Source organism: Roseateles sp. GW821-FHT09G09, from assembly GCF_059415965.1.
In genome coordinates, this window is sequence record NZ_JBWKOG010000006.1 from 333,724 (window position 1) to 389,735 (window position 56,012).

The window sequence follows — 56,012 nt, forward strand, 5'->3', positions numbered from 1 at the left end:
GCGCTTTTTCATGATCGCGAACATCAGCTCCTGCTTGCGCAGACGGGCGACGTTGTCGATCTCCAGCTCTTCGCCCATCTGGATCAGGGCGGAGACGTGAAGCGCCTTCAGTTCAGAAAGATGCATGGGGGGGTTGACCCGGTCTGTCGTCCAGAGCCTGCCAAGGCCAGAGACACAAACAACGGCGAGCCCAAGGGACGCGCATCCGCGTTGCTGCGGACTTGAGGAAAGCGTGGAGACTTGGGCGCCGAGTCCACGCGCTCACCCGGAAGATCGACGGCGCCTGGAAGACGTCGTTGAGCCCGGGAGGGCGTGGTGGCAAGTTGTTCGCCGGAGCCGCATGGGCCCCGACGAATGGAATCATTATAGGTTGGCGTCCAGGAAGGACGTCAACTGGGCCTTGGACAACGCGCCGACCTTGGTCGCGGCGAGCTGGCCGTCCTTGAACAGCATCAGGGTCGGGATGCCGCGGATGCCGAACTTGGCCGGCACTTCGCGGTTGTCGTCGACGTTCAGCTTGGCGATCTGCAGGCGGTCGCCGTAATCCTTGGCGACTTCGTCCAGGATGGGGGCGATCATCTTGCAAGGGCCGCACCACTCGGCCCAGTAGTCGACCAGCACGGGTTTGTCGGACTGGATGACGTCGCTGTCGAACGAGGCGTCGGAGATGTGTTTGATCTGTTCGCTGCTCATGGAGATGGTCCTTGCGTGATGTCCCTGCCGGGCGGATGCCACGGACGGGCGGCCAGCCGGGCGACAATGTGTACCGCCTCGGGGGCCACAGGGTTGCAGGGTGCGACGATTCTCACACAAGCCCGGAAACCTCGGCCCGAGTAGGCGCTCCCTGGACATGACGGCGCGCAGGGTGCATCTCAAGGGGCAGGGGCCTTGGATTTCGCTATCGTCGCCATTGTCACCACCGTTACCGCCAGCTCTACTGCCTTGTCGATCACGCCGCCGCCCTCGATGACGTCTCCGCCGCCGGTCGACTTTCCGTTGCTGCCGGCCCACATCAGTGCCGCCATCTGGGACGGTGTCGCACGTCGCGCGTCCGAATGGCTGGAGGTTCACGGACTCCCGGCGCGCGACGCAGTGCTGCTGCTGCCCTTCGCGCAACACCTGGCACCGGCGCGGCGGGCATGGATGAAGCTCTCGCGCTGGCAGCCGCGCATCGAGACGACGCACAGCCTGGCGTCGGCGCTGGGACCCAGCGCGCTGCCCCAGGCGGATCAACTGACCGGCGACGCGGCGATCGACGCGCTGGCCGCGCGCGCGCTGATGCGCGGCCAGAGCTGGGCGGAGGCCCTGCGCAAGGAAGACCCGCGCGCCCATGACGCCGCGGTGCAGCGGCTCGTCGAGGCTGCGCATGCGCTGGCGCGCGCCGCGGCGCTGCGCGATCCGGCGCATCGTGACGACTTCTGGGAGCACGGCCGGCAGGCGCTGGCGCTGCAGAGCGGCGTGGGCCACCTGGAGCGCGCGCTGCTGGCGGTGGCGCTCGAATGGGCCGCGGCCGATCCCCGCGCGCCGGCCACCGATGCGCTCTTCGCCTTGCGCCCGAGCGCCTGGCTGCACCTGCAATGTGGCGGACCGGATCCACTTGCCGAAGCCTTGCTGGCCAGCGCGGAGGCCGCCGGCGTGCCGTGCCTGCGCCTGAACGCCGACCTGCCGCTGGATGCCGCGTTCGACGGCGGCGCGCCGGTCGGGCGCATCGAACAGGCCGTGTGCGACGATTTCGAGGACCTCGCGCAATGCAGCGCTGCCTCCGTGCTGGACCACCTGCAGGCGGGCCGCGCGCCGGTCGCGCTGATCGCCCAGGACCGTGTGCTGCTGCGGCGCGTGCGGGCGCTGCTGGAACGGCAGGGCCTGGGCATCCAGGACGAGACGGGCTGGACGCTGGCCACGACCGCGCCGGCCGCGCAGCTGATGGCAATGCTGCGCGCCGCGCGACGCGATGCGACGGTCGACGACTGGCTCGCCTGGCTGAAGACGCCGCTGGCCGTGTCGTTGCGGGAACGCGGCGGCAGCGGCGCGCTGGGCGCGCTCGAGGCGCACTGCCGCAAGCGCGGCTGGTCCTCGCCGCAGGCGGTGCGCGCCGATCGCCTCCCGTCCGGCAGCGAGCGGCTCTGGGAGGGCGCGCGCGAGGCGCTGACGCCGTTGCAGCCGCGTGGCGCCCAGGCGCTGGACGCGTGGATCGCCGCGCTCGGCCAGACGCTGCAGCAGCTTGGCGCGGACGAGCAGCTCAAGCGCCAACCCGCGGGGGGGCCGCAGGTGCTGGAGGCGCTGTGGCTTAGCAAGACGCCGTGGCCGGGATCCGGGCACGAGGCGGTCCTGCGGGGCGCGCAACTGACGGCTGCCGAATTCGTCGACTGGGTCTCGCAGACCCTCGAGGCCGGCGAATACAAGCCGCCGCTGGAAGGCGGCCTGCAGATCATGATCACGCCGCTGGCGAGGACGATGCTGCGTCCGTTCGGCGCGATCGTGCTGCCGGGCGCGGATGCCGCGACGCTGGGGCCGGTCCCGCCGGGGCCGGTGCTGATCGGCGACACGTTCGCGCGCGAGCTCGGCCTGCCGACCGTCGAGGCCAAGCGCCAGGCCCTGGCCTGGCAGTTCGCGCAGCTGCTGCGCGCGCCGGCGGTGACGCTGCTGCGCCGCGGGCACCTCGGCAGCGAGCCGCTGGCGGCGAGTCCGCTGCTGGATCGGCTCGATCTCGCGCTGCAGGCGGCCGGTCACGTGCTGCCGCACTGGCACGATCCGCGCCTCGACGCGACCGTGCCGACGGCGCACGCCGATCGTGCCGCCGCGCAGGCCGAAGGGCGGCTCCCTTCGGCGCTCAGCGCGAGCGCCGTGGAGTCGCTGCGCCAGTGTCCGTACCAGTTCTTCGGCCGGGTGCTGCTGGGCTTGCGCGAGGCCGGCGAGCTCGATGTCCAGGCCGACAAGCGCGACTACGGCACCTGGCTGCATGCGGTGCTGCACCAGTTCCACACCGAACGCGCGGCGGACACAGATCCGCATCTGGACGACGAGGCGCGCCTGCAGCGCGCCGCGCAAGACCAGATGCGCGAGCTCGGCCTGGCGCCGGCGGAGTTTCTGCCGTACTCCGCAAGCTTTGCGCGCTTCGTGCCGGCCTACCTCGGCTGGCTCGCGCAGCGCGAAGGCGAGGGCCAGCGCTTCGAACGCGGCGAGGTCGATCGCCGCGTGCATCCCTGGGCAGAGATCGAGCCAGCGCTCGCGGAACTCGCGCTGCTCGGTCGCATCGACCGGATCGACGACGCCCCCGATGGACAGCTGCTCATCGACTACAAGACCGGCAGCCTCAAGGGCTTGAAGGACAAGGTCGCGAATCCGCTCGAAGACACCCAGCTCGCCGTCTACGCCGTGCTGATGGGCTTGCGCCAGTCGCACGACCCCGGCCCTCACCCCCGCCCTCTCCCGCAAGCGGGAGAGGGAGTGAGCGTGCACCGAACTGAGCGTGAGACGCCAGCGCCCTTCTTGCCCCCTCTCCCGCTTGCGGGAGAGGGCAGGGGTGAGGGCCAGCGACCTGGGCAGTCCGCTCCCCCGCTGCGTGCGCAATACCTGGCGCTGGACGACGCCAAGGGCATCGCCGAGATCGAGCACGAGCACGTGGAAGAGACCGCGACCGTGATGCTGGACGGCCTGCGCCGGGACCTGCTGGCCATCCACGCCGGCGATCCGCTGCCGGCCTTGGGCGAGGGTGTCGCCTGCGCCTACTGCGAGATGCGCGGCCTGTGCCGCCGCGACGATTGGGAAGGGGCTGCGCCGTGACCGCGCCGACGAACGTGCCGATGAAAGTGCCGATGAAAGTGCCGATGAACGCGCTCACGACAAGCGTCGCCGCCTACACGCTCGACGGCGCGCCGGTCGCGCGCGAGCGCTTCTACGAACTCGCTTGCGATCCGGCGCGCAGCGTCGTCGTCGAGGCCTGTGCCGGCGCGGGCAAGACCTGGATGCTGGTCTCGCGCATCTTGCGCGCGCTGCTGGACGGCGCGCGGCCGCAGGACATCGTCGCGATCACCTTCACCCGCAAGGCCGCCGGCGAGATGCGTGCGCGCCTGAACGAGTGGCTGCACGAATTCGCGCACTGCGACGACGCGGGCCGCGTGCTCGCGCTGCGGCAGCGCGGGCTGCCGCAGGCGCAGGCCGTGGAACTCGCGCCGCGCCTGGCGACCCTGCAGCAGCGGCTGCTGCAGGACGCGCGGCCGGTGGAGATCCGCACCTTCCACGCCTGGTTCTCGCAGCTGCTGCGCGCCGCGCCGCTGGAGCTGCTGCGCGCGCAGGGCCTGTCGCCGGAGCTCCAGCTGCTGGAGGACGAAAGCGACCTGATGCCCGAGCTCTGGCAGCGTTTCCACGCCGCGGTGCTCGAGGACGAGACGCTCCTGGCGATCTATCGCGACCTGAGCCTCATCCATGGCCGCAACAAGCTGCTGGACTGGCTGACCTCGGCCTTCGACAAGCGCGTGGAGCTGCGCCTTGCCCATGCGCACGGCCGGCTGATGGACAGCATGCCGACGGCGGCCGAGGTGGTGCCCGAACTCGCCACGTTCGCCCATCCGCTCGACGCCTTCGCGACGATGCGCGGCGACCTGCAGTCGCTCGCGATCGAACTCGGCCAGTCGACGAAGGTCACGCCCAAGAAGTGCGCGACCGCGATCGAACAGGCGCTGCAGCTGCCCGACGACGCGGCGCTTGCGAGCGTGCGCCAGGCCCTCTTCACGGCGGAAGGGTCGCCGCGCAAGAACCTGGGCGATTCATCCGCGTTGTCGGCGGTGCTGGACCGGCTGCAGCGGCTGCTGCTCGCGATCGACCAGGACCGCGCGCGCCTGTGGCACCAGCAGATGTGCGCGCTGGCGCTGACCCTGCTCGACGCGTTCGACCGGCTCAAGCGCGAGCGCGGCATCGTCGACATGAACGACCTGGAGCGCGGCGCGCTGGCCCTGCTCGGCGACGCGGACCTGTCCGGCTGGGTGCAGGAGCGGCTGGACAGCCAGGTCCGGCACCTGCTGATCGACGAGTTCCAGGACACCAGCCCGTTGCAATGGCACGCGTTGCATGCCTGGCTGTCGGGGTATGTCGGCGCGGGCGGCGGCGCCAGCGGTCAGCGGCCGCCGTCGGTGTTCATCGTCGGGGATCCGAAGCAGAGCATCTACCGCTTCCGGCGCGCCGAGCCCCGCGTCTTCGCGGCGGCGCGCGATTTCGTGCGTGAAGGCCTGGACGGCGTGCTGCTGGCCTGCGACCACACGCGGCGCAACTCGGCGCCGGTGCTGGCGGCGGTGAACGCCGTCTTCGAATCGGCGAGCCTGGCGCAGCAGTACAGCGGCTTCCGTCCGCACACGACGGAGTCCAGCGGCGGCGACCCGCTGGACGGCGTGTTCTACATCGATGGCGACCAGGATGCCGACGAGGACGCGACCGACACGGGGCGGGACGCGGGCAGCTGGCGCCCGAGCCTGACCGAGCCGCGACGCGAGCCGGAGCTGCATCGCCGCGAGGCCGAGGCCGAGCGGATCGCCGCCTGCATCGGCGACCTGCTGGCGAAGGGCGGAACGCAACCCGGCGAGATCTTCGTGCTGGCGCGCAAGCGCGAGGGGCTGCGCGTGCTCGCGCAGATCCTGAAGGGTCGGGGCATCGCGCACGCGGCGCCGGAGGACATGGCCCTGCTGGACGCCCCGGACGTGCGCGACTTGCTGGCGCTGCTGGATGCCTTGGCGTCGAGCGGCCATCAGCTGTCGCTGGCGCATGCGCTGCGCAGTCCGCTGTTCGGCGCGAGCGAGGCGGACCTGTTGTGGCTCGCCGCCGAATCGAACTCCGTGCGGTGGCTCGGCGAAGAGCGAGCCCCCGCGGACAGAGAACCAACGCAGACAGCGAGTGCGGCAGGACCGGAATGGGGCTTGGGGGTCCAGGAGGGATCCCCCATGCCCCGTGCAGGGCCCGCTGAGACTGTGCAGGCGGGCGATCTCCCGCCGGAGGCCGAGCCGCCCGAAGCGCCCCGGCCCGAGACCTCGACGACCCCGACGACCCCGACGACCCGCTCCTGGTGGGAAACGCTCCTGCAAGCCGACCCTGATGGCTTGAGCGAGCCGCTGCGCCGCGCGCAAGGTCTGCTGTCGCGCTGGGCCTCGATGGCGGTGCTGCGCAGCCCGCACGACCTGCTCGATGCGATCGTGCACGAGGGCGATCTGATGGCGCGCCTGGCCGCCGCCGTGCCGGCCAGCGAGCGCCGCGCCCGGCTGCATGCGGTGGAGGCGCTGCTGGCGCTTGCGCTCGAGCTGGACGGCGGTCGTTACGCCGGCCTCTACGGCTTCGTCCGCGCGTTGAAGAGCCGTGCGCTGAAGCTGGCGGCGCCCGCCGAGCCCGATGCCGTGCAGCTGCTGACGGTGCATGGTGCCAAGGGGTTGGAGGCGAAGGTCGTGATCCTGATGGACGCCGAGGCGGGTCCGGCGCGCGCCGAGAGCATGGCGCTGGCGATCTCCTGGCCGGTGCTGGAGGCGGTGCCGCGGACGGTGGCCTTCCTGGTGTCGGAGGCGAAGCCGCCGCCGTCGCTGCAGGCGCTGCTCGACGACGAGAAGGACCAACGCCAGCGCGAGGAACTCAACGCGCTGTACGTCGCGATGACGCGCGCGCGCCACCGGCTGCTGCTGAGCCGCACCCCGGCGAAGCGCCAGGCTTCCTCGGGCACGTGGTGGACGCGGGTGCAGCCGCAGGCCGAGGCGATGGCGGTGCCGGAAGTCGCCGACGACAGGCCTGTGCCGGACGACGACGTCGCGCGGCTCAAGGTGCTGCCGCGCGTCGATCCCTTGCCGGTCGAGGTGGCCGAGGCGGGCGCGGACGTGGGCCAGAGCCCCGACGAGGTCGACGACAGCGCGGCACTCGGCGAGGCGCTGCATCGCGTGCTCGAATGGCACAGCGGGCCGCGCGGCGGCGCGCAGGCGCTGGAGCGGCTGATGGCCGCCGCGGCGCAGATGTACGGCCTCGACGCGCGCCGCACGGAGCGCCTCGAGCGCAGCGTGCACGCGATCCTCGGCGGCGCGGAGTGCGCGTCCTTCTTCGACGCCGCCGTGCTCGACTGGCACGGCAACGAGGTGCCGCTCAGCTGGAACGGCCACGACATGCGGCTGGACCGGCTGGTCAGCCGCCGCGACGGCGCGGGCGTGCCCACGTGGTGGGTGCTCGACTACAAGCTCCACCCGGCGCCGCAGCGCAACCCGGAGTACATCCAGCAGCTGTGGTGCTACCGCGAGGCCGTGATGGCGCTGCAGCCGGGCGAGCCGGTGCGCTGCGCCTTCATCACAGGGCAGGGCCGGTTGATCGATTGCACCGAGGCTGTGGCCGGCGCGGCCGACCTCTTCGCCTAGTTCCGACGCCTTCTTGCTGACTGCCGAGTTCGCTGGCCCTCACCCCCACCCTCTCCCGCAAGCGGGAGAGGGAGTAAGAGGAGTGGCTGCGTTTCGCGTCTGATGCGCGTATTGCTCCCTCTCCCGCTTGCGGGAGGGCAACCGTGTCAAACCCCTACGGCAGCAGAAGCGCTGGGACTCTCTTGCTCCCTCTCCCGCTTGCGGGAGAGGGCAGGGGTGAGGGCCAGCGGCGGTGGCAGTGCTGAGCCTCTCCGACGTCGGCGACCGTCAGGCCGGCGAGCCGTAATCCCCTTCGGACGGCCGGCTGTGCCAGGCCACCGAAGTCGTGGTCGGCCACGGTCCGCCGTCCCCCAGCCGTTGATGCACCGCCTGCGCGCTGAGCGCCGCGGCTTCCAGCACGCGGGTCAGCGCCTGGAACTCGGGCAGCGACGGCTCCGGCATCGTCGTGCGCAGGTAGACGTTGCCGCGCAGGCTCAGCAGCACGAACGGACGGCCTTCCACCAGCACGTCCTGCGTCGCCTGCGCCAGGCGCTCGTTCAGATCCTTGTCGAGCCAGGCCATCACCAGCTCGCGGTTGATGCCGACCGCGCCGAAGCGCTGCCGCACGAGCTTGGACTCCATCTGCGAGTGCTTGGGGAACATCACCAGCCAGCGCATCTCCTCGGGCGTGTCCGTGTCCACCCGCGTCCGCAGCGTGTCGGTGTAGGCCTCGAAGACGCTGCTCTCCAGACGCTCCATCAGCTTGCGCTCGATGAGCATCATCTGCATGTCGGGATTGACCTTGAGCTCGCAGCGCATGCGCAGCTCGTAGCCGTCGATGTAGCTGCGCTGCGACGGGCCCCACTCGATGCGGGTGAGGCCGGGCAGCGTGCGGGGCAGGTCGATGACGAAGCCGCGCCCGTCACGGGCCTGGCGCAGCTGGCCGCCGCGTTCCGAGGCCCAGTCGCTCAAGGGACGCCACCGCGCCGCGTTGGCACGGGCGGCGAACCACTGTTTGATTTGTTTGATTACCATGAGGCGGGACGATGCGCGCGGGGCCCGGGGTCCGTGCATTGACGAGTCGGCTGACGGGTCAGCCGACGTGTCGACGGCTGGGCCTGCGCGCCCGAACGGAGAACGCTTGATGATCGAAGTGTATTCATGGCCCACGCCCAATGGCCACAAGGTGCACATCATGCTGGAAGAGTGCCGGCTGCCTTACCGGGTGATTCCCGTGGACATCGGCGCCGGCGACCAGTTCGATGCGAAATTCCTGGCCATCAGCCCCAACAACAAGATCCCCGCGATCGTCGATCCCGACGGGCCGGACGGGCAGCCGATCTCGCTGTTCGAGTCCGGCGCGATCCTGCTGTACCTGGCCGGCAAGACCGGGCAGTTCCTGCCGTCCGACACGCGCGGGCGCTACGAGGCCCTGCAGTGGCTGATGTTCCAGATGGGTGGCGTCGGGCCGATGCTGGGCCAGACGCACCACTTCCGGATGTACGCCCCCGAGAAGATCGAGTACGCCATCGACCGCTACACCAACGAGGCCAGGCGCCTCTACGGCGTGATCGACCGGCGGCTGGCGCGCAGCAAGTACATCGCCGGGCCCGCTTACGGCATCGCCGACATGGCGATCTTCCCGTGGCTGCGCGGCGCGAAGAACCAGGGCGTGGAGATGGCGGACCATCCGCACCTGAAAGGCTGGTTCGATGAGATCGCGAAGCGGCCCGCGGTGGAGCGCGCCGTCGAGGTGCTGGCCGAGAAGCGCCGGCCGCTGGTCGATGACAAGGCGCGCGAGGTGCTGTTCGGCAAGACCCAGTACGAGCGGCGCTGAAGCGCCCGGCGTGGCAGGTCGCGCGGACGGCGCGGGGGTCAGATCTTGCCCAGCCGCGCGCGGTCGCCCAGCTCGGTGAGCCAGCGGCGGCCGTCCTCGCGGATGGCCGTCGCCAGACCCTTGTCCTGCAGCCGCTGCTGCATCTCCTCGCTGACCGGCATGCCGCCGGGCGATTGCGGCAGGAAGTAGAGCGCGGCGCGCTCGTCCTCGGTGATCACCAGGTCGGCGGGCGGGACGGGGAAGTTGAAGGTCGGCGGCGTGGACATGCGCCGCAGTATCCCTCAGGGCTTGTCTCCGTCAGACCGTGGTCGAGGTGGTCGTGTTGGCCGTGGGGATCGCGGCCGTGACGGCGCGGGCGCGCCGGCGGCCCGCCACGCCCGCCGCCAGCGCGGCGATGCCCAGCAGCGCGAGCGAGCCCGGCTCCGGCAGTTCGCCCGCGGCGAAGGCCAGCGAATTGGCCATCAGCAGCGCGCCGTCGCTGGAGGGATTCCAGCCCCCGGGCGACACATCGCTGGACGTCGGGAACATGTTCAGTCCGACGACCACGCCGTTGTGGTCCATGCGGTAACCCGCTAGCGCCTGCCCGTTGCTCCATTCGGCGACGATCTCGGCGCCTGTCTTCGCCGTGAGCCGGTAGCAGAACGCGGACGTGCCGCCGTTGAAGCTGGTGACGTCGCGCATCAGCGGGCTGTCGGGTCGGATCACGTGACCCAGTCCGCCGCAGGCGTTCTGGTTGTTGTTGGTGTTGAAGACGTCGTAGTTGGCGGAGACGAAGCGGCCCTGCATGCCCTTGAAGGCGGAGGTCGCATGCGACAGGCCGGCTTCGACGACACCGCCGCCGGCGTCCACGTAGTCCGCCAGCACGTTGCCCAGCTGGACGGCGCTGGCGAAAGGCACGAGGGCGCTTTCGTCGTAGACCAGGACGGCGTCGTAGGCCGTCAGCATCGCGAGCGTGGGCGTGCCCGTGGCGACGTTGAAGACGTCGACCACGCCGCTGACCACGCCGGTGGCAGCGATCTTGGACTGCACGTCGGCCAGGCCGCCCGCCTGCGCGGGCGCGCCGAGGATCAGCACCGAGGCCTGCGCGGCCGCGGCGGTGGCGCACAGCGCGGCGGCGGCCAGGGTGGCGCGGAGACGGGGGAGGAGACGGGGGAGGAGGGTCGAGCGCTTCATCGGGGGTTCTCTCTCTGACGGTCGTTCTTCTCGCCGGTGGCGGGAGACCAAAACCGGAGGCGGAAAGCGGAGGCGGAAAGCGCGGGAGGTAAGCAACATCCAAGCCACGAGGCTCGAAGGCGTGGTGCCTCAAGGACTTGCATCGCCTGTCCCTGGAGAATGGGTCAGCGACTGTAATGAAACCCGACACTTCCGGCGTGGAAGTTGCTTCGCGGATCGCCCGTCCGGAGTTCCGCCGTGACGCCCGCTCTGACGCCGGCTCTGACGGCCGCCGGCCTCCCTTGTAATGCGGGGGTAAAACATCGTCGGCCTGCGTGGCGCCGGATGACGGTTGGAGGGAAACTTGCCCAGGCGTGAAGGCGCCACCTGCTTGCCAGCCGGTGGCGGATCTGATCACAACGACAAAGGAATTCTCATGTCAGCCAAGCCAGACCACACCGATGCCGTCGGGGGTGTCGAGAGCCACAACGGACGCTGGTTCGTCCGCGAAGTCGTCGGCGAGGCGCCGCCGTTCCGCGCGCGTTACCTGGTGATCGCCGCGCATGCGGCCGCCGACGGCGGCAAGCCGGAACTGAACGGCTACTGGCACGAGCTCGAACGCAGTTTCGACACGTGGAGCTATGCGGCGGACGCGGCGCTCGAAGCGGCGCAGCGCACGATCGACTTCCGCCCCTGAGTCCGCCCTTCAGTGCGCCCCTCAGTCCGCCTCTCAGTCCGCCTCTGAAGAGCGCCCCGCCGGGTCACATCCCGGCGGTGATCTTCTTCTGCAGCGCCTTGTACTGGTCCAGGCGCGGGCCGCCGAGCGCGACCGCGCGCTCGATCGCGAGCGAGGCCTTGTAGCGCTGGCCCTGCTCCAGCAGCACCTGCGCCAGGTTGTTCCAGCCCTCGGGCAGGTCGGGCCGCACGTCGGTGAGCCGGGCATAGTGCCGGACCGCGGTGCGGCGGTCCTTGGCCGCGTAGGCGGTGTTGCCAGCGCCCAGCAGCAGCACGGGCTCGCCGGGCCAGCGCGTCAGCGCGGCGGTGTAGCCCTTGCGCGCCGCGGAAGCATCCAGCCGCTCGAGCGCGGCCAGCGCCGCGCCGGTGCCCGCGCCGTCCAGCGAGGCCGGCAGCAGATCCGGCGGCAGCGTCGTCATCGCCCAGTAGTCGCCGCGCGCCCAGGTGCGCTCGAAGACCGGCAGCTCGACCTCCTGCCGCGCGGTCTTGCCGCTGTGCAGCAGGATCGTGCGGCGCTGCCTGTCATAACCGACCACCACGGCGTAATGCCACACCGGCGCGATGTCCAGCGACAGGTTCTGGAACACGATCACCGGATGCCCGGCGGCGACCTCGGTCAGCAGCGCGTCCAGGCGCGGCGGCAGCACGTAGGCCGGCAGGCCCTGGCGGCGCGTCGCGACCAGCATCTCCGTCTGCAGCGAGCCCTTGCGGCCAGGCAGGAAGACCTGCGGCTTCAATTGCTCGACCGTCGTCGCTTTGCCCGCCGTGCGCAGCAGCATCGCGAGCGCGGCCGGGCCGCATTCGTAGTCGTCCTGCGCGATGAAGGGCGTCCAGCCCGACAGGTCCACCTGCGTGGGGAGGTCGGCGGGCCACTGCCGTTCCAGCGCCTGCAACTGCGGCGGCGTGCTCGCGCACCCGCCCAGCAGCAGCGCCAGCGCCAGCGCGGGCGCGGCGAGCGCGGTCAGCGACCGGGAGGATCGGTCGCACCGGTCGGACCTATCGGACCTATCGGACCGGTGCGACCTAACGGACCGGGCCGGCCGGCCAAGCCCATCGAGCCGGACGAAGGGCATGTCGACCTCAGCGGATCGAGCGCGTGAACGGGAAGACCTTGGTGAAGCCCAGGATGTCGGTCACCAGCAGGATCACGAACACGGCGAAGATGATGCCGAGCACGTCGCCGCCGGCCGGAGCCTGCGCGATGCGGCCGTCGAGGGCGCGGATCTCGTCGTCGGACATGGCGTCCACGCGCGCTTGCGCGGCGGCGCCGTCGACGCCTTCCTTGACCATGGCTTGACGCACGTCCTCGCGGGCGAAGAACGCGTTGACGCGCACGCGGCTGTCGGCGGCCGCGCCGGGCGTCGCGGCGGTGGCGGCGGGCGACACCAGGGCGTCGGTCGGCACAACCTGCGCGCTCGCGTGCATCGGCAGCGCCATCAGCGTGCACGACGCGATCAGCGTGGACGCGATCGCGCGCTTTGCCAGCGAGGGGCGCGATGCCGGGGTCGTCGCGACGACGGCGGCGGAGGTTTCGAGAGCGGCTTGGAACGCTTGTTCTTGTCGGTTCATGGGGGATCTGGAGGGAAGGAGTGGCGAAATCCTAGGTCCCCGCCCGACGCTGTTACAAGTTCGATTACCGGGCGTCACAACGGATGCAACTCTAGGGTGATCCGACGCCCGGACAGGCTGGAATAACGTGATAAGGCGGCCTGCCGCGGAGATGCCGGGCGCGAGTGCGAGTGCGAGTGCGAGTGCGAGGGCATGGGCATGGGCGAGGGCGAGGGCGAGGGCAAGGGCGAAGGCAGCGGCGAAGGCGCCGAGCGCCTCAGCGGTCGCAGCGTTGGCCGCTGGCGCTGCGCAGGATCCAGCGCTCGGCCTTGCGGGACAGCAGCGCGGTGGAGCTGAGCGTGCCCAGGTCGCAGGTCGTCGCGTCGACCTCGGCGAACTGCGCGAGTTCGACCGTGTCCGCGTCGCGCCAGCGCATGAAGCGGAAGCTGATCGCGGTCTGGTCCGCCCCGGGCTGGAAGCGGTAGCGTTCGACGAGGCGGCCATCCTCGCGGCTCCAGAGGACGACGCCGTTGAACTCGGCACCCGGCGACGCGTGCGTCACGACCAGGTAGCGCCCGTCCGGCGACGGATTGACGTTGCCGTGCATCTCATAGCGCGTGCCGTCGGCGCGGGAGATCCACAGCAGTTCACTGCCGGCGGCCAGGGTCGCGCGCACGACGTAGAACTGGCCGTCCGGCGACAGGCCGTCGAGGCGGAAATCGACGGCGGGCAGGGTGGGATCGTTGGGGTCGGCGCGCTGGCTGTCGAGGATCACCGGTCGTCCCTTGGCGACGGGCAACCACAGCCGCAAGTCCTCGCGACGTGCCGCCACGCCGATGCGGCGCAGCACCTCGGCTTCGGCCTGGACGCGGAACTGCTCGTCGGAGCCTTCCTCGGCGACGGAAGCGCCGGCGAGGGAGGACGAGGGCGAGAACAGCATGCCGCGCGGGGCGAAGCCGGCAGAGGCGGCAGGGCGGGGCGGCGCGGGCCAGGCGTTCGAGGAGGCCTCGGCGGCGAGTCCCGTGAACATCAGCGCGAGCGCGACGAGCGCGCCGAGTGCGTGGTCGGCGCAATGGATGCGATTGGTGCGACTGGTGCGGCTAGTGGCACTTGTGTGGCCGCGGGGCATGGTGGGAGCAGCTTCCGGAAAGGCTGCCGGGAGGGCTTCCGGAACGGCGGACAAGGCGGACGACATCGGACGGGACTGCGGGCGCGAGCGGATCAGAGGGCTGGGCGCCGCAGTCTAAAAGCGCTCCGTTCGCTGTCCCACACAACTTACGCCTGGTGACAAGACCTGCCCCGGCGGGGTCAGGCCTTGCGCGTATGAAGTCTTCAACGCCTGCAGCGCGGCGCCGAGACGTCCTTGAGCGCCCAGTTGTCGCCCTCGCGCGCGAGCACGACCAGCGTCTCTTCCATGGCCTGGGGGCAGGTGAGGGGATCGCCCTGGGTGGTGCGCTCGAGTTCGATGGTCCGGTTGTCCTTCCAGCGCATGAAGCGGTACTGCGCGTAGCGATCACCGGGTTCGTGGCGGAACTTCTCGACCAGCCGGCTGGACGCGCGCTCCCAGATCAGGATGCCGTTGAAGTCCGTCGCCTCGGAGGCGCTGACGACCGCCAGCAGGCTGCCGTCCGGCGAGGGCTTGGGCGTGGCGCGCAGCCGGTAGCGCTCACCGTCCTGGCGCGAGACCCAGATGACGTCGCTGCTGTCGTAATAGGTCGCGCGCACGACGAAGAACTCGCGGTCCGGCGACAGGCCGTCGAAGCGGTAGTCCTCATAGGCCGCCTCGCCGTGGCCGCTGGCATTGGGCCAGACGCTGTCGAAGAGCTCCGGTCGTCCGGAAACGGTCGGCAGCACCAGCCGCGAACCGGTGCGCTTGATGAGGTCGTGCCGGCTTGCCGCATTGGCCTTGCGGAGGGCGTCGGCCTCGGCCTTGGCGCGGAAGGCCTCGTCCGAGCCTTCGCTGCCGAATGCCTGGCCCGGATCCGCGTCGGGCCGCGCGCGCTGCAGGTCCTTCGTGAAGTCGCCCTTGGGCGCGATGCCGGTGGACTTCGCGGGCGGCGGCGGCTTGTAGGCCTGCTGCTGCGCGGCGACGGGGCCGGCGGCGGTCGCCGCCAGGGCGGCCAGCGCGAAGGGGACGACGGATCGGACGAAGGGGCGCATGAAGGTCTGTTCAGTTCAACCGTGGATCGCCGCGGCGACGATCTGGCCGATGGAGATGCACATCGCCGCGACCACGACGGCCAGGGCCATGTTCTTGTGCTCGACGATCTCTTCCCACAACTTGTACGGGGTCAGCTTGTCGATGACGACGAAGCTGATCCAGAACACCAGCACGCCGATGAGGGCGTACAGGATGGAGCCCAGCACGATCGCGGGCTTGAGCCATTCGAAACCTTCCATGTCGTTCTCCTGGGAACTTGATATCGGTGAAGAACGGCGGTCGGAGATCCGGGCCGCCGGAGTGTCTCCGCGATCGCCGTCGTCGTCGGGGGACTCTGAGTGACTCTGGGTGAGACTGGTGACTACTTGTGGCCGCCGCCGCCGCTGCTGTAGCCGCCGTAGGAGCCGCCGCTGGAGCCGACGTAGCCCACGCCGGAGCCGCGGCTGCTGCGCTTGCACTGCTGGTACTCGGCGCTGCTCTCGCCGTAGGTGTCCTTGTAGCGGTCGCAGTCGTCCTTGCTGCAGGCGCGCAGCAGCGCGAACAGCACCGCGATGACGAAGATCCCGATGATGATGTTGCGCAGCAGCTTGCCCTGATCCATGCCCGACGTCACGTCGCGGCGCAGCGCCGGCATCTTGTCCTCGGGCAGCGCGGAGAAGCGGCGCACCTCGGCGGCGTCGACGGCCCGGCCATGGCTCCAGGTCACCTCGTTGCCGGCCTGCTCGCTGCTCAGCAGCTCCAGCCGCGTGCCGTTGCGCCATTCATAGTCGCGGACGAGGGCGTGTTCCTCGCGCTTGACGCGCCAGTAGAACTCGCCCAGCAGGTAGGTGACCTTCGCGGTGTAGGTCCACTTGTGCTTGAAGTCCTTGTCCTTGTAGCGGACCGACTTGGCGCCCGCGTTCGACGGCGCGCCGGTGATCGGCCGCACGACGCTCCAGCCGTCCTCCGTGTCGACGAGGAAGGCGAAGCCCTCCATGCGGCTGAACAGCAGGTACTCGCGCCAGAAGGTCTGTTCGTCCTCGCCGGACTCGGGGAGGTCGCAGCGCTCCAGGTAACCGACGACCTGCCAGGGCTTGGGGGTGCCGCCCTCGACCGCCAGCAGTCCGGTCGTGCCCAGCGGGATCTGGGGTTCGCCGCCGGTGTTCTGGCGATAGGCGGCCAGATCGGCGCCGGCGCCCTGGGAAACGTCGACGACGGACTGGCACTGGCCGCAGACGATGGACTGCGTCGTGCCCAGCTTCGGTTCGAGCGAGGCGCCGCAGTTGGGGCAGGGCAGCGCCTTCGATTGCAGCGTGGCGCCGCTGGCCTCGCGCAGCCCGGTCAGCGCCAGGTCGGCGAGCTGGACCGCGCGGCCGATCGACCAGGTGGGCCGTGCCGGATCGCTGTACTCGAGCGTCGCGACCTCGTCGGCCGTGTTGCGCAGGTCGACGACGGGATAACTTTTCGCCAGCTCCGGCGGATGCGGCAGTTCGCCCTCGGCGGCGGCGAGCGTCGCGTCGACGATGGACGCGACCTGCCAGGCCGAGCCCGCGAGCATCTGCAACCCGCCGGGGCGCAGCGTGGCGGGATCGGGCGCGCGCTCCTGCAGCGGCGCCTCGAAGCTGATGACGAAGCTGCCGTTGTCCTCGGCCAGCCAGCCGCTGCGGGGCGGCTGGTCGGCGCTGGCGTCGAAGAGGAGGTGCCACTCGTTCCAGCTGCCGTCGGCATAGGCCATCTGCAGCCGGCCGGCGACGACGAAGCCCGCGCCCGCGTAGCGCCCGGCGGCGCCGAGCTGCAGCGGCGAGTAGTCCTCGAACAGTTCCGCGCTGGTGCCGATCTTGCGCAGCGCGTCGCCTTCACGCAGCAGCGTGGCGCGGCAATAGCTGCAGACGGCGCTGGCGGACGCGGCCGAGGCGAACTCGACCGGCGCTCCGCAGTTCGGGCAGAGCGCCTGCCAGCGGCGCTGGGGGGAAGCGGTGGCCAATCAGGATCCGGAGCGAGTCATGCCGGGGGAGACGCCGAGACGCCGCACGGCGTCAGCTGAGCTTCTTCAGCAGGTCGGCCTTCTTGGCCGCGAATTCCTCGTCGGTGAGGATGCCCTTGGCCTTGAGGTCGCCGAGCTTCTCCAGCAGCAGGAGCACCTCGTCGGCGCTGGCGCTGACGGGTTGCGGCTGGACGGGCGCGGCACCTTGTGCAGCGGCTTGTGCGGCGGCCTGGTTGGCGCCGGACAAGCCCTGCTGCAGCTGCTGCGCCATGGTCTGGCCAAGCGCCAGTCCCGCGCCCAGTCCCATCGCATCGCCCGCGATGCCGCCGCCGCCGCCCGCGCCGACACCCTCGGCGAGCTTGGGGATGGCTTGGGCGGTCTGGTACTGCAGGAACTGGCCCATGTTCTGGCCGATCATGCCCATGCCGATCTTCTGGTCGAGGATCTTTTGCAGTTCCTCGGGCAGGGAGACGTTCTGCAGCGTGACCCCTTCGAGCTTGAGTCCGAGCGCGTCGAAGGACGCGGCGTTGGCCTCCTGCAGCGCCTTGGCGAACTCGACCTGATTGGCCGCGAGGTCCAGGAAGGGGATGCCGGACTGGGCGACCGCGTCCGAGATGTGCTGCAGCATCAGGCCGCGGAGCTGGCCGTCGAGTTCGGTGACGGTGTAGCGCTCGCGGGTGCCGGAGATCTCGGTGTGGAACTTCTTCGGATCGACGATGCGGTACGAGTAGTTGCCGAACGCGCGCAGGCGCACCGCGCCGAAGTCCTTGTCGCGGATGGTGACGGGCTGGGTGGTGCCCCAGCGCTGGTCGATCTGCTGGCGGGTGGAGAAGAAGTAGACGTCGCTCTTGAAGGGGGACTCGAAGAGCTTGTCCCAGTTCTTGAGGTAGGTCAGGACCGGCAGCGTCTGCGTGGTCAGCTTGTACATGCCGGGGCCGAACACGTCGGCGACCTTGCCTTCGTTGACGAAGACGGCCATCTGCGATTCGCGCACGGTGAGGGAGCCGCCGTACTGGATTTCAAAGTCCTGCATCGGGTAGCGGTACGAGAGGACGCCGTTGTCGTCCTCCGTCCACTGGATGATGTCTATGAACTGTTTCTTGATGAAGTCCATCAGGCCCATGGCGCTGCTCCACGAAAGGCACGGTCCAAACCGACCGTCGCGGAGGAGTATCCCTCAGCGGCGGGGCGACCTTCGTCACCCCGAGGGGGGAGGTTTGTGCGGATGGGGCGACAGCGCCCGAGGTGCCTCGACGCAAGCGCGGCGACTAGGCTCCGTGGAAGACCTCCTCCAGGTGGCTGGGAACGATGCCCGCACGCCGCATCAATACCCGCGCGTCTCCATCGGCGGTTTGCCCTGCCGCACCTGCTCGCGGGCACGCGCCTCTTCCTTCATGAGCCTGCCGTTGGCGACGTGACGCACCAGCCAGGGCAGGGGACGGACCTTCGCGCCGGTGGCTGTCGCCGTGACCCAGGCCTTCGCGCATTTTTCGAAGAGCTCGGCGTTCAACGCGAGCCGCGACGGCGTCATCCCCAGCAGAACGACCTGACCCGCATGCAGTGCCACGTTGCCGCCGTCGGCCAGCGCGACCGGCAGCTGCGACAGGTGATCGGTGGGACGCGCCATGTGGCCGAGCTGGCGGATCTGTTCGTCGAAGACCGCCGGCATCCATCCGCCGAAGGCCGCGATCTGGCGGCAGAACGGGCCGCCACCGACGAGCACGGCGCAGACATCGGGCCGGGCCACATAGACCGTTCGATGCAGCGCCGGCGCGCCTGCGCCGAAGCCTTCGGCAGGAGCGAGCGGCGAACTGCGCATCGATGCGTCCGTGGCCGTTCCCCAGCCCATCCGCCCGCTCGCGGGATCGCGCAGCGAGAGGCTGTCCGCGTCGCCCGGCATGAGCCCGCGCGCCAGCAGCCGTTGCCGAAGGCCGCGCCAGGTGTCGGCGAGCGTGGCGTCGCTCACTTCAGCGCCCATATCAGCGACCATATCAGCGCTCATACCAGCGCCATCACATCGTCGAAGCGGTTCAGCGCGTCGTCGATGACCTCGTCGGTGTCGGCCAGGCTCGTGTAGAGCCGGCTGCCCGCCACGGAGATCAGCCCGTGCGCGGTGAACGCTGCGCCCATCTCCTCCATCATGTGCTTGCGGCGCTTGGCCTCGTCCTTGACCTGGAGGAGCTTCCACAGGCTGCTCGTGTCGAGCAGCAGCACGCCCGAGGTCTGCAGGTGCACGATGGAGCCGAGGTTGTAGGCCACGTACGGCAGTCCGCGTCGCTGGATGATCTCGTCCAGCCCGATGCGCAGACGCTCGCCGGCGCGTCCCGCCACTGCCGGCGCGTTGGTGCGCTCCACCTCCAGCAGCGCGTGGTAGCCCGCCACGCAGCTGAGCGGATTCGCCGACAGCGTCCCGCCGACGAAGGCCCGCCGCGAGGTCGTCCCGATGCCGCCGACCAGCGACATCATGATCTCCCGCTTGCCCCCGATCGCGCCCGCCATCGGGTAGCCGCCGGTCAGGCACTTGCCCAGCACCGTGAGGTCGGGCGTCACGCCGAAGTAGGCCTGCGCGCCGCCCATGCCGGCGCGAAAGCCCGTCACCACCTCGTCGAAGATCAGCAACGCGCCGAACTCGTCGCAGAGCGCGCGGACCTGGGCATTGAACTCGCGGTGCACGGGCCGCGTGCCGCTTTCCGGCCCGAAGGGCTCCAGCAGCACCGCGGCCGTGCCGCCGCGCAGACGGTTCCAGCGCAGCAGCCGGCGCAGCGCCTCGGGATCGTTGGGCAGGCACTCCTGGGTGTTCGCCGTCGCGCCGCGCGGAATGCCGATGGCCTCCATGCGGCCGGTCTTCGGCAGCCGCATGCCGTAGACCAGCTGATCGCTCCAGCCGTGGTACGCGCCGCCGATCTTGATCACGCGCTGGCGCCGGGTGAAGGTGCGCGCCAGCCGCACCGCGCCCATCACCGCCTCGGTGCCGGAGCCCAGCATGCGCAGCATCTCCACGCCGGGCATGTGGCGGCAGACGAGTTCGGCGAGCTTGATCTCGTACTCGTGCAGCAGCCCGGTGACCGGACCGCAGTCGTTCAGCAGCGCCTGCACCGCGGCGCGCACGCCCGGCGGGTTGCCGCCCAGCAGCGTCGGTCCGCCAGCCTGCAGGAAGTCGATGTAGCGGTTGCCGTCGATGTCGGTGAGGTGGGCGCCCTCGGCGCGCGTGATCGCCAGCGGGAACGGATGGTTGAACGCGAGGTTGTGCTGCACGCCGCCGGGAATCACGGTGGCGGCCCGTGCCGCGAGACGCTTGGAGCCGGCGCAGTGGTCGTCGAACCAGCGCAGGACCTTGGGCATCGCGTCCGGGCGGATCGGCCGCATCGGCTGGTTCACGAGCGCCGCGAAGCGCTGGTAGAGCGCGTGCGTGTCGGGCCAGGACGGCACCGCTGGCGCGTCCGGCGGCAAGGCGCCGGAGGGCGGCGCGGCGCGGTCGTCATGCGTCTCATGCGGCGCGGACGCGGCGGCCGAGGCGGGGGCGGAGGCAAGCGTAGACATCACGGTCCCTTGAGAGAAAGCAGCAGATCGCGCACCACCGTGAGCCGGGCCGCTTGGCCGGGCTCGCGACGGGCGCGTTCGTCGATGCGCGCCGCGAGCAGATCGCGAGCCAGCGTCTCCAGGCGCTCGACCGCCTCGAGCGCGGTGGCGCTGTCCGCAGCGCAGCACAGGATGCCATGGTTGCGCAGCAGGTAGGAATGTCGGTCCGGGCGGACCGCCTTGGCGAGCTTGCCCGCGAGCCACGCGGTCCCCGACGGCGCATACCCGACGACCGGCACCTCGGTGCCAAGCCATCGCCGCATCGCCTCCGGCACCGCCAGCGCCTGACCGATCAGCGCGCAGGCGCTCGCCAGCGGCTGATGCGTGTGGATGCTGCAGCCGACGTCGGGCCGCGCGCGCAGCACGCGGGCATGCAGGCCGCTCTCGACGGAGGGCAGCCGTTCGCCGCCGCTGGCGTCGTCGACGACGGCCAGATCGGCCAGGCGAAGCACGCAGACGTCCTCCGGCCGCATGACCAGGTAGTCCGTGGCCGAGGGCGTGACGGCGACGAGTTCCCGGTCGATGCGCAGCATCAGGTTGCCGCCCGTCCCGGCGAAGTAGCCGCGCTCGGACAGCCGCAGGCAGAGATCCACCACGTGGCGGCGCTCGATCTCGTGCTTCATGCGGCGGCCCCCGTTGCGACGCCTTCCGCACCGTGCGCCGCGCCTGTCGCGGGCGCGCGGTTGAGGCGGCGGTACAGCGGCGCCAGGCGCTGGTGGGCGTCCTTGAAGGCCTCGAACTTGTCGTCGTAGAGCCGGCGCAGCGCCGGCGTGGGCTCGTAGACGCGACGGGTGCGGCGCAGCGACGGGAGATCGCCGAAACGCAGCGCGCCGGTGCCGATGCCGGCGAGGAAGGCGGCGCCGACCGCGTTGGCCTGGATGGGGTTCTCGAGCTGCCGGATCGGCTGGCCGGTGACGTCCGCGAGGATCTGGCACCAGACATCGCTCTGCGCGCCGCCGCCGACCGCCGCGATGGTGCCGGGTGAGCGCCCGAGCAGCCGCGCGAAGGGCGCCATCATCCAGCGCGTGTTCAGCGCGACGCCCTCGAGGAAGGCACGGAAGATGTCCTCGCGCGAATGCGCCAGCGAGAGGTTGAGCAGCCCCGCCCGCAGCAGCGGATCGTCCACGGGCGTGCGCTCGCCGAAGAGCCACGGCATGTAGATCAGCCCGCGCGCGCCCGGCGGCACCCGGGCGGCGATCGTGTTGAGCAGCTCGTAGACGGCGGGGTGTTCCTCGTCGGACGCCAGCTCGTCGGGGTGGTACAGGATGCGGTCGCGCAGGAAGGACAGGTTGGCGCCGGCCGTCGACTGCAGCGCGAGCGCGAGATAACGGCCGTCGACCGCGCAGGGCACCGCCGCGATCTTGTGGCGCACGTCGGTGCGCATGGTCGGCACATGCGCGCCCAGCCAGGACGAGGTGCCCAGGTAGAGGTGGGTCTCGAAGTCCGTCACGGCGGCGCCGACCGCGACGGCGGAGGTGTCGACGGCGCCGGCCACGACCGGCGTGTCGGCCGACAGGCCCAGCCTGGCGGCGACCTCGGGCAGCAGCGGCCCCAGCAGGTCGGTGGAGCGGACCAGCGCCGGCAGCTTGTCCGCGTTGAGGTCCAGCGCGCGGATCAGCCGCGCGTCGTAGCGGATGCACGAGGGATCGCGGTTGTCGGTGACCCAGCTGGTGAGGATGGAGTCCTGCGTCGCGCAGACGCGCCCGCACAGCCGGTAGTTCAGGTAGTCGAGCGCGTTGAGGAAGCACCGCGTCGCGTCGTAGACGGCGGGCGACTCGTCGCGGATGAAGGCCATGTGGCCCGCCGCGTCGCGTCCGCTCAGCGACGGCGCGCCGCCGGTCAGGCGCAGCCAGCGCCAGAGCTTGTGCGGTGCATAGCCCTCGATGTTGAGCCAGCGGCCGCGCAGCCGGCGCCGGATCGCGCCTGCGCCGCGCGCGTCCAGCCAGCTGAACGCCGGCCCGATCGCGCGGCCGTCGCGGCCGAGGCAGACGGTCACTTCGGTCTGCGTCGAGCAGCACACCGCCGACACGCGCCGACGGCGCGCGGCATCGGGCGCGAGCACTTCGCCGGCCGCGTCGAGCAACGCCTGCCACCAGGCCTCGGGGTCCTGCTCGGCCCGCACGCCGTCGACCTGCAAGGGGACGGGACGGAAGGCCCAGGCCAGCACCTCGCCGCGCCCGCTCACCAGCGCGCACTTGCAGCCGCTGGTGCCGAGGTCCACCGCCAGCACCAGCGGGGAGGTCGCCGAGGCCCCCGAAGTCGACGGGGTGGGCAAGGCCGACGAGATCGGGGACATCGAAGACATCGAAGACATCGGAGACGGCGGAGACGGCGGAGACGGCGATCGATGCGGGGACACCGGAGGCGCCATCAGAACTTGCGCGACACGGAGACGACCACCGTGTTGTTGTCCTGGCGCTTCCAGCCGTCGCCGTCGGGAATCATGAAGAGCTCGGGCCGATGGGTGCGGGTGGCGACCCATTCGGCGGTGAAGTTGAGGCCCCAGCGCACGTGGGTGACGCCGATCGAGTAATCGCTGAAGTCCGCCTCCTGGAAGTGGCGGATCTTCTGCGTGCCGGCGTGCAGGTTCAGCGTGGTGGTGGGCGTGAGCGGATGGCGGTAGGTGAGGTCGTAGAGCAGGCTGCCGCGGGAGTTCTGGTCGCCGCGCGCGTAGCACTCGAGGGCCGGCGTGGGATCCACGGCGGCGACGAGGATCTGGCCGCAGACGCCGCCGGTGTCCGCGCCGCGGTAGGTGCGCGAGAGCACGTTGAGGATGCGTCCTTCGAGCTTGCCCCACCCGATCTCCAGCACGGCGTAGGCAGTGTCGTAGCGGGTGCGGCGGAAGTCCACCGGCACGCCGGCTTCCATGTCGATGCCGTGAGGCGCGTCGAACTTCGCGCCCGGAAAGAACTCCTTGGCCAGGCCCACGCCGAAGTGCCACCCGTCGGGATCGCCGAAGCGGTAGCCGGTACCGAGCAGCAGGTTGAAGCCGTCCCCGTCGGTGAAGGCCTTCTTGCTGACGGTGGACAGCTGTGCCAGGCCGATGATCCCGGACTCGTGCGCGAGCTGCACGCCCAGCTGCAGCGAGGGCTTGCGACCGGAGTCCGAGATGCCGCGGTTGCGCAGGTCGGACAGCAGCTTCACTTCGGTCTCGACGCCCATCGTGGCGGTGCCGGTCTCGTCGGCGCGGGCGGCCGCGGGGCAGAGCGCGCCGGTCGCGGCAAGGCCGGCGACGAGCAGGAAGGCGGGGATCGTGCGGGTCATCTCGGAGCTCCTTGTGCTGTCGTTCAGGACTTGCAGACGGGGGAGGCGGGCAGCTCGGCCACGCGCTTCATCTGCTCGGTCTGACCGAGGATCTCGGTCCCGATGTAGGCGCGGATGTACAGGTCGCCGCTCTTCACGCGCAGCGCGCCCTTGTATTTCTTCTTGTCGCGCGGGTCGTAGACCCAGCCGTCGCGCCAGGCCTCGTTCTCGTAGCGGTCCAGCTGCGCGATCTGGATGCCGCAGGTGTCGTTGGCCTTGCCGGCGTCCTTGTCCCAGACGATGCGGCCGCACAGCGCGGCCGGCTTGTCGTCGCAGGGCTTGAACTCGATGACGGCGCCGCCGTCGGCGCTCAGCCAGCGGCCCTTGGCGTCGTCCGGTCCGACGGCCGTCGCCAGGCCCGGGAGCAGCGCGAGGCACAGTGCCGCGATGCCCGTTCTCGCGGCCGGCCAGGCCGGCGTCTGCGAAGCGCTTAGTCGGGGAAGGGCTTGTCGAGCTGCCATCGCGTCCTCTCCGGAGGGTCTCGCCCTCGCGTCAATTGGATAGTGATGGCTATGGTATAGCGATGACTATCGAATTTGATTTGCGGAGAAACCCTGGCGGTCGACGTTGGACGTGCTGGCGCCGTCTTGCTCCCTCTCCCGCTTGTGGGAGAGGGCAGGGGTGAGGGCCAGCGGCAGTGGAAGTACGAAAGCCTTCTATCAATCCGCAGCGTGCCGGGCGGGCGTGCGCGTCAGAGGCAGCGCGAGAACCGCCAGCGCCGCGAACCCCGCGGCCACGAACGGCACGGGCGCGACCTCGTCGCCGGTGACGACCAGCGAGGCCATCAGCGGCCCGAACGCGCTGCCGAAGAGCTGGGCGGCGGGCACCAGCGAGGCGACACGCCCGCTGCCGTCGACGCGGAAGGCGAGCGCCATCTGGAACGGCAGCATGAACAGCCAGGTGAAGGTGAACAGCCCGCACAGTGCGGCGAAGCCCGTGGTGCCGCCTTGTTCCGTTCGCGCGATGCCCAGGGCACTGAGCCCGAGCACGACCGCGCAGCCCAGCAGGACGGTACGCACCGGCAGCCGCCGCACGAGCCACGTGCCGATGCTGCCACCGACGACCTGCATGCCGAGTCCGGCGGCGATGAGCGTCTGGACAGCCAGCGGGGAGAAGCCGGCGCGGGTGCCCAGAGGCTCCGCATAGGCCCACAACGCGCCCAGGGTGGCGAGCTGGAGGAAGACGACCAGCAGCGTGCCGATGCGCGGCCGGGTCCAGGTCATGCCGATGCCGACCTGGCTCACGGTGGGCGTGAGCGGCCCGAGCGGCCGGGCGAAGGCGAGGGCGAGCAGCGCGGCCGCGCCGCACAACCCGGCCAGCACCGCGAAGCCGCCCGGCCAGCCGTGCGAGGGAATGACGAGATGCGCCAGCGCGAGGCCGAGCACGGACTGCGCCAAGGTCTGCACGACGAAGAAGAGGCCGGCGAGCCGCTCGGGCACGGCGGCCCGGACGATGACCGCGGTGGTGCTCCAGACCATCAGGCCTTCGGCAATCCCGGCGCCGGCGCGGACGAGGCCGAGGGCCAGATCGCCCGCGACCCGCATGGTGACGAGGTTCAGCGCTGCCGCGGCGAGGGCGGCCAAGACGGTGATCGACCGCAGCGAACGCACCGGCAGCACCAGGTCGCCGATCAGCACGCCCAGGCCCAGGGCCACGATCTCCCCCATGGCGACGAGGCCGACGCCTTCCAGGGTGACATGGCCGGCCTCGAGCAGCGCGCCCAGCAGCAGCGGCTGCAGGCCGAGCATCAGCAGCGCCACCGAGCCGACGGCGATCGCCAGGGCCTGCGCGCCGCGCGTGCTGGTCGAGGCGGACGCCGCCACGGTGAGGGGGAGTGTGCTCATCTCGGCGCAAACCATGCGTTGGAAGATGAGCGGAGATCTTATAGTCATGGCTATCGTTCCGGAGTGCTCGCCAACCCTGGAACAATCCCGCAGTGCTCACGCCGGTCCATGCCCATGCCCCAGACGCGCCGCAAGACATCCGACATCGCCTTGGACTCCGCACCGGAGCCCTCATTGGCCGCGAAGAAGCTGCCCGCGCAGCAGCGCGCCACGGAGACCTACGAACGCATCCTCGAGGCCGCGGCGCAGACCTTGATCGAGGTGGGCGTGGAGCGCTTGTCCACCAACCTGGTGTGCATGCGGGCGGGCGTGTCGCCGCCGGCGCTGTACCGCTATTTCCCCAACAAGTACGCGCTGCTGCACGAGCTGGGGCAGCGCCTGATGCAACGCCAGAACGACTGCGTGGCCAGGCGCATGTCGGTGGAGGTGATCCGCGGCGGCGTGCCGGCGTTGGAGGAGGCGCTGGCCGAGTTGCTGCTCGATACCTACGCGGTCACGCGCGACACGCCGGCGGGCGTGTGGATCATGCGGGCCATGCGGGCCGTGCCCGCGCTGCAGGAGGTGCGCCTGGCCTCGCACGCGGCGGTGACCGAGGCGCAGACGCGGCTGCTGGTGAAGGCGCTGCCGGGCGCGAAGCGCGCGGAGCTCAAGCTGGCGAGCCGCATCGTCGTCGAGCTGATCTACGCGACGGTGGAGATGCTCTTCGACGAGAGCCTCAAGCCCAAGGAGGTCGCGCGCATCGCCGCGGGGATGATGGCCAGCCACCTGTCTAAGGTGATGCGCTGAGGCCCTCCGACTCCCTCTCCCGCTTGCGGGAGAGGGCCGGGGTGAGGGGCGCGCGCAGCGCGCGGGCTCTCCGCAGTGACGCGTCGAGACCTCAGCGACAGACCTCTTCCATCCACTCGCGCGAACCGGGCTTCAGCGCGACCAGCCGTTGACCGTTCGCCCCATCGGGCATGAAGCAGAACTTGCCGACGTACCCGCGCGTGGGATCGGAGGCATCCGACGACCTCGTGTTCAGGTGCACCTGATAGACCTTGCCCGGTTGAAGCTCGGGCACCGGCGTGGGCTTGGCCGTGGCGCCCTCCGGCGTCTGGCCGTAGGCGGCGCAGCGCTCGGGGGACATCGTCGGCAGGCGCTGCTGATCGAGCATCACCGACCAGACCCGGCCGACAGGCGAGACGGAGGTGTCGCTCACGATCACTGCCTGCAGCCGGATCGTCGGTCCCCGTGCGGCCTCCTTGGCGGAGATGGTGAAGCAGGGCTGGCCGTCCTGCAGCCGGACCTCGGCGTCACCCATGCGGGATGTGGCGCAGGCCGTGCTCAGCGAGGCGCAGAAGGCGAGCGCCAGCGCGGATTCAAGGCAGGTTCGACTTGTCGGACGGGTTCTGGAGGAAGGCATTCAGGACCTCTTCGAAGAGCGTGATCTGATTGGCGAACTGCTGTTGCCGCATCGCCTCGGGCGCATTCATGTGCTTCAGCGCGAAGTAGTCGGCCAGCAGGTCGCCCTGCGACTCCATGTTGTAGTCGCCGAGGGTGGTTCCCGACTTCAACTCGTAGTCATAACCGAGGCCGATGCGGATCGCGCCGCGCAGCCGCACCGGATAGCCGAGCTGGTACTGCCAGACGTGCACCATCTCGTGGATGAACCACTGGCGGGTGTAGACGTCGGTGAGGGAGAAGTCTTCCTTGAAGTGCTTCGGGTTGAAGTAGATCTCGCCGTTGGGCGTCATGGCGGTGTCGTCGGGCTGCAGTCCGAAGGGCAGGTACTCGTCGTTGTGGACCTTGATGATCGTGTAGTCGAGCGCGTCCTTGAACAGCAGCCGCGCCATCGCGATCTCACCGGTCGTCAGCCCGCGGGCCTCGCCCTCGGGCGTGGCGATGGGCTTCTGCGGCGCGGGCACGTACGGGGCGTTCGCCGGCGGCGTGAAGTCCGCGGCCACGAGCATCCAGTTGTCGCCTGCGGACGCGTCCAGGCCGATCGGCCCTGGGCGCGGCGAGTCGCCAATCCACTTCGTGCCCGGATCGGACGTCAGCCGGGCGACGTCCAACCCGATGGGACCTGGAACGACGGCACGTGCCATGACAAGCTCCCTGCAAGGCGCCGCCGGACGGCCCGGCGGCTAGCGGCCCATGTTGCCGGGTTGGCGGGGCGGGTGCAAATGACTCTTGGCCAGCTCAGAACTTGAAATTGCCGTCAGACCGAGCCTGAGAGCCGCTCGCGCAGCTCGTGAACTCGCGGTTGCCGCTGCTCGTGGTCTGGTTGCTTTCCCAGACGGCGGTGGAGCCGTTCCACTTCACGTACTTGTATTGGATCGCCGTGCCGGCGGGCAGGGCGACGGTGCCGGTCCACGGCACGTTGGCGCCCGAGCCCTGGATGGTCAGCGCGAAGCCCGAGCCCGGCGCCCAGGCGCCCAGGCCGGTCACGCTGCCCACCACGCGCAGGTTCTGGCCCACCACCGTGTTGGCGTTGGCGATGGTGAAGGTCACGGCGCAGGTGCCGGTGCCGCCGCCACCGCCGCCGCTGGTCTTCTGGCCCGCGTGGATCGCCACCGCGGGCGTGCTGCCGCTGGTGTTGGCCGGCACCGTGAAGCTGGCGTTGCCGCTGCCGTCCACGGTCACCGCGTCGGCCGTGCAGCCGGTGCCGGCGGCGTTCTTCGTGCCGTTGATGATGTTGCAATACGTGCCCGCGGGCAGGCCGGTGGCGAAGCTGCGGGTCCAGGCGCTGCCGCTGTTGTTCAGCGCGACGAAGCCGACGTTGCCGCGGCTGAAGGCGACCTGGTTGCCGTTGTCGCCGACGATCCAGTTCTGCTGCGCCTGCCCGATGCTGGCATTGCGGAAGCCCACCATGTTGGCCAGCGGCGTCCAGCGGTGGGCAAAGTCCCACACCACGTTGATCTGCGGCACGCCACCGCTGTAGGGGCTGGTCGTGGGGCGGTCGGCGTCGGTGTTGCTGAACTTGAAGCCGGAGTACAGCTGCGCCTCGGCATAGCCCTGGGCCAGCATGAAGATGTTGGCCAGCGTGTAGCGCTGATTGGCGGCGTCGTTGTTGGCGGCGTTGTTGATGTTCAGCGAGCTGCCGTTGCGCTCGGTGTCCCAGTTGGTGACGAAGACCGTGGCGTTCTGCGGCTGGATGAAGCCCCAGGTGCCGCCCCAGTTGCCCCACGTGCCCATGATGCTCGGGATGCTGGACAGGGTGTTGCCGTTGGTGCCCCGGAACACGTCGCGCATCGCGTACGGGAACTGGAACTCATTGATCGTGCCGATGGGGAAGTAGCTGGGCCGGTCCACCTCGCCGTCGTTGATGATCTCCTGCGTGATCCAGATGTCCTCGCCCTGCAGCGTCTTGGGGTAGGTCGCCTTCACGGCGTTCATGATGGATGTCCAGGCGCCGGCCGGCATGTGCTTGGCCGCGTCGATGCGGAAGCCGTCGATGCCCAGCGCCAGCAGGGCCTTCAGGTAGTTGACGATCTGGCCCTGCACGTAGCTGCTCTCGGTCGCCAGGTCGGGCAGGCCGCCCAGGCGGCAGTTCTGCACGTTGCTGCGGCCGGCCGGCGAGTTGTAGTCGGCGTCGTTGATGCTGCAGTTGGCGTGGAAGTCGCTGGCGCTGAAGAAGGGATAGCTCAGCGTCGCGGCGTTCCACGTCGATCCGTCGGTGGCCGTGCCGCTGCCATCGGCCATCTGATTGACGACGATGTCGGCATGCACGCGCACGCCGGCCGCGTGGCAGGCGTTGATCATGCTCTGCAGCTGGGCAGGCGTGCCCATGCGGCTGGTCAGGTTGGCGTAGTTGACGGGCTGGTACACGCCCCACCAACCGTTGGCGTTCTTGGACGCGCCCGGCGGGGAGATCTGCACGCCGCCGAAGCCCTTGGGGCCCAGCCATTGGGTGCATTCGGTGGCGATGTCGGGCCAGGCCCATTCGAACATCTGCACCGACGTGGCGTTCGGGTTGAGCGCCTGCGCGGGGCTGGCGAAAGCGGCGAGCGCGGCGCTGACGGCGGCGGTCAGGGCGTGGGCGAGCCTGCGGCTCGAGAAGGGCTGCTGGGGCATGTTGTCTCCGGTGTTGGTCGGCCGCCGCCCTCGTCGTGGGGCAGCTGGGTTCGGCCATTCGACTGCCTGCCATGGCCGGCTTTCCGAGTTCGGAAAGTGCCTCCACTCTAGACACGCCCGCTCAGAAATTACGTAGGAAAACTACCAAGTCACGCCGTTTGCCTATGAAGGCGACGGATTGGAGTTGTTTCAGTACGTAGTTTGGCTACTGATTGGCATGACGGCGTTGGGATGTCGACGCTCACCGGGGGCACAGGTCGTCGGGCTTGGCAGGCGGGATCACAACAGGACCGCACGCACGTGTTCGCTTGTAAAGCCTGGCTCAACGCAAAATCCGGATGAATGGGGCGAGCCCGGCGTCAGCCTGCCGGGAAGCCCACCTTGAAGCATGGAGCAGCATCAATGGCACTGACGAAGAAGGGCGAGTTCTGGTACGGGACGACGTCTGGCGATACCCAAGCCGAGTTGCGCAGCTACAGCATTGCGAATCGCCATGAGGCTGTCAGGTTTGCCGCGTCCAAATGCGATTGCGGGTGCCGGACCTTTGCGCTGCAGACCGATGAAGAAGCCGGCGTGGCGATCCGCACCTGCACCGACTGCGGTCAGGACCACCTGATGGGCGACAGCGCGGACCACGTCGAAGACGCCGCGCCCGAGACGCACGAGTGCGTGTGCGAGAACGAGGTGTTCGAGCTGATGTCCGGCGTCTCCGTGTACGAGGGCACCCATGACGTGCGCTGGTACTACATCGCCTGCCACTGCGTGGAATGCAATCTGGTCGGGGTCTTCGCAGACTGGAAGTGTGAAGCGGGTGATGCGGCGGCGTTCCTCGCCAAGGTATGAGCGGTCGAACCCCGCAGGGATCAGGCGCGCAGGCTCAGGGGCACGCAAGGCTCCGAGTCAGGGCAGCTCGCTGATCAGCCGGTCGCTCCGTCTGCCTGACGGGGCCGCTGCGCCAGCAGGCGCTTGCGCACCGCATGGATGTTGTTGCGCAGCGCGTAGAGCTCTTCGGCATAGGACAGCGGCACCGCGATGCGGTGGGTGACGCGGTCGAGCTCGTCCAGCTCGTCGAGCAAGGCCTCGTGCCCGCCGGTGCCGGTTTCCAGCTTGGCTTCCACCTCGCGCAGCCGCGCATACCAGCGGAACACACGCGAGCGCACGCGGAAGGTGTAGAGCGGCGGCACCACGCGCGACAGCGGCAGCATCAGCACCAGCAGGCCGCCGACCACCAGCCACATGCGTTCCAGCAGATTGCCGGCCCAGAACGGCAGGTAGCGCGCCCAGGCCGGCGGCGTGCCGTTGATCGCGCGGTCGCCCTCGGCGCTGACCGGCAGCTCGCTGGTGCGGGTGTTGGGGAAGTCGCGCGCGCCGTTGAACCAGCCGGCCTCGCTGTGCTGTCCCAGCGCCGCCTGCGCGAACAGCTGGCGCAGCGCAGGGTGCGTCTGCTCGCGTGCCAGCAGGGCGGTGGTGGTGGCCAGCAGCGGCACGTCGTGCGGCGGCAGATCGGCCGCCAGGTCCACCACGCCGCGCGGCAGCGTCACGGTGGACAGGAAGGGCAGGTGGCGCGAATAGGCCTCGTTCTGCTCGAAGGCCATCAGCGCAATGGCCGGGTCGCGCAGCAGCGCGCGGATCAGGCCGGACTGCGGCGCCGAGATCAGCACCGCGGCGTCCAGCCGGCCCTGGCGCAGCGCCGCGCCGGCGTCGTCCGGCGACAGATTGGACAGCTGCAGATCGGTCGGCTTCAGCTGGTTCAGCGTCAGCAGCTTCTCGACGATCTGCGGGATACCGCTGCCGTCCTGGTCCACGTTGACGCGCAGGCCGCGCAGCTGGGTCAGGCGCTGCAGTTCGCCGCCGGGCTGGCGGCGCGCGATGCCGAGATCGCGGCGGTAGAAGACCCAGATCGGCTCGAAGAACAGGCTACCCAGCGAGACGATGCCGGCTTCGGTGTCGGCCACCGGATCGGCCATGCCGCCGCGCACGAAGCCCACATCGGCGGTGCCCGCGCGCAGATGGGCGAGATCGTCCTGCGCGCCTTCGCTGGCGATCAGCGACACCTGGATGCGCTCGCGCGCCAGCGCCTTCGCATAGCCCTCGCCGAAGGCGGCGTAGGCGCTGCCGGCCGGGCCGGTGGCCAGCCGCACCTCACGCGGCGGCTGCGGATCCAGCCACCAGTAGGCCGCGACCAGCAAGCCGCCGCCGAGCAGCAGCAGCGGCCCCATCGAGACCATCATGTCGCGCAGCGTCTGCAGCAGCAGGCGCAGGCTGCGGGTGGCATGCCATTGCTGAATCGGGGTCATGGCTTGCCACCCTGGGCGCGGAAGGCTCGGGCCTGCGCGTTGCAGGGTCGCACGCAGGCCTGGTCACCTGCATGAGCGGTGGTCGCAAGGGTGAGCATGAGCGTGATGCCGACGCGTCGCATGGACTGGGTCTTTGCCGAGGAGGGGATCGGCCCATCGTATTCGAGGCGTGGTGGCCGGACTGTTACGCCTGATTTCGCTGCAGAGCGGCAGCCGTCGTGCCGCGCCGCGGGGCCCGCCGCCGCGGACGCGGCGGCCCCTCATGCCCGTTCCGCGAGGCGGATCAACGCCGGACCTTGCCGTCCTCCGTGAGGATCGTCATGTCCACGTACCGGGAACCGGCGTGCTTCTGCCCCGAGAAGCTGATGAAGAACCCGCCCAGGTCGAGCTGGCTCTGCGCCTCCAGGCCGTTGATGATGTTGGCCGGCGTCGGGTCGTTGCCGGCGCGCTTGAGGCCTTCCACCATCGTCTTGGCGGCGACGAAGCCTTCCATCCCGGTGTAGCTCACGTCCACCTTCGCGGCCTTGGCGCGCTGCAGGTATTCGCCGGCGATCGGCGTCAGGCCCGAGAACGGGAAGGGCACGACCTGCGACACCACCACGCCGCGCGCGTCCTTGCCCAGCTCCGACGCCAGCGCCTGCGCGCCGACGAACGAGAAGTTGTAGAAGTTGCCCAGGAAACCGGTCTTGCGCGCGCCCCGGATGAAGGCCGCGCAGGACTTGTAGGCCGCCACCTGCACGATGCACTCGGGCTTGCCCGCCATCACCGCGGTCACCGACGCGGCCACGTCCACCGAGTTGCGCTCCACCGTGCCCTGCGACACCGGGGCCAGCTTGTGCTGCTTGAGCGCCGCGGTCACCGCCGCCAGACCGGCCTGGCCGTAGGCGTCGTTCTGGAAGAACACCGCCACGCGCGTGATGCCCACCGCGGTCAGCTGCTTGACGATCTCCGCCGCCTCGTCGTTGTAGGACGCGCGGATGTGGAACAGGAAACGGTTGAACGGCGTGCGCAACGCCTCCGCGCCGGTGAACGGCGCCACCAGCGGGATCTTGGCCGCCGTCAGCAGCGGCACCGCCGCCAGCGTCGTGGGCGTGCCCACGTAGCCGAACAGCGCGTTGACGCCGTCCTCGATCAGGCGCCGCGTGTTGGCCGCGCAGCGCTCCGGCTCGTAGCCGTCGTCCATGCTGCGCAGCTCGATGCGCCGCCCGTTCACGCCGCCGCGCTGGTTGACCTGGTCGAAGACCAGCATCGCGCCTTCCTTGAACTGCTCGCCCAGTTCCTTCGCCGGGCCGCTGAAAGGCGCGGACTGGCCCAGCACGATGCGCGAGTTGTCGGCGAAGGCAGGCAGGCTGCCGGCGCCGGCGAGGGCGGCGAAGTTCTGGAGCAGGTGACGGCGGTTCATGAGGCTGACTTCCGGGCGCTTTTGGAAAGGCCAGGATCTTCGGTGACGACGTCGACAGAAACTCCCTGCAATCACCGCAACCCCGGATTTTCCCGGTGAGTTGTGGACAACGTCACGGCCGCTTCATCTTGAAACATGTCCCGAAGGAAGCGGTGTTGCTCTGCGCCGCGGGCCAAACCGGGGTGGCGGGGGTGTCCAGGGGTCTGGAGGGGCGCCGAGGGGTGATCTTTATGGAATCTTGATACCCCCGCCCCGAGCTTCTACAGCCCCTTGAGGCCCCCGTTCCTAGAGTTCATCCATCCCATCACGCCCTCATGGAGGGGGCATGGGACCCCAAAAAAATGGATGCACTCTTTCTCGGATTGAGCGTCGTGCTGTTCCTCGTGGCCGTGGGCCTGGCAGTCGCCAGCCATCGCCTGGAGGCCAAGCCATGAGCGCGCTCTACTGGTTGACCGGACTGATCTCCGCCGGTCTGTTCGTCTATCTCCTGGTCGCCCTGTGGCGGGCGGAGGAGTTCTGACATGACGAACCTCGCCTGGGCCAACCTGGCCCTCTACCTCGTCGTCACGCTGCTGCTGGCCTGGCCGCTCGCGCGCTGGATCACCGCCCTGGCCAAAGGGCAGATGCCCGGCTGGATCGCCGCCATCGAGCGTCCGATCTTCCGCCTGGCCGGCATCAAGCCCGAAGCAGGCATGGGCTGGAAGCAGTACGCCATCGCGCTGCTGATCTTCAACTTCATCGGCGTCATCGCGGTCTACGCGCTGCAGCGCCTGCAGGGCGTGCTGCCGCTCAACCCGCAAGGCATGGGCGCGGTCACGCCGGACTCGGCGTTCAATACCGCCATCAGCTTCGTCGCCAACACCAACTGGCAGGGCTACGGCGGCGAGTCGACGATGAGCTACCTCACGCAGATGCTCGCGCTGACGGTGCAGAACTTCCTGTCCGCCGCCACCGGCATCGCGGTCGTGTTCGCGCTGATCCGCGGCTTCGCCTCGCGCCTGTCCGGCCACGTCGGCAACTTCTGGGCTGACATGACCCGCTGCACGCTGTGGCTGCTGCTGCCGCTGTCCCTCGTGTTCGCCGTGATCTTCGTCCAGCAGGGCGTGATCCAGAACTTCGACGGCTACCGGACCGTGCAGACGGTCGAGGCGCAGGACTACCAGACGCCCAGGCTCGGCGCCGACGGCCAGCCGCTGAAGGACGCCAAGGGCGAGCCCGTGATGGAGAACCAGCACACGCAGGAGCAGTCGCTCGCGATGGGCCCGGTCGCCTCGCAGGAAGCCATCAAGATGCTGGGCACCAACGGCGGCGGCTTCTTCAACGCCAACTCCGCGCATCCCTACGAGAACCCGACCCCGTTCACCAACCTGCTGCAGATCGTCGCGATCTTCGTGATCCCGGCCGCGCTGTGCCTGAGCTTCGGACAACTGGTCGGCGACCGCCGCCAGGGCGCGGCGATCCTGGCCGCGATGAGCCTCCTGTTCGTCGTCGGCGTGCTGGTCGCCACGCCCGCCGAGCAGGCCGGCAACCCGCAGGTCGCCGCGCAGGGCGTCGACATCCAGGCCACCGAGCTCCAGGCCGGCGGCAACATGGAAGGCAAGGAGACGCGGTTCGGCATCAGCGCCAGCTCGCTGTTCGCCGTCGTGACCACCGCCGCCTCCTGCGGCGCGGTCAACGCGATGCACGACAGCTTCACGCCCATCGGCGGCGCGGTGCCGCTGGTGATGATGCAGCTCGGCGAGGTCGTCTTCGGCGGCGTCGGCACCGGCCTGTACGGCATGCTGGTCTTCGCCATCCTGGCCGTCTTCATCGCCGGCCTGATGATCGGCCGCACGCCCGAGTACCTCGGCAAGAAGATCGAACCCTTCGAGATGAAGATGAGCGCCGTCGCCATCCTGGTGACGCCCATCGTCGTGCTCGCGGGCACGGCCATCGCGGTCCTCGCCGCGGACGGCAAGGCCGGCATCGCCAACCCCGGCGTGCACGGCTTCAGCGAGATCCTCTACGCCTTCACCTCGGCGGCCAACAACAACGGCAGCGCCTTCGCCGGCCTGTCCGCCAACACGCCGTTCTACAACACGCTGCTCGGCATCGCGATGTGGCTCGGCCGCTTCCTGGTCATCGTCCCCGTGCTGGCCATCGCCGGCAGCCTGGCCGCCAAGAAGCGCATCCCCGTCGGCGAGGGCACGCTGCCCACCCACGGCCCGCTGTTCGTCGTCCTGCTCATCGGCACCGTCCTCCTGGTCGGCCTGCTGAACTACGTGCCCGCGCTCGCGCTGGGTCCCGTCGTCGAGCACCTGATGCTCTGGAAGTAAAGCTTCGGAGCCCATCATGACCAATCAACTCAAGACCCTCCACACCTCGGTACCGGCCGATGCCAAGGCCTCGGCCCGCACCGAGGTCCTCGGCGGCGCCAAGGTCTCCGGATCCGGCCCGCAAGGTCCCCAAGGTCCTCAAGGTCCGCAAGGTTCGCCCGGTCCGCAAGGGCAGGACCCGCAGCCCCCGCGCGCCAACGCCAAGACCGGCATGTGGGACCCCGCGCTGGTGAAGCCCGCGATCCGCGATTCCTTCATCAAGCTGGCCCCGTCGACGCAGCTGCGCAACCCGGTGATGTTCGTCGTCTACGCCGGCAGCATCCTCACCACCGGCCTGTGGCTGGCGAGCTTCGCCGATCCGGAACTGGCCGGCGCCGAAGGCCCCGGCTTCATGCTCGCCATCGCGCTGTGGCTGTGGTTCACCGTGCTGTTCGCCAACTTCGCCGAGGCGCTGGCCGAAGGCCGCTCCAAGGCGCAGGCCGCCTCGCTGCGCGGCCTGAAGGCCAAGACCTGGGCGAAGAAGCTCGAGACCCCGCGCCACGGCTCGTCCTGGCATCCGGTCGCGTCCGAGGAGCTGCGCAAGGGCCACGTCGTGCTGGTCGAGGCCGGCGACCTGGTGCCGCTGGACGGCGAGGTCATCGAAGGCGTCGCGTCGGTCGACGAGAGCGCCATCACCGGCGAATCCGCGCCGGTGATCCGCGAATCGGGTGGCGATTTCTCGGCCGTCACCGGCGGCACGCGCGTGCTGTCGGACTGGGTCGTCGTGCGCATCGCCGTCAACCCGGGCGAGGCTTTCCTCGACCGCATGATCGCGATGGTCGAGAGCGCCAAGCGCCAGAAGACGCCCAACGAGATCGCGCTGACCATCCTGCTGGTGGCGCTGACGCTGGTGTTCCTGGTCGTCACCGTGACGCTGCTGCCGTACTCGCTGTTCGCGGTCGAGGCCGCCGGCGCCGGCACCGTCGTGTCGATCACCGCGCTGGTGTCGCTGCTGGTCTGCCTGATCCCGACGACCATCGGCGGCCTGCTGTCCGCGATCGGCGTCGCCGGCATGAGCCGGCTGATGCAGGCCAACGTGATCGCGACCTCCGGCCGCGCGGTCGAGGCCGCCGGCGACGTGGACGTGCTGATGCTCGACAAGACCGGCACGATCACGCTGGGCAACCGCCAGGCCAGCGCTTTCCTGCCGGCCCCGACGCTGCAGGAGCAGTTGCTGGCCGACGCGGCGCAGCTCGCCTCGCTGGCGGACGAGACGCCGGAAGGCCGCTCCATCGTCGTGCTGGCCAAGCAGCGCTTCAACCTGCGCGAGCGCGAGCTGGCGACGCTGCAGGCCCATTTCGTGCCCTTCACCGCGCAGACCCGCATGAGCGGCGTCGACTTCGGCGATCCCGCGGCGCCCAAGCGCCAGCTGCGCAAGGGCGCGGTGGAGGCGATCCGCCGCTTCGTCGAGCAGCACGGCGGCCAGATGCCGGCGCAGGTCACCGCGGTGGCCGAGGAAGTCGCGCGCCGCGGCAGCACGCCGCTGGTCGTGGCCGACCTGAACGACGGCCAGGCCCGCGTGCTGGGCGTGGTCGAGCTCAAGGACATCGTCAAGGGCGGCATCAAGGAGCGCTTCGCGCAGCTGCGCAAGATGGGCATCCGCACGGTGATGATCACCGGCGACAACCGCCTCACCGCCGCGGCGATCGCGGCCGAGGCGGGCGTCGACGACTTCCTCGCCGAGGCCACGCCCGAGGCCAAGCTCAAGCTGATCCGCGACTACCAGGCCGAAGGCCGCCTGGTCGCGATGACCGGCGACGGCACCAACGACGCCCCCGCGCTGGCGCAGGCCGACGTGGCGGTGGCCATGGCCAGCGGCACGCAGGCTGCGAAGGAAGCCGGCAACATGGTCGACCTGGATTCGAATCCGACCAAGCTGCTGGAGATCGTCGAGACCGGCAAGCAGCTGCTGATGACGCGCGGCTCGCTGACGACCTTCTCCATCGCCAACGACGTGGCGAAGTACTTCGCCATCATCCCGGCGATGTTCCTGGGCGTGTACCCGCAGCTGGCCGCGCTCAACGTGATGGGCCTGCACAGCCCGGCGTCCGCGATCCTGTCGGCCGTCATCTTCAACGCGCTGATCATCGTCGCGCTCATCCCGCTGGCGCTCAAGGGCGTCGCCTACCGGCCCATCGGCGCGGCCGCGCTGCTGCGCCGCAACCTGTGGATCTACGGCCTCGGCGGCCTGATCGTGCCGTTCGTCGGCATCAAGGCGATCGACCTGCTGCTGGTCGCGCTCCACCTCGTGTGACGCGGAGGACTCCATCATGACAACCACGCAATCGAACTCCCGGTCGACGTCCCCGTCGCCGTCTCATTCGGCCTCCCATTCGGCCTCCAATTCGGCGTCCCACTCGCCGTTGCGCATGCTGCGCCCCGCGCTCGTCGGCTTCGTGCTGCTCAGCGTCGTCACCGGCCTGCTGTACCCGGCGCTCGTGACCGGCGTCGCCAAGACCATGTTCCCGTTCCAGGCCGAGGGCAGCCTCATCCTGCGCGACGGCAAGGTCGTCGGCTCCGAGCTGATCGGGCAGAACTTCTCGTCGCCGCGCTACTTCTGGGGCCGCCCGTCGGCCACCGCGCCGATGGCCAACAACGCCACCGGCTCCAGCGGCTCCAACCAGGGCCCGACCAATCCGGCGCTGGTCGACGCCGTGAAGGGCCGCGTCGAGGCCCTCAAGGCCGCCGATCCAGGCAACACCGCGCCGGTGCCGGTCGACCTCGTGAGCGCCTCCGCCAGCGGCCTGGATCCGCACATCAGCATGGCGGCGGCGCGTTACCAGGCCGCCCGCGTGGCCCGCGAACGCGGCCTGCCGGTCGAGGCCGTGCAGCGCCTGATCCAGGCCAACACCGAGGCCCGCGACCTCGCCGTCCTCGGCGAGCCGCGCGTCAACGTCCTCAAGCTCAACCTGGCGCTCGACAAGGCGTCACCTGCGTCACCTGCGTCACCTGCGTCACCTGCGACACCTGCGACACCTGCTCATTGAACGTATGAAAACCCGTCTTCTCTCGCTCTTCCTGATCTCCTCCTGCTTCCTGCACGCCGCCGCGCGCGCCGAAGGCGAAGCGCCGGCCGCCGCGCCCGCGCCGACGCCCGAGCACACCTTCACCGGCAACGTGGCCTTCGTCAGCGACTACCGCTTCCGCGGCATCAGCCAGACCTGGAAGCGTCCGGCCGTGCAGGCCGGCTTCGACTACAGCCACGCCAGCGGCCTGTACCTGGGCACCTGGGCGTCCAACGTCTCGGGCAACAGCTACAACAACGGCGCCGGCATGGAGTGGGACCTGTACGGCGGCTACAAGCTGCCGCTGACCGACAGCGTCACGCTGGACGTCGGCGCGCTGGCCTACGTCTATCCCGGCGCGCGCCTGAACGCGGCGCCCGGTCAGCCGACCGCCAACAAGTACGACAACGTCGACATGTACGCCGCCGTCACGGCGGGCGCGTTCTCCGCCAAGCTGTCGGTCGCGGCGACCGACTACTTCGGTCTGGACAGCGAAACCGCCGGCTTCGCCTACTTCAACGCGCTGCCCGCCAAGGGCTCGTCCAAGGGCACGGCCTACCTGGACCTGAACTACGGCTTCGAATTGGGCCAGGGCTTCAATGCGGGCGTTCACCTGGGGCATCTGTGGGTGCGCAAGTACGGCGACCTGTCCTACACGGACTGGAAGCTGTCCGTGACCAAGGAGATGAAGCAGCTCGGCGGCCTGACGCTGGGTCTGGCCGTCGTCGGCACCGACGCGGACAAGGCGCTGTACCAGGCGGGCGATTCCGCCGCGGCGCGCGCGAAGCGCCTCGGCGACACCGGCGTGGTGCTGAGCGTCTCCAAGACCTTCTGATCCCTCTCGGCGACCGTTCCGTCAAAACCCGGTCGGGGAGCCGCGTGCTCCCGGTGGCCGTTCCGAAGCGACAATTCCGCGATGCCGAGTCCGTCCGACGAAAGACCTGACCCCGACAACCTGCTGGCGCAGATCCGTCAGCAGGAGGAGGCGCAGTCGCGCGGCCGGCTGCGCATCTACTTCGGCGCGTCGGCCGGCGTGGGCAAGACCTTCGCGATGCTGCAGGCGGCGCGCCACCTGGCGGACCAGGGGCGCGCGCCGCTCATCGGCGTGGTCGAGACGCACGGCCGGGCCGACACCGCGGCGCTGCTCGACGGCCTGCCGCGGCTGCCGATGCGCCAGGTCGATCACCGCGGCCGGGCGCTGCCGGAGTTCGACCTGGACGGCGCGCTCGAGCGCCTGCGCGATCAGCCGGACGCGCTGATCCTGGTCGACGAGCTGGCGCATTCCAACGTCGCCGGCTCGCGGCATCCCAAGCGCTGGCAGGACGTCGAGGAGCTGCTCGCCAACGGCATCAGCGTCTACACGACGGTCAACGTCCAGCATCTGGAGAGCCTCAACGACGTCGTCGGCGGCATCACCGGCGTGCGGGTGCAGGAGACGCTGCCCGACACCTTCTTCGATCGCGCGGACGAGGTGGTGCTGGTCGACACGCCGGCGGACGAGCTGCTCGCGCGGCTCAAGGCCGGCAAGGTCTACCAGGGCGCGCAGGCCGAGCGCGCCGGCCAGCATTTCTTCCGCAAGGGCAACCTGATGGCGCTGCGCGAGCTCGCGTTGCGCCGCACGGCCGACCGCGTCGAGGACGACGTGCAGGCCTGGCGCAGCAACGAGCGCATCGCGGCGGTGTGGAAGACCGAGGCCGCGATCCTCTGCGCGATCGGCCCCGGCGACGAGGCCGAATCGGTCGTGCGCAGCGCCGCGCAGCTCGCGCAGCAGCTGACGGTGAGCTGGCATGCGGTCTATGTCGAGACGCCGGCGCTGCATCGCCTGCCCGACGCGCGACGCGAGCGCAGCCTGCGCGTGGTGCGGCTGGCGCAGGACCTCGGCGCGACGACGGCGGTGCTGTCCGCGCAGGACCCGGCGCAGGCGCTGGCCGAATACGCGCGCGAGCACAACCTGTCCAAGCTGCTGATGGGGCGGGGCGCGCCGCCATCGTCCTCGTCGTTGCGCCGCTGGGGCAGCCGCGACCTGGCGGCGCACCTGGGGCGCGCGGCGCCGGAACTGGACCTGATCCAGGTCGGCGCGTCCGCGACGCAGCGCAGCAACGACGACGATCCCGGTCCGACCTTCGGCGCCGCGCCGCGGCGCTACCTCTGGGCGACGCTGGCCTGCGTCGGCGTGGCCGCGGTGTGCTGGCCGCTGTCGCACCGCATCGCCAACGACAACATCGTCATGCTGTTCCTGCTCGGCGTGGTGGGCGTGGCCATGCGCTGGGGGCGCGGGCCGGCCGTGCTGGCGAGTTTCCTCAGCGTCGCGCTGTTCGATTTCCTCTTCGTTGCGCCCCGGCTGAGCCTGGCGGTCAGCGACGTGCAATACGTGATCACCTTCGTCGTGATGCTGGCGGTCGGCCTGATCACCGGGCAGTTGACGGCGGGGCTGCGTTACGAGGCGCGCGTGTCGTCGGACCGCGAGGCGAGGGCGCGCGGACTCTTCGAGCTCACCCGCGAGCTGGCCGGCGCGCTGCAGACCGAGCAGGTCATCGCGACGGCGGAACAGCAGCTGGCGCAGCAGTTCGGCGGCCGCGCGCTGCTGCACGTGCTCGACGACGACGACCGGCTGCAGCCGTCGCCGACGGAGGAGACGCTGCCGATCGGCGACCGCTCCGACGCCGGCACCGCGCGCTGGGCGCTGGATCACGAGCAGGCCGCGGGCCTGGGCACCGACACGCTGCCGGGCAGCCAGTGGTTCTACCTGCCGCTGCGCGCGCCGATGCGCACGCGCGGCGTGCTCGCGCTGCGGCCCGGCGACGCGCAGACGCTGATGCTGCCGGAGCGTCGCGCGCAGCTGGAAACGGCCGCGCGCATCGCGGGGCAAGCGCTGGAGCGCGTGCACTACGTCGAGGTCGCGCAGCAGGCGCTGCTGCAGATCGAGTCGGAACGGCTGCGCAACTCGCTGCTGTCGGCGCTCTCGCACGACCTGCGCACGCCGCTGGCCGCGCTGCAGGGGCTGGCCGAGACGCTGACGAAGCGGGCGCTCGATCCCGGCGCCGCCGAGACGGCGCAGGCGATCGAACAGCAGTCGCAGCGCATCAATGCGATGGTGCACAACCTGCTGGACATGGCGCGGCTGCAGAGCGGCGCGCTCAAGCTCAACCGGCAATGGCAGCCGGTGGACGAGGTCATCGGCAGCAGCCTGCAGCTGATGGGCTCGGCGCTGGCGCGGCACCGCGTGGTGCTGGACGTGCCGTCGACGCTGCCGCTGGTGGAGCTCGATGCGGTGCTCATCGAGCGTGTGCTGGCGAACCTGCTGGAGAACGCCGCGAAGTACACGCCGCCGGGGAGCGAGATCCGCGTGATCGCGCGGACGCATGGCGGCGTCGGCTCAAGCGGCTCGATCGCCTCGATCGACGAGGGCGTCGACACCGGCGGCAATGGTGGCAACGGCGGCAATGGCGGCTATGGCGAGATGCGCCTGTCCGTCGAGGACAACGGCCCGGGCCTGCCGCCGGGCCGCGAGGAGGCCCTCTTCGAGAAATTCACGCGCGGCCACAGCGAGTCGCACCTGCCCGGCGTCGGCCTGGGGCTGGCGATCTGCCGTGCCATCATGCAGGCCCACGGCGGCCGCATCTGGGCCGAGCGCGCGGCGCCGGAGGGTGGCGCGCGATTCAGCCTGGCGCTGCCGCTGGGCCAGCCGCCGGCGCTGCCGGCCTTCGATGAAGACAGGGAATTCCAACCGTGAGCGTCCAACCGTGAACGAACCGCAGGCGAGCGTCGTGCCCGTGGCGCTGATCGTCGAGGACGAGCCCAACATCCGCCGCTTCGTGCGCCTGGCCCTGGAGGGCGAGGGATGGGCCGTGCACGAGACCGGCACCTTGCGCCAGGGCCTGATCGATGCGGGCACGCGGCGGCCGGACCTGGTCATCCTCGACCTGGGGCTGCCGGACGGCGACGGCCAGGACTTCCTGCGCGACCTGCGCGCGTGGTCGGCGGTGCCGGTGATCGTGCTGTCGGCGCGCGGCGCCGAGGACGACAAGATCACGGCCCTGGACCACGGCGCCGACGACTACCTGAGCAAGCCCTTCGGCGTCGGCGAGCTGATGGCGCGCGTGCGCGTCGCCCTGCGGCGCAACCAGGCGCGGGCAAGCGATCAGCAGGATCCCGTCTTCCGCTTCGGCGACGTCGAGATCGACCTGGCCGCGCGCCGCGTGCGCCGCGCCGGGGAGGACGTGCACCTCACGCCGATCGAGTACCGCCTGCTCAGCCACCTGATCGGCAACGCCGGCAAGGTGCTGACGCACCGTCAACTGCTGAAGGCGGTGTGGGGCCCGTCGCAGGTGGAGCAGAACCACTACCTGCGCGTCTACATGGGCAATCTGCGCCAGAAGCTCGAGGCCGAGCCGGCGAGTCCGAAGCACCTGCTGACGGAGACGGGCGTGGGGTATCGGCTGATGCCGTGAAACGGGTGCATGAATCGAACGTTTGGTTTGCAGGTGAACACTGATCGCGTTCCAAGGTGTCCAAGATCAATCATGCCCATCTCCCCGATGTCGACGGCCCACCCTTCGAGCAGTGCCGTTGCTGCCACCGCAAGCCAACTCGCTGTCGATCGCTTCAGGCGGGAGGATCTCCTCAATGGCGCAGTGGACGTTGGGGTACTCCCCACATCGGTCGATCCATCGCGCTTGGCGCAAGTCGCAGCGATACGACAAGATTTCTGCCAGAGAGCGTTAGAGCGAATGAACATGGCTTTTCGCAAATGCCCCCTCGGCGATCCCGTCAAGTACCCCGCCCCGGAAGATGCTTCGTGGGCCGTGACCAACGCGACGGCTGCCCAGGAGGCGCTTCAGGTCATCAGGGAGGCGTTGCATGAACTCTCTTTGGACAATCCCACCAAGTCGACCAACAAGTGGCCCAGACATCGCAACGTCGATCCAAGACTGTTTCCCGGGGGAGGTGTTGATGTAGCTCGCTTTGAGGAACAGTTGAAGGATGACCCGAAGGCCGCAGCACGTTTTGAATGTGCGAAAGCGTCGGCGGAGGCCTGGATGGGCATGGATCGAAATTGCTGTGCCCTCAGTTGGGCCGCGCAAGACTATCTCGCAAAGCACTTTCCCAAGGTCCAGACTTCCGCGGTCAGGTTTCAAGAAGACCATGAAATGCTGGTCGTGGGATCGATCAAACCCACCCTTGCCGGACTTGACCTGGCACTGTGGCCGCGGCATCTGTTCGTCTGTGATCCGTGGGCCAACATCAGTTGTCCTGCACCCGAGTATCCGGAGCGTTTCCAGATGAAGATGAGGAAATGGGAGTCGGACGGCAAACGGCTGTGCTCCGCGCAAAAGGGTATCGAGTGGAAGTCTCCGCTTGACTGGGTGTCGGTTCCAGAACGTATCGACCATTTGCTGATCAGCCAGGGCTACACGTCTGGCCAGTCCGACCTCAAGAAGATCATCGTGAGTTATGCCGACGATGAAAGGAAGGATCCGAACGCGCTGTAGCATTGCCCTGCGCCCCTCCCTCGGACGCGTCATGGACAACTCGCTCAACCAGGAGACTCCTCATGATCCAGCAGGCCCAGGTCGAACTCGCCAAGACCTTCTTCGAGCAGTCGAAGAAGGCGTTCGAACAGAACTACGCGGCGTGGAGCACGGTGCTCGCATCGCAGAAGGCCATCCTCGAATCGATGCGGGCGGGAGGCGCGCCGTTCGAGGTCGCCGCCGACCAGTTCCAGAAGCTGATCGATTTCCACGAACAGCAGTTCCGCGTCACCACCGACTTCATGACCAAGCTGCAGACGGACTACGCCAAGGTGGTGCAGCAGAAGACCAAGTGAGACGGGTTTTCCAGCCCGGCCGCCTCACGGTCGGGCTGATGACGCCTGTGGCGCCTGCGTCGTCCGTCGATGCCCGACCCGATCGGATGGCCGACGTCGGCGAGGCGCTCGAGCTGGCCGCGCTCGCGGACCGGCTCGGTTTCGCGGCGCTGTGGACGCGCGACGTCCCGTTGATGGTGCCGCAGGGCAGCGACAACACGGCGAGCGCGCTCGACGATCCCTTCCTCTGGCTCGCCGCGCTGGCCGGCGCGACGCGCGAGATCGCCGTGGGCGCCGCCGCGATCGTGCTGCCGCTGCGGCATCCGCTCCATGTGTCGAAGGCCGCGCTGTCGCTGGACCGGCTCAGCGGCGGACGATTCCTCCTCGGCATGGGCTCGGGCGACCGGCCCGCGGAATTTGCGGCCTTCGGCGAAGACCTGGAGCAGCGTGCGGAGGCTTTCCGAAGCCGCTGGGCCATCGTGCGCGCGGCGCTCTCGCCCGACGCCGACGAGCGTGGCGCGGTGCTCGCCGCGACCGGCGGCTTCCAGGTACTCCCCGCGCCGGCGCGGCGGATCCCGATGATCGTCGTGGGTTCGGCGCGGCAGTCGCTGCAATGGACCGCGACGCATGCGGACGGCTGGGCGACCTACCACCGCGAGGAAGCCCGGCAGGAAGGCCGCATCGAGCTGTGGCAACGCGCGCTCGAACAGAAGGGCGTCGGCCCCAAGCCCTTCGTGCAGTCGGTGCAGCTCGAATTGCTCGCCGATCCCGACGCGGCACCGGAGCCCCTGGAACTCGGCCTGCGCACGGGACGCCACGCGCTCGTCGCCTATCTGCATCGCCTGCAGGCCATGGGCGTGGCGCATGTGCTGTTCAACCTCGGACGGGGGCGGCCGGCGCGCGAGGTGATCGAGGAGCTCGGCCACGAGGTCCTGCCCGAACTGGACCGATGAAACTCGGCGAGAACGTCTGCGGGGATGACGGCGACGTCCCCGATCCGGGTGTCGGATCGAAGCGTCGGTTCGGGTTGACGCAACCCACCTCGCGTTGAAGAATCACGCCCACGCCGGACGGCTCCGTCCGCCCGCGCTCGATCCCTCACTCTTCCGGAGGTGCCCCGATGAAGACCCCGACTTTCCTCGTTCGCTGATCGCCGACGGCTGTCCGGATCATTCCGCTTCCTTTGCCGCGATGCCCCTGACCGGTCCACCCCTGGACCTGCATCGTTCGCGCCCGTTCCGCTCTCCGTCGGTCTCCTGACCTCACCAGGACCTTCCCGCGCCAACAACGCGGGAGGCCGACGGATTCATGCATCTGATTCCTTTGCCGTGGCCGCAGCCCCTGCGCGCTCGGGAACCCGCGGACGTTCGCCCGCTTCCTTCTGATCGCCTCGCCGCACCCCTGCCCATCGCGGCGCTGGCAGGCCGTCAGGTTCGCATCGACGCGTTGATCGACGGCGCCGAGGCCGACCTCGCGTTCGGACCTCGCGGCGAGTTGATGCTGCGTGCCAGCGGTCGCCCGCTGGCCGGCGGATTCGGCGAGCGCGCGTTCATCCCGATGAAGATCTGGGCGATGGCCCATGAACAGCGTCTGAGCGAGCGCCTCGGCGACCGCTACGAGCTGCACGGCGTGTGGAGCTACGCCATGCGCCGCGTCTGGTACGACCGGCTGCCCCACTACTTCCACGCGACCGATGTGTTCGACCGTGAGACCGGGCGCTGCCTGGCGGCGGCGCAGCGGGAGGCGCTGCTCGCCGGCTCGCCCGTCCTGTCGGTGCCGGTCCTGTACGCGGGGCCGATGCCGACGCAATCGCAATGGCTGGAGACGCTGATGCGTCGCCCGATCGCGCGGTCCGCCGGTTGGCGCCGTGCGTTCGAGGCCGCGGCGCTGCGTGACGCGTTGCCGGCGGAACTGTGGCAGGCGCGCGCGGATCGGGAGATGCCGGCGGCGGCTCTCATCGTGACCGTCGAGGAGGACCACGGCGAGCATGCACGCTTTCTGCTGCGGCCGGTCGACGACGCGCGATCTGGCCAGAAGGAGGCGTCGACAGCCATGCCGATGCCGCCGCCCGTGAGTGCCTTGCTGCCCAACGGGCTCGCGCCTGGCGCGGACCTGTTCGCCTCCGAGCCGACGGTCACCTGGCGGGACGTGGGCGTGAAGTCGCTGCGTTCATTGGGCGCCTTGAAGGCGCTTGTCGTCGAGGCGGCGGAGCAGCGATGAGCCCCGAGCGACGGACAGACGTCAGTCGCGTGTGGGCCAGCCCGCCATCCAGCGATCGACGACCGCTTCGAGCGCCGTCCGCAAGCCCGCGCCGTGCGCGGCGGCATCGCGCCGCAGGACCTCGAGCGGCACGCGTGCCTGCGCGAGTTCGCCGGAGTGACCGATCAGCCACTGCTCCAGGCGTGCGGGGTCGCTTTCGAGGTGGAACTGCAGCGCGAGCGCGAAGTCCTCGACCGCGAAAGCCTGGTTCGGGCACGAGGGCGTGGTCGCGAGGCTGGTGACGCCATCGGGAATCTCGAACTGGTCGCCGTGCCAGTGCAGCACGGGCTGCCCGCTCGCCAGCGGCGCGAGCGCCGAGTCGCGGCCCGTGGCGGTGAGCGTCAGCGGCGCGAAGCCGATCTCCTTCCTGCCGTGCGCCATTGGCCGCACGTCGGCGCCGAGCGTCCGCGCCATCAGCTGCGCGCCGAGGCAGATGCCCAGCAGGGGCCGGCGCGTTGCGAGGCGGCGGCGGATGAGCGCGATCTCGTCGTTCAGACAGGGATGGAGCGCATCGTCATACGCACCGATCGGACCGCCGAGCACGACCAGCAGATCGACCGCGTCGAGGTCCACGTCGCGCAGGTCGTCGACGCCCGCGTCCAGTGTGAGGAAGCGCTCGAAGCCGCGTTCCGCCAGGACGGGGCGCAGCAGACCGAGGTCTTCGAAAGCCAGGTGGCGGACGGCGAGGACGGTCTTGGGCATGGACATGGTCGGGGCGCGTCGGGCGCGTGAGCGGATAGGAACGCGCGCAGTATCCGCGCTCGTCGCGTCCCTTGCCGCTCAGGACGCGTCAGAGCGTCCAGTCGACGCATCCATTCGTCCAGGCTCGCCACCAATGTGCGCCGCCGAGGTGCGCCACCGATGCGCGCAGGATCGTCGGCGGAGGCTCAGGCCGGATGCGGCAACCGCCCCGACGCGGATCCCTTGCGGATGCGCCAGGCCTGCACCACCATGAGGATCAGGAAGAGCAGGAACACGACCCCGATCGCCTTCTGCAGCGCCGGGTCGTCGGGGCCGGTGAACAGCGGGGCGCCGACAGGCACGCGGGTGAAGGTCTCGTTGAGGCCGGGGATCATGTGGCAGAACAGCGTGAAGCTGTAGCCCAGCGTCTCCGCATACGGCGAGAGGCCGCCGAGGAAACGGGTGCGATGCGCCGCGACGGCGACTGCCAGCGCAACGAGCGTGACGATCGCCAGCACGTGTGCGATGTTGAAGCCGCCGTGGCGGAAGATGCCGAACGCCGTCACGCAGCTGACGACGGTGCACCAGAGGTAGGTGCGGCCAAGGGTCGATTGACCCTCGATGCGGCCGTTGCGGATGATCAAGGCGTAGCCGGCCACGAGGGCGACGATCGAGAACGCCGTGTGGACGGCGCCGAGAAGGGTCAGACCGAACATGCGTGCTCCTGCTGAGCCGCGTCGCCGCGGCGGGCCGGAGCGCGGCGCGCTCCTGCGGACACCTTAAGCGGTGTGCCAGGGCGCGCGCATCGGTCGGATGGGGGAGGGCCAGGGGTGGGGTTTCCCGGATCTGTCAGCGCCCGCAATGCGCAGCCAGCAGGCCGGGCGGCCCGCTGTCGATCGCGCGCGGCGCTGGATGCGCGATCGCGTCGCGCAGCAGGCGGGTCAGGATCTCCTGCGAGCGTCGCTGGCCGTAACCCCGGCCATAGGCCTGGGAGGTGATCGCGACCACCATGCGCAGGGTGGGGACGACATAGATCTTGTTGCCCCCGTTGCCGGAGGCGAACCAGACCGGCACGCGGAAGTCGCCCACCGGCAGCGACTTGAAGTACCAGAGCCGTCCGTACTCGTCGGCATACGGGTCCGTGGCGGCGATGGGCACGCGGGGGCGCAGCATCGCCTCGATGCCGCCGGCGCTGACGATGCGGCGGCCGCGGTACTCGCCGCCGCAACGCACCATCTCGCCGATCGTGGCGAGCGACCGCGTGCTCAGCCACAGGTTGCCCTGGCCTTTGGTGTGGCCGGCCGCGTCCTTGTTCCAACGCCAGTCGGCGATGCCCAGGGGCTCGAACAGCGCGGTGCCGGCGAAGGCGCCGAGGTCCGCGCCGGTCGCCCTGCCGATGACGATCCCCGTGGCGTAGGCCGTCAGCGAGTTGTAGCGGTAGGTGGCGCCCGGCGCATCCTTGCGCGGCGTCGAGAGCAGGAAGGCGACGGGGTCGGCCGCCTCGTCCATGCGGTCCTCGCTGCCGGGCGAGGCGGGGTCTTCGTCGTCCGCCGCGAGGCCGGAGCGCATGGTCAGCAGGTCGTCGATCGTCGCGTCGCCGAGCGCGGATCCGGCAGCCTCGGGCCAGTACTGGCGCACCGGATCCGACGCGGTGGCGATCGCGCCCCGATCCATCGCGATCGTCGCGAGCAGTGCGGTGACGCTCTTGCCGGCGGAACGGATGTCGTTGAGCGAGGCGGCCGTCGCGCCGTTGTAGTAGCGCTCGGCGACGACGCGGCCCTCGCGCATCACGACGATGCCTTGCAGCGTCTTGTCCTGGTCTTTGCCCGGGTCCTGGCCCGGGTCATGGTCCCACGCGGCCAGCGGCGAGGCGAAGTCGATCCCGCCTCGCGCCGTCGTCGTCGGCGTCTGGCAGGCCGCGAGCACGGCGAGAAGCAGGGTGGTTGGCAGCACGCGGGCGAAGCGGGGCAGGGCCATGGCGGACGACTCCGGAAAGCAGGGCAGACGGTGGCGCGGTCGCTACCGTGGCGACGGCTCAGCGTCGCATGCTCCCCGGTCCGGCGCGGAAAGTCACGCCGCCCGCGCGCCGAAGACCGGCGGCCGGTCCAGCTGCCCGATCCAGTGCCGATACACGCTCGTTGCCGCGCCGCGCAGGCGCGCCAGCCGCTCGGGCAGGGCGGCCAGGATCTCGGTCTCGCTCTGCACCGTCACGCCCCGACCGCGGCTCAGTTCGTCGCGTCCCTGCGTGCACCAGTCGCGCAGGCTTTGCTCGGTCACCTCCAGGTGGCTCTGGAGCCCGATGTGCGGTCCCAGCGAGAAACCCTTGTTCAGGCAGTTGGAGCCGAACAGCGTCCGCGTCGCGCCGGCCGGGATCTGGAAGCTGTCGTAATGCCAGTTGAAGCTGAGCAGCCGGTCCTCGCCGCCGAACAGTCCGCGCGCGGCCGGTGTGATCCACAGCTCGCGCCAGCCGATGTCGGGTCGCGGGTTGCGGGCCACCCCCGCGCCCATGGCGCGTGCCAGTTGCTGCGCGCCGAAGCAGTGACCCAGGATCGGGCGGCTGTGCCGCAGCGCGTCGATCAGCAGGGCCTGCTCCGCCCGGATCCAGGGCTTGCCGTCGTTGACGCTGTGGTCGCTGCCCAGCAGCACCAGGCCGCTGAACGCCCCCGCCGTCCGCGGCAGGGTGTCGCCCAGGTCGGGCCGCAGCAGGTGCACCGGCACGTCATGCGCGCGCAGGCACTGGAGGAGGTAGCCCGGACCTTGCGCGGGTTCGTGCTGGAGGATCAACACGGGTCTCATGCGAGGAGGCGCGGATCGCGCCCCGTTGTTTCGAGGACTCCAGCGTAGGGAGCCGCGCGTCAAGGCCGGGGCAAGACCTGCCCCCGAAGCATCAAGAAGTCATCAAGGGGCGCAGGGTGCAGCCGAGAGGGACGAATGCCACAATCTTGAGATGAACTCGCCGTCCCTCCGCCTGCCGCGCGCCTCTGTCCAGACCGCCGACTTCGACCTCAGCGCCGAGACGCTGGCGTTGCGCGCCGAGGACGGCGGTGTCGGCGCGGTGGTGAGCTTCGTGGGCACGGTGCGTGACGGCGCGGCCGGCACGCCCGTGTCGCTCATGGAGCTCGAGCACTATCCCGGCATGACCGAGGCCGCCATCGAAGCCATGATCGACGAGGCCTTCCGGCGCTTCGACATCCGCGGTGCGCGCGTGATCCATCGCGTCGGCGCGCTGCAGCCGCGCGATCAGATCGTGCTGGTGCTCGTGAGCTCGCGCCATCGCGGCCAGGCCTTCCAGGCCTGCGAGTTCCTGATGGATTACTTGAAGACGCAGGCGCCGTTCTGGAAGAAGGAACACGGACCGGACGGCGCCCGCTGGGTGGACGCGCGTGTCGCCGACGACGACGCGCTCGCGCGATGGGGAATCAACGTGGAGGGGAACGGTCGATGAGCTGGATGCAGGTGGCGGCGGTGTCCGTCGGGGCTTCGGGCGGCGCGCTCGCGCGCTGGGGCGCGGGGCTGATGCTGAATGCGAAGTGGCAGGGGTTCCCGCTCGGCACGCTGGCCGTCAACATCGTCGGCGGCTTCCTCATCGGCATGGCGCTGGAATGGTTCGGCCGGTACCCCGACGACCTGCTCAAGCTGCTGCTCGTCACCGGTTTCCTCGGTGGCCTGACGACCTTCTCGTCCTTCTCCGGCGAATCGCTGTCGCTGCTGCAGCGCGGTGAGTTCCTGATGGCGCTGTCGCACTCGGCCGCCCACGTGATCGGCTCGCTGGCGGCCGCCGCGGCGGGGCTCAAGGTCATGCAGACGCTGACCTCGGCATGAGCGCCGCAACAGGCATGTCCGGCACGCCAGACACGTCGATCCGATTTCCCCGCGCGCTCCGTGCGGGCGACGTCGTCGCGGTCGTCGCGCCGTCGTCCGGCGTGAAGCCGGCGATGCATGAGCGCCTGGACGCCGCGCTCTCGATGCTGCGGCGTCAGGGATTCATCGTCCGCGAAGGGCGCTCGCTCAGGCAGCAGGTCCAGGGCGCCAGTGCGAGCGCCGCCGAGCGCGCGGCGGAGTTGATGGAAGTGCTGCTCGATCCGGAGGTGGCCGCGGTGATTCCGCCCTGGGGCGGGGAACTCGCGATCGAGCTGCTGCCGCTGCTGGACTTCGACCGGCTGCGAGAGGCGCCGCCCAAGTGGTTCAGCGGCTTCTCCGACCTGTCGACGATCCAGGTGCCCTTGCTGCTTCACGCCGGCTGGGCATCGCTCCACGGGCCGAACCTGATGCAGCTGTGGGATCCGGCGTTGGACGTCGTCTCGAAACGGATCGTCGGCCTGTGGTTCGCCGAGGGCGGAGCGCCGTTCGAGCAGGCCTCGGCGCCGGGCACGGTAGCGCGTCGGCTCGACGGCGGCGTCGAGCCGCTGTCGATCGAAGGCTGTCTGGTCGGCGGTTGCCTGGACTCGCTGTCGCGGCTGGCCGGCACCAGGGTGGCCGACGTCGCCGCCTGGCGCGACGCGCTGGGTGACGATGAACGGCCGCTCTGGTTCTTCGAGGTCGCCGAGCTGCCGCCTTTCGAGCTGGCCCGCGCGTTGCACGGCCTGCGGCTGGCGGGCTGGTTCGACGGCGCCGCCGGCGTGGTCTTCGGTCGCAGTGCCGTGGCCAAGGAGATCGCCGCGGGCGGCGACTTCACGGAAGGACACGCGCTGCAGCGCGCGCTCGGCGACCTGTCGTGCCCGGTGCTGGTGGATCTCGACATCGGCCACGTCGGCCCCCAGTGGACTATTGTCCAAGGGGCGCTTGGCCGCATCGACTGGCATCCCGGCCAGACGACCTTGAGCCAGTTCCTCGCATGAGGTGAATGGCTCCTGCCCCTTGGGGGCGGGCGGGGATGGGGTGGCTGCTGCCCCGCCCGCTTGGAGGGCGGGGATGGGGTGGGAGTGAATGGCTCCCCCGGGAGGGATCCGCTTGCGGAACCCTCGCCCGCTTGGAGGGCGGGGATGGGGTGGGAGTGAAACGATAAAAAAAACTTGGGCGCGTTCCTTGCCGAAGCCTCTTGCAAATTAGGGACACAGTCCTACTTGAGTTCGCAACGGAGGTATTTCACCCATGCGAGTCGACAAGCTCACCACCCGATTCCAAGAAGCGCTGGCCGAGGCCCAAAGCCTGGCGGTGACGCGCGACAACCCCTACATCGAACCCGTCCACGTGCTGGCCGCGATGCTGGCCCAGGACGACGGCCCGAAGGCGCTGCTCGAGCGCGCCGGCGTCAAGGTCCCCGCCCTCAAGGGCGCGCTGGACGGCATCCTCGGCGGCCTGCCGCAGGTGCAGGGCGAGGGCCAGCAGGTCCAGCCCAGCCGCGACCTGATCAGCCTGCTCCAGAACGCCGAGAAGGAAGCCTCCAAGCGGGGCGACCACTTCATCGCCAGCGAGATGTTCCTGCTGTCGCTCGCCGACGCGAAGACCGACCTGGCCGGCGTCGTGCGCGGCCACGGCCTGACCCGCAAGGCGCTGGAGACGGCGGTGGAAGCCGTGCGCGGCGGCCAGAAGGTCGACAGCCAGGAATCCGAAGGCCAGCGCGAGGCGCTGAAGAAGTACACCCTCGACCTGACCGAACGCGCCCGCGCCGGCAAGCTCGACCCCGTGATCGGCCGCGACGACGAGATCCGCCGCGCCATCCAGGTGCTGCAGCGCCGCACGAAGAACAACCCCGTGCTGATCGGCGAACCCGGCGTCGGCAAGACCGCGATCGTCGAAGGCCTGGCGCAGCGCATCGTCAACGAGGAAGTGCCCGAAAGCCTGAAGGGCAAGCGGGTGCTGTCGCTGGACATGGCCGGCCTGCTCGCGGGCGCCAAGTTCCGCGGTGAATTCGAGGAACGCCTGAAGTCCGTGCTCAAGGAAGTCGCCGCCGACGAAGGGCGCATCATCCTGTTCATCGACGAGATCCACACCATGGTCGGCGCCGGCAAGGCCGAGGGCGCCATCGACGCCGGCAACATGCTCAAGCCCGCCCTGGCGCGCGGCGAGCTGCACTGCATCGGCGCGACCACGCTGGAGGAGTACCGCAAGTACGTCGAGAAGGACGCCGCGCTGGAGCGCCGCTTCCAGAAGGTGCTGGTCGAGGAACCCACCGTCGAGGCCACCATCGCCATCCTGCGCGGCCTGCAGGAGAAGTACGAGGTCCACCACGGCGTCGAGATCACCGACCCGGCCATCGTCGCCGCGGCCGAACTCTCGCACCGCTACATCACCGACCGCTTCCTGCCCGACAAGGCCATCGACCTGATCGACGAGGCCGCGGCCAAGATCAAGATCGAGATCGACTCCAAGCCCGAGGCGATGGACCGGCTCGACCGCCGCATGATCCAGCTCAAGATCGAGCGCGAGGCCGTGCGCAAGGAGACCGACGAGGGCTCCCAGCGCCGCTTCGCCCTGATCGAGGACGAGCTGCTCAAGCTCCAGCGCGAGTACAACGACCTGGAAGAGATCTGGACCTCGGAGAAGGCCCAGGCCCAGGGCTCCGCGCACGTCAAGGAAGAGATCGACCGCATCAAGTTCCAGATCGAGGAACTCAAGCGCAAGGGCGACTTCAACAAGGTCGCCGAGCTGCAGTACGGCAAGCTGCCCGACCTGGAGAAGCGCCTGAACGAGGCGCAGGCCAAGGAGATGGGCAAGGCCAGGGACAAGAGCCAGCCGCAGTTGCTGCGCACCATGGTCGGCGCCGAAGAGATCGCCGAGGTGGTGGCGCGCGCCACCGGCATCCCCGTCGCCAAGCTGATGCAGGGCGAGCGCGACAAGCTGCTGCAGATGGAAGACAAGCTGCATGAGCGCGTCGTCGGCCAGGACGAGGCCATCGTCGCGGTCGCGGATGCGATCCGGCGCTCGCGCGCCGGACTGTCCGATCCGGACAAGCCGCTGGGCAGCTTCCTGTTCCTGGGCCCGACCGGCGTCGGCAAGACCGAGCTGTGCAAGGCGCTGGCGGGCTTCCTGTTCGACAGCGAGGACCACATGATCCGCATCGACATGAGCGAGTTCATGGAGAAGCACTCGGTGAGCCGGCTGATCGGCGCGCCTCCGGGCTACGTCGGCTATGACGAGGGCGGCTACCTGACCGAGGCGGTGCGCCGCAAGCCCTACAGCGTGCTGCTGCTCGACGAGGTCGAGAAGGCGCACCCGGACGTGTTCAACGTGCTGCTGCAGGTGCTGGACGACGGTCGCCTGACCGACGGCCAGGGCCGCACGGTCGACTTCAAGAACTGCGTGATCGTGATGACGTCCAACCTGGGCTCGCAGCACATCATGGCGTTGCAGGGCGAGTCCGACGAGGTCATCCGCGACGCGGTGTGGGGCGAGGTCAAGGCGCACTTCCGGCCCGAGTTCCTCAACCGCATCGACGAGACCGTGATCTTCCATGCGCTGGGCGCGGACCACATCAAGTCGATCGCGAAGATCCAGCTGCGCCAGCTCGAACAGCGGCTGGACAAGCTGGAGATGAAGCTCGACGTCAGCGACGAGGCGCTGGCCGAGCTGGCCAAGGTCGGCTTCGATCCGGTCTTCGGGGCGCGGCCGCTCAAGCGCGCGATCCAGCAGCGGATTGAGAACCCGCTGTCCAAGCTGATCCTGCAGGGCCGCTTCGGTCCGAAGGATGTGATCCCGGTCAGCGTGGAGACGTCAGCCGCCGGAGAGCCCGGCGAGTTCAGCTTCGGACGCGTGGTGCATTGACGCCGCGGGGCGCCGGTGCCGGGTCTTGCCCGGCTCGGCGCCTCAACGCAGTTTTTCGAGCACTTCCGATCTGAACTCTCGCTGGTACAGCACGTAGAGCACGCCGGCCGTGGACAGGGCCAGTGCCCAGGGCGAGAAGAACCAGGCCACCACGGGGAACGCGAGGTAGTAGCCGCGCAAGCCGTCGTTGAAGGCCTCGGCCGCCATGCCGACGACCGCGCCGGCGCGGTCGGCGAATTCCTCGCGCGCCTCTTTCGCCTCCGGTCCCAGCTGCGCGAACTGGCCCGCCTCCGGCGCGGACGCCACCAGCAACGCGCCGAAGGTGTACTGCCGCATGCTCCAGGTGAAGCGGAAGAAGGCGTACACGAAAATGCCGGTCAGCAGCGCGAGCTTGATGTCGAACACCAGCGTGCTCGTCTTCACCGCGAACGGCAGTCCCAGCACCAGGGCGCTGGTCTGCTCGCTCGCTCCGAGCGCGGCCAGCAGGCCGCCGATGATCAGGATGGTCGTGGAGGCGAAGAAGGACGGGCTCGACAACAGCGCCTGGCTAACCGCGCCGTCCAGCACCCGCATCTCGCGGTAGGTCAGCTGCAGCATCCACTGGCGCCGCACGCGGTTGGTGATGGCCAGCAGCGAGCCGCGACCATCCGCATGGCGCTTGGAGAACTGGGCGTAGCCGATCCAGGCCACGAAGAACAGACCCAGCGAGGCCCAGTCGAGCAGCGGCAACGCGGCCAGGAGTTGTCGGAGCGATTGCATCGCGTCAGTGTAGAGGCGCGCTGCCGCGCGAGAGGGCAGTACGAGCACGAGTACGACCACGAGCACTGGCAGGACCACGACAGCGAACGCAGGGAGAGCCGTCGTGCGCGCGGCGTCGGAGGCCGGACTCAGACGGAGGGCTTGCGCCAGACCGCGCGAACCGCGGCGGACGGCGCCGCGATGCCGTCGTGATCGTTGTGGTTGGCGTTGTCGCTGTCGTT

51 protein-coding genes (2 of these 51 only partly in view) are annotated in these 56,012 nt (G+C 69.8%); 21 read left to right on the top strand and 30 right to left on the bottom strand.

The genetic code is table 11. The features are described from left to right. Both rho and trxA read right to left on the bottom strand, forming a co-directional pair. Positions 1-126: the start of a transcription termination factor Rho gene (gene rho / locus AC07O8_RS18210; protein WP_067270357.1), read on the bottom strand. 1,137 nt of this gene lie to the left of the window's left edge; 126 of the gene's 1,263 nt are visible here — the first part of the coding sequence; it begins with the start codon at positions 124-126; its stop codon lies beyond the left edge, outside the window. A 237-nt stretch (positions 127-363) separates the two neighbouring features. Beyond that, entirely contained in the window at positions 364-693 is a 330-nt protein-coding gene (trxA, locus tag AC07O8_RS18215) for a thioredoxin TrxA (RefSeq protein WP_067270361.1), read from the bottom strand. 273 nt (positions 694-966) lie between these two features. Between trxA and AC07O8_RS18220 the strand changes: the two genes are divergently transcribed. Both AC07O8_RS18220 and AC07O8_RS18225 read left to right on the top strand, forming a co-directional pair. Next, positions 967-3,783, top strand: a complete 2,817-nt coding sequence (locus tag AC07O8_RS18220) for a PD-(D/E)XK nuclease family protein (protein WP_495049369.1) — start codon at positions 967-969, stop codon at positions 3,781-3,783. Then, positions 3,780-7,370, top strand: a complete 3,591-nt coding sequence (locus AC07O8_RS18225; protein WP_495049370.1) for a UvrD-helicase domain-containing protein — start codon at positions 3,780-3,782, stop codon at positions 7,368-7,370. The genes AC07O8_RS18220 and AC07O8_RS18225 overlap by 4 nt, the downstream gene beginning before the upstream one ends. 267 nt (positions 7,371-7,637) lie before the next feature. On the opposite strand, the gene AC07O8_RS18230 is transcribed toward AC07O8_RS18225, so the two are convergent. Further along, entirely contained in the window at positions 7,638-8,384 is a 747-nt protein-coding gene (locus tag AC07O8_RS18230) for a hypothetical protein (protein WP_495049371.1), read from the bottom strand. A 109-nt stretch (positions 8,385-8,493) separates the two neighbouring features. Between AC07O8_RS18230 and AC07O8_RS18235 the strand changes: the two genes are divergently transcribed. Further along, positions 8,494-9,186, top strand: a complete 693-nt coding sequence (locus tag AC07O8_RS18235) for a glutathione S-transferase N-terminal domain-containing protein (protein ID WP_495049372.1) — start codon at positions 8,494-8,496, stop codon at positions 9,184-9,186. Between the two features lie 38 nt (positions 9,187-9,224). Here the strand turns inward: AC07O8_RS18235 and AC07O8_RS18240 are convergent, their stop codons facing one another. Together AC07O8_RS18240 and AC07O8_RS18245 are read right to left on the bottom strand one after the other, a co-directional pair. Continuing rightward, positions 9,225-9,452 (bottom strand): hypothetical protein, encoded by a 228-nt coding sequence (locus AC07O8_RS18240; protein ID WP_331613701.1) that lies wholly within the window; start codon positions 9,450-9,452, stop codon positions 9,225-9,227. Positions 9,453-9,483: 31 nt separating this feature from the next. Continuing rightward, positions 9,484-10,359 (bottom strand): PEP-CTERM sorting domain-containing protein, encoded by an 876-nt coding sequence (locus tag AC07O8_RS18245; RefSeq protein WP_495049373.1) that lies wholly within the window; start codon positions 10,357-10,359, stop codon positions 9,484-9,486. A gap of 415 nt (positions 10,360-10,774) precedes the next feature. Here AC07O8_RS18245 and AC07O8_RS18250 point away from each other — a divergent pair, with 415 nt between their 5' ends. Continuing rightward, positions 10,775-11,035 (top strand): hypothetical protein, encoded by a 261-nt coding sequence (locus AC07O8_RS18250; RefSeq protein WP_495049374.1) that lies wholly within the window; start codon positions 10,775-10,777, stop codon positions 11,033-11,035. Between the two features lie 64 nt (positions 11,036-11,099). On the opposite strand, the gene AC07O8_RS18255 is transcribed toward AC07O8_RS18250, so the two are convergent. From AC07O8_RS18255 to AC07O8_RS18320, 14 genes are all read right to left on the bottom strand, one after another. After that, a complete protein-coding gene (locus tag AC07O8_RS18255; RefSeq protein ID WP_495049375.1) occupies positions 11,100-12,146 on the bottom strand; it encodes a PA2778 family cysteine peptidase in 1,047 nt (348 codons plus the stop codon). Between the two features lie 7 nt (positions 12,147-12,153). Then, positions 12,154-12,642 (bottom strand): PA2779 family protein, encoded by a 489-nt coding sequence (locus tag AC07O8_RS18260; protein ID WP_495049376.1) that lies wholly within the window; start codon positions 12,640-12,642, stop codon positions 12,154-12,156. Positions 12,643-12,898: 256 nt separating this feature from the next. Beyond that, the gene (locus tag AC07O8_RS18265; RefSeq protein WP_495049377.1) at positions 12,899-13,750 is read right to left on the bottom strand and encodes a hypothetical protein; all 852 of its coding nucleotides are present in this window, start codon (positions 13,748-13,750) and stop codon (positions 12,899-12,901) included. Between the two features lie 203 nt (positions 13,751-13,953). Then, on the bottom strand, positions 13,954-14,781 hold the full coding sequence (locus tag AC07O8_RS18270; protein WP_495049378.1) for a hypothetical protein: 828 nt from the start codon (positions 14,779-14,781) through the stop codon (positions 13,954-13,956). 15 nt (positions 14,782-14,796) lie between these two features. Continuing rightward, complete coding sequence (locus AC07O8_RS18275) at positions 14,797-15,021, bottom strand: DUF350 domain-containing protein (protein ID WP_297525741.1); 225 nt, start codon at positions 15,019-15,021, stop codon at positions 14,797-14,799. Between the two features lie 122 nt (positions 15,022-15,143). Continuing rightward, complete coding sequence (locus tag AC07O8_RS18280; protein WP_495049379.1) at positions 15,144-16,745, bottom strand: DUF4178 domain-containing protein; 1,602 nt, start codon at positions 16,743-16,745, stop codon at positions 15,144-15,146. A 52-nt stretch (positions 16,746-16,797) separates the two neighbouring features. Further along, positions 16,798-17,868 (bottom strand): SPFH domain-containing protein, encoded by a 1,071-nt coding sequence (locus tag AC07O8_RS18285; protein WP_495049380.1) that lies wholly within the window; start codon positions 17,866-17,868, stop codon positions 16,798-16,800. Between the two features lie 201 nt (positions 17,869-18,069). After that, a complete protein-coding gene (locus tag AC07O8_RS18290) occupies positions 18,070-18,735 on the bottom strand; it encodes a hypothetical protein (protein WP_495049381.1) in 666 nt (221 codons plus the stop codon). Between the two features lie 8 nt (positions 18,736-18,743). Beyond that, entirely contained in the window at positions 18,744-20,285 is a 1,542-nt protein-coding gene (locus tag AC07O8_RS18295) for an aspartate aminotransferase family protein (protein ID WP_495049382.1), read from the bottom strand. Continuing rightward, the gene (locus AC07O8_RS18300; RefSeq protein ID WP_495049383.1) at positions 20,285-20,947 is read right to left on the bottom strand and encodes a class II aldolase/adducin family protein; all 663 of its coding nucleotides are present in this window, start codon (positions 20,945-20,947) and stop codon (positions 20,285-20,287) included. Before AC07O8_RS18300 ends, AC07O8_RS18295 begins: the two co-directional genes overlap by 1 nt. After that, positions 20,944-22,629: a xylulokinase gene (locus AC07O8_RS18305; RefSeq protein WP_495049384.1), complete on the bottom strand. Its 1,686-nt coding sequence runs from the start codon at positions 22,627-22,629 to the stop codon at positions 20,944-20,946. The genes AC07O8_RS18300 and AC07O8_RS18305 overlap by 4 nt, the downstream gene beginning before the upstream one ends. A gap of 65 nt (positions 22,630-22,694) precedes the next feature. Then, positions 22,695-23,588 carry a TorF family putative porin gene (locus AC07O8_RS18310; protein WP_495049385.1) on the bottom strand — a complete coding sequence of 298 codons (894 nt, stop codon included), beginning with the start codon at positions 23,586-23,588 and terminating at the stop codon, positions 22,695-22,697. Positions 23,589-23,611: 23 nt separating this feature from the next. Next, positions 23,612-24,088 carry a DUF2147 domain-containing protein gene (locus tag AC07O8_RS18315; protein WP_495049386.1) on the bottom strand — a complete coding sequence of 159 codons (477 nt, stop codon included), beginning with the start codon at positions 24,086-24,088 and terminating at the stop codon, positions 23,612-23,614. A gap of 198 nt (positions 24,089-24,286) precedes the next feature. Then, entirely contained in the window at positions 24,287-25,471 is a 1,185-nt protein-coding gene (locus AC07O8_RS18320; protein ID WP_495049387.1) for an MFS transporter, read from the bottom strand. Between the two features lie 114 nt (positions 25,472-25,585). Between AC07O8_RS18320 and AC07O8_RS18325 the strand changes: the two genes are divergently transcribed. Further along, positions 25,586-26,257 carry a TetR/AcrR family transcriptional regulator gene (locus AC07O8_RS18325; RefSeq protein ID WP_495049388.1) on the top strand — a complete coding sequence of 224 codons (672 nt, stop codon included), beginning with the start codon at positions 25,586-25,588 and terminating at the stop codon, positions 26,255-26,257. Positions 26,258-26,348: 91 nt separating this feature from the next. Here AC07O8_RS18325 and AC07O8_RS18330 read toward each other — a convergent pair whose 3' ends face one another. The 3 genes from AC07O8_RS18330 to AC07O8_RS18340 form a co-directional block, all read right to left on the bottom strand. After that, positions 26,349-26,771 (bottom strand): hypothetical protein, encoded by a 423-nt coding sequence (locus tag AC07O8_RS18330; protein WP_495049389.1) that lies wholly within the window; start codon positions 26,769-26,771, stop codon positions 26,349-26,351. A gap of 58 nt (positions 26,772-26,829) precedes the next feature. Further along, positions 26,830-27,555, bottom strand: a complete 726-nt coding sequence (locus tag AC07O8_RS18335; protein ID WP_495049390.1) for a hypothetical protein — start codon at positions 27,553-27,555, stop codon at positions 26,830-26,832. 94 nt (positions 27,556-27,649) lie between these two features. Further along, on the bottom strand, positions 27,650-29,524 hold the full coding sequence (locus tag AC07O8_RS18340) for a carbohydrate-binding module family 20 domain-containing protein (RefSeq protein ID WP_495049391.1): 1,875 nt from the start codon (positions 29,522-29,524) through the stop codon (positions 27,650-27,652). A gap of 402 nt (positions 29,525-29,926) precedes the next feature. Between AC07O8_RS18340 and AC07O8_RS18345 the strand changes: the two genes are divergently transcribed. Beyond that, on the top strand, positions 29,927-30,367 hold the full coding sequence (locus AC07O8_RS18345; protein ID WP_495049392.1) for a hypothetical protein: 441 nt from the start codon (positions 29,927-29,929) through the stop codon (positions 30,365-30,367). Positions 30,368-30,441: 74 nt separating this feature from the next. Here AC07O8_RS18345 and AC07O8_RS18350 read toward each other — a convergent pair whose 3' ends face one another. Both AC07O8_RS18350 and AC07O8_RS18355 read right to left on the bottom strand, forming a co-directional pair. Further along, positions 30,442-31,821, bottom strand: a complete 1,380-nt coding sequence (locus tag AC07O8_RS18350) for a TAXI family TRAP transporter solute-binding subunit (protein WP_495049393.1) — start codon at positions 31,819-31,821, stop codon at positions 30,442-30,444. A 283-nt stretch (positions 31,822-32,104) separates the two neighbouring features. Next, positions 32,105-33,223 carry an ABC transporter substrate-binding protein gene (locus AC07O8_RS18355; RefSeq protein WP_495049394.1) on the bottom strand — a complete coding sequence of 373 codons (1,119 nt, stop codon included), beginning with the start codon at positions 33,221-33,223 and terminating at the stop codon, positions 32,105-32,107. A gap of 430 nt (positions 33,224-33,653) precedes the next feature. On the opposite strand from AC07O8_RS18355, the gene kdpF reads away from it, so the two are divergent. The 11 genes from kdpF to AC07O8_RS18410 all read left to right on the top strand — a co-directional run bounded on the left by kdpF (position 33,654) and on the right by AC07O8_RS18410 (position 46,608). Then, a complete protein-coding gene (gene kdpF / locus AC07O8_RS18360) occupies positions 33,654-33,743 on the top strand; it encodes a K(+)-transporting ATPase subunit F (RefSeq protein WP_297525706.1) in 90 nt (29 codons plus the stop codon). A 1-nt stretch (position 33,744) separates the two neighbouring features. After that, positions 33,745-35,538, top strand: a complete 1,794-nt coding sequence (gene kdpA, locus AC07O8_RS18365) for a potassium-transporting ATPase subunit KdpA (protein ID WP_495049395.1) — start codon at positions 33,745-33,747, stop codon at positions 35,536-35,538. A 211-nt stretch (positions 35,539-35,749) separates the two neighbouring features. Further along, on the top strand, positions 35,750-37,831 hold the full coding sequence (kdpB, locus tag AC07O8_RS18370; RefSeq protein WP_495049483.1) for a potassium-transporting ATPase subunit KdpB: 2,082 nt from the start codon (positions 35,750-35,752) through the stop codon (positions 37,829-37,831). Between the two features lie 115 nt (positions 37,832-37,946). Beyond that, complete coding sequence (gene kdpC, locus AC07O8_RS18375; protein ID WP_495049484.1) at positions 37,947-38,564, top strand: potassium-transporting ATPase subunit KdpC; 618 nt, start codon at positions 37,947-37,949, stop codon at positions 38,562-38,564. 4 nt (positions 38,565-38,568) lie between these two features. After that, positions 38,569-39,417, top strand: coding sequence for a TorF family putative porin (locus AC07O8_RS18380; protein WP_495049396.1), 849 nt, complete (start codon positions 38,569-38,571; stop codon positions 39,415-39,417). Positions 39,418-39,498: 81 nt separating this feature from the next. After that, positions 39,499-42,315, top strand: coding sequence for a DUF4118 domain-containing protein (locus AC07O8_RS18385; RefSeq protein ID WP_495049397.1), 2,817 nt, complete (start codon positions 39,499-39,501; stop codon positions 42,313-42,315). 10 nt (positions 42,316-42,325) lie between these two features. Further along, positions 42,326-43,033 carry a two-component system response regulator KdpE gene (kdpE, locus tag AC07O8_RS18390; RefSeq protein WP_495049398.1) on the top strand — a complete coding sequence of 236 codons (708 nt, stop codon included), beginning with the start codon at positions 42,326-42,328 and terminating at the stop codon, positions 43,031-43,033. 72 nt (positions 43,034-43,105) lie between these two features. Beyond that, positions 43,106-44,074 (top strand): hypothetical protein, encoded by a 969-nt coding sequence (locus tag AC07O8_RS18395; RefSeq protein ID WP_495049399.1) that lies wholly within the window; start codon positions 43,106-43,108, stop codon positions 44,072-44,074. Positions 44,075-44,136: 62 nt separating this feature from the next. Next, the gene (locus AC07O8_RS18400; protein WP_297525699.1) at positions 44,137-44,409 is read left to right on the top strand and encodes a hypothetical protein; all 273 of its coding nucleotides are present in this window, start codon (positions 44,137-44,139) and stop codon (positions 44,407-44,409) included. Further along, entirely contained in the window at positions 44,406-45,341 is a 936-nt protein-coding gene (locus tag AC07O8_RS18405; protein ID WP_495049400.1) for a TIGR03571 family LLM class oxidoreductase, read from the top strand. The genes AC07O8_RS18400 and AC07O8_RS18405 overlap by 4 nt, the downstream gene beginning before the upstream one ends. Before the next feature lie 355 nt (positions 45,342-45,696). Continuing rightward, the gene (locus AC07O8_RS18410; RefSeq protein ID WP_495049401.1) at positions 45,697-46,608 is read left to right on the top strand and encodes an RNA ligase family protein; all 912 of its coding nucleotides are present in this window, start codon (positions 45,697-45,699) and stop codon (positions 46,606-46,608) included. A 21-nt stretch (positions 46,609-46,629) separates the two neighbouring features. Here the strand turns inward: AC07O8_RS18410 and AC07O8_RS18415 are convergent, their stop codons facing one another. The 4 genes from AC07O8_RS18415 to AC07O8_RS18430 all read right to left on the bottom strand — a co-directional run bounded on the left by AC07O8_RS18415 (position 46,630) and on the right by AC07O8_RS18430 (position 50,115). Next, positions 46,630-47,355: a glutamine amidotransferase gene (locus tag AC07O8_RS18415; protein WP_495049402.1), complete on the bottom strand. Its 726-nt coding sequence runs from the start codon at positions 47,353-47,355 to the stop codon at positions 46,630-46,632. Positions 47,356-47,534: 179 nt separating this feature from the next. Next, positions 47,535-48,044 carry a hypothetical protein gene (locus tag AC07O8_RS18420; RefSeq protein ID WP_495049403.1) on the bottom strand — a complete coding sequence of 170 codons (510 nt, stop codon included), beginning with the start codon at positions 48,042-48,044 and terminating at the stop codon, positions 47,535-47,537. A gap of 133 nt (positions 48,045-48,177) precedes the next feature. Beyond that, positions 48,178-49,305 carry a serine hydrolase domain-containing protein gene (locus AC07O8_RS18425; protein ID WP_495049404.1) on the bottom strand — a complete coding sequence of 376 codons (1,128 nt, stop codon included), beginning with the start codon at positions 49,303-49,305 and terminating at the stop codon, positions 48,178-48,180. Between the two features lie 93 nt (positions 49,306-49,398). Then, on the bottom strand, positions 49,399-50,115 hold the full coding sequence (locus tag AC07O8_RS18430) for a type 1 glutamine amidotransferase (RefSeq protein ID WP_495049405.1): 717 nt from the start codon (positions 50,113-50,115) through the stop codon (positions 49,399-49,401). A gap of 160 nt (positions 50,116-50,275) precedes the next feature. On the opposite strand from AC07O8_RS18430, the gene AC07O8_RS18435 reads away from it, so the two are divergent. From AC07O8_RS18435 to clpB, 4 genes are all read left to right on the top strand, one after another. Then, positions 50,276-50,773: a molybdenum cofactor biosynthesis protein MoaE gene (locus tag AC07O8_RS18435; RefSeq protein ID WP_495049406.1), complete on the top strand. Its 498-nt coding sequence runs from the start codon at positions 50,276-50,278 to the stop codon at positions 50,771-50,773. Continuing rightward, the gene (crcB, locus tag AC07O8_RS18440) at positions 50,770-51,150 is read left to right on the top strand and encodes a fluoride efflux transporter CrcB (protein WP_495049407.1); all 381 of its coding nucleotides are present in this window, start codon (positions 50,770-50,772) and stop codon (positions 51,148-51,150) included. Before AC07O8_RS18435 ends, crcB begins: the two co-directional genes overlap by 4 nt. Next, positions 51,147-52,166 carry a S66 family peptidase gene (locus AC07O8_RS18445; protein WP_495049408.1) on the top strand — a complete coding sequence of 340 codons (1,020 nt, stop codon included), beginning with the start codon at positions 51,147-51,149 and terminating at the stop codon, positions 52,164-52,166. The genes crcB and AC07O8_RS18445 overlap by 4 nt, the downstream gene beginning before the upstream one ends. A 253-nt stretch (positions 52,167-52,419) precedes the next feature. Next, complete coding sequence (gene clpB, locus AC07O8_RS18450) at positions 52,420-55,032, top strand: ATP-dependent chaperone ClpB (protein WP_495049409.1); 2,613 nt, start codon at positions 52,420-52,422, stop codon at positions 55,030-55,032. A 42-nt stretch (positions 55,033-55,074) separates the two neighbouring features. Here the strand turns inward: clpB and AC07O8_RS18455 are convergent, their stop codons facing one another. Together AC07O8_RS18455 and AC07O8_RS18460 are read right to left on the bottom strand one after the other, a co-directional pair. Further along, positions 55,075-55,791 carry a DUF599 domain-containing protein gene (locus tag AC07O8_RS18455; RefSeq protein ID WP_297532013.1) on the bottom strand — a complete coding sequence of 239 codons (717 nt, stop codon included), beginning with the start codon at positions 55,789-55,791 and terminating at the stop codon, positions 55,075-55,077. Positions 55,792-55,919: 128 nt separating this feature from the next. Then, positions 55,920-56,012, bottom strand: partial view of a hypothetical protein gene (locus AC07O8_RS18460; protein ID WP_495049410.1) — the 3' portion only. Its footprint extends 477 nt past the window's final position; only the last 93 of its 570 coding nucleotides appear in the window; its start codon lies off the right edge, out of view — the gene reads right to left on this strand; the stop codon is at positions 55,920-55,922.

Bases quoted from the DNA above. Each gene is read 5' to 3' on its own strand.
- AC07O8_RS18295 (WP_495049382.1), bottom strand. From the start codon at position 20,285: ATGTCTACGCTTGCCTCCGCCCCCGCCTCGGCCGCCGCGTCCGCGCCG.
- AC07O8_RS18425 (WP_495049404.1), bottom strand. From the start codon at position 49,305: ATGGCCCTGCCCCGCTTCGCCCGCGTGCTGCCAACCACCCTGCTTCTC.
- AC07O8_RS18290 (WP_495049381.1), bottom strand. From the start codon at position 18,735: ATGGTCGCTGATATGGGCGCTGAAGTGAGCGACGCCACGCTCGCCGAC.
- AC07O8_RS18355 (WP_495049394.1), bottom strand. From the start codon at position 33,223: ATGAACCGCCGTCACCTGCTCCAGAACTTCGCCGCCCTCGCCGGCGCC.
- AC07O8_RS18300 (WP_495049383.1), bottom strand. From the start codon at position 20,947: ATGAAGCACGAGATCGAGCGCCGCCACGTGGTGGATCTCTGCCTGCGG.
- AC07O8_RS18315 (WP_495049386.1), bottom strand. From the start codon at position 24,088: ATGGCAGCTCGACAAGCCCTTCCCCGACTAAGCGCTTCGCAGACGCCG.
- AC07O8_RS18305 (WP_495049384.1), bottom strand. From the start codon at position 22,629: ATGTCTTCGATGTCCCCGATCTCGTCGGCCTTGCCCACCCCGTCGACT.
- AC07O8_RS18310 (WP_495049385.1), bottom strand. From the start codon at position 23,588: ATGACCCGCACGATCCCCGCCTTCCTGCTCGTCGCCGGCCTTGCCGCG.
- AC07O8_RS18325 (WP_495049388.1), top strand. From the start codon at position 25,586: ATGCCCCAGACGCGCCGCAAGACATCCGACATCGCCTTGGACTCCGCA.
- AC07O8_RS18255 (WP_495049375.1), bottom strand. From the start codon at position 12,146: ATGCCCTTCGTCCGGCTCGATGGGCTTGGCCGGCCGGCCCGGTCCGTT.
- AC07O8_RS18240 (WP_331613701.1), bottom strand. From the start codon at position 9,452: ATGTCCACGCCGCCGACCTTCAACTTCCCCGTCCCGCCCGCCGACCTG.
- AC07O8_RS18260 (WP_495049376.1), bottom strand. From the start codon at position 12,642: ATGAACCGACAAGAACAAGCGTTCCAAGCCGCTCTCGAAACCTCCGCC.
- AC07O8_RS18330 (WP_495049389.1), bottom strand. From the start codon at position 26,771: ATGGGTGACGCCGAGGTCCGGCTGCAGGACGGCCAGCCCTGCTTCACC.
- AC07O8_RS18235 (WP_495049372.1), top strand. From the start codon at position 8,494: ATGATCGAAGTGTATTCATGGCCCACGCCCAATGGCCACAAGGTGCAC.
- kdpA (WP_495049395.1), top strand. From the start codon at position 33,745: ATGACGAACCTCGCCTGGGCCAACCTGGCCCTCTACCTCGTCGTCACG.
- crcB (WP_495049407.1), top strand. From the start codon at position 50,770: ATGAGCTGGATGCAGGTGGCGGCGGTGTCCGTCGGGGCTTCGGGCGGC.
- AC07O8_RS18245 (WP_495049373.1), bottom strand. From the start codon at position 10,359: ATGAAGCGCTCGACCCTCCTCCCCCGTCTCCTCCCCCGTCTCCGCGCC.
- trxA (WP_067270361.1), bottom strand. From the start codon at position 693: ATGAGCAGCGAACAGATCAAACACATCTCCGACGCCTCGTTCGACAGC.
- AC07O8_RS18415 (WP_495049402.1), bottom strand. From the start codon at position 47,355: ATGTCCATGCCCAAGACCGTCCTCGCCGTCCGCCACCTGGCTTTCGAA.
- AC07O8_RS18380 (WP_495049396.1), top strand. From the start codon at position 38,569: ATGAAAACCCGTCTTCTCTCGCTCTTCCTGATCTCCTCCTGCTTCCTG.
- AC07O8_RS18275 (WP_297525741.1), bottom strand. From the start codon at position 15,021: ATGGAAGGTTTCGAATGGCTCAAGCCCGCGATCGTGCTGGGCTCCATC.
- AC07O8_RS18250 (WP_495049374.1), top strand. From the start codon at position 10,775: ATGTCAGCCAAGCCAGACCACACCGATGCCGTCGGGGGTGTCGAGAGC.
- AC07O8_RS18410 (WP_495049401.1), top strand. From the start codon at position 45,697: ATGCATCTGATTCCTTTGCCGTGGCCGCAGCCCCTGCGCGCTCGGGAA.
- AC07O8_RS18285 (WP_495049380.1), bottom strand. From the start codon at position 17,868: ATGGGCCTGATGGACTTCATCAAGAAACAGTTCATAGACATCATCCAG.
- AC07O8_RS18220 (WP_495049369.1), top strand. From the start codon at position 967: ATGACGTCTCCGCCGCCGGTCGACTTTCCGTTGCTGCCGGCCCACATC.
- AC07O8_RS18335 (WP_495049390.1), bottom strand. From the start codon at position 27,555: ATGGCACGTGCCGTCGTTCCAGGTCCCATCGGGTTGGACGTCGCCCGG.
- AC07O8_RS18265 (WP_495049377.1), bottom strand. From the start codon at position 13,750: ATGCCCCGCGGCCACACAAGTGCCACTAGCCGCACCAGTCGCACCAAT.
- AC07O8_RS18350 (WP_495049393.1), bottom strand. From the start codon at position 31,821: ATGACCCCGATTCAGCAATGGCATGCCACCCGCAGCCTGCGCCTGCTG.
- AC07O8_RS18270 (WP_495049378.1), bottom strand. From the start codon at position 14,781: ATGCGCCCCTTCGTCCGATCCGTCGTCCCCTTCGCGCTGGCCGCCCTG.
- AC07O8_RS18395 (WP_495049399.1), top strand. From the start codon at position 43,106: ATGCCCATCTCCCCGATGTCGACGGCCCACCCTTCGAGCAGTGCCGTT.
- AC07O8_RS18340 (WP_495049391.1), bottom strand. From the start codon at position 29,524: ATGCCCCAGCAGCCCTTCTCGAGCCGCAGGCTCGCCCACGCCCTGACC.
- kdpB (WP_495049483.1), top strand. From the start codon at position 35,750: ATGTGGGACCCCGCGCTGGTGAAGCCCGCGATCCGCGATTCCTTCATC.
- AC07O8_RS18385 (WP_495049397.1), top strand. From the start codon at position 39,499: ATGCCGAGTCCGTCCGACGAAAGACCTGACCCCGACAACCTGCTGGCG.
- kdpC (WP_495049484.1), top strand. From the start codon at position 37,947: ATGCTGCGCCCCGCGCTCGTCGGCTTCGTGCTGCTCAGCGTCGTCACC.
- AC07O8_RS18400 (WP_297525699.1), top strand. From the start codon at position 44,137: ATGATCCAGCAGGCCCAGGTCGAACTCGCCAAGACCTTCTTCGAGCAG.
- AC07O8_RS18230 (WP_495049371.1), bottom strand. From the start codon at position 8,384: ATGGTAATCAAACAAATCAAACAGTGGTTCGCCGCCCGTGCCAACGCG.
- AC07O8_RS18320 (WP_495049387.1), bottom strand. From the start codon at position 25,471: ATGAGCACACTCCCCCTCACCGTGGCGGCGTCCGCCTCGACCAGCACG.
- AC07O8_RS18445 (WP_495049408.1), top strand. From the start codon at position 51,147: ATGAGCGCCGCAACAGGCATGTCCGGCACGCCAGACACGTCGATCCGA.
- AC07O8_RS18455 (WP_297532013.1), bottom strand. From the start codon at position 55,791: ATGCAATCGCTCCGACAACTCCTGGCCGCGTTGCCGCTGCTCGACTGG.
- AC07O8_RS18345 (WP_495049392.1), top strand. From the start codon at position 29,927: ATGGCACTGACGAAGAAGGGCGAGTTCTGGTACGGGACGACGTCTGGC.
- kdpF (WP_297525706.1), top strand. From the start codon at position 33,654: ATGAGCGCGCTCTACTGGTTGACCGGACTGATCTCCGCCGGTCTGTTC.
- AC07O8_RS18435 (WP_495049406.1), top strand. From the start codon at position 50,276: ATGAACTCGCCGTCCCTCCGCCTGCCGCGCGCCTCTGTCCAGACCGCC.
- clpB (WP_495049409.1), top strand. From the start codon at position 52,420: ATGCGAGTCGACAAGCTCACCACCCGATTCCAAGAAGCGCTGGCCGAG.
- AC07O8_RS18420 (WP_495049403.1), bottom strand. From the start codon at position 48,044: ATGTTCGGTCTGACCCTTCTCGGCGCCGTCCACACGGCGTTCTCGATC.